The following is a 57,671-nucleotide window of genomic DNA, read 5'->3' as shown; positions in this document are numbered from 1 at the left end:
CGCGCGAGTGAATCGCGTCACCGGCGCGCGGTGTCAGCGCGAGGTCGGGCAGCTCCCGCCGCTCAGCTCGGACAGATGTTTCTCGACGAGCGCCGCCAGCTTGTTCAGGATGACCGTGCCGTCGTCGAAGGAGCCCGAGTTGGGCTGGGCGGCAAGGGCGATGGCGATCTCGCCGCCCTCCACCGGCAGCAGTCCGAATTGCCGAACCAGGTAGTTGCCGCTGGTGTCGGGGCCCCAGCCGCCCTTGAACTGGGCATTGTCCAGCGTCCCCAACCCCCAGCGCTGGCCATAGCTGATCTTGCTCATGAGTGAGATGACCGATTCCGATTGCGGCAGGCACGGCAGCTGCGCACCGAAATGCACCTGATCGGCCAGCGACCACTCCGCCTGTCCGAAGGCCGAATACTCCGCCCGGCTGCGAGTGGCGGGCACCTTGGTGGTGCTGTCGCCGCCCTCGCGCAGCACATCCTGCACCGCCTGCGCCGCCACGTCCGCGGTGCCCAGCGACTGCCAGAGGGTATCGGCCGAGGCATTGTCGGAGGCGGTGATGGCCGTGGAGGCCGCACCCGAATAGCCCGAATTATTGCGCAGCGCGGCCAGAGTCAGCGGCACCTTCATGGTCGACCACGCCGCCCCGGTGGTCCAATCCCCGAGGGCGACCATGCGCTCCCCGCCGACCGGCATGACCGCCAAGCCGACCTTCCCGGCCAGCGAGTCCTGCAATTCGTTGAAATCCCAGGCCAGTGTGCCGGGGACGGCGACGACCATACTCGTGGTCGGGCCCGCGGCCTTCGTGGTGGCGTGCGTCTCCGGAAACAGTTCGGGCTCACTGCCACAGGCGCTCAGCGCGCACAACACGGCGAGCGCACCCGCGCCGCGTGCGAATCGTCGACGCGCCGATTGCCTTGTGGGCGCGCCGATTCCGGCTCGGCCCCGGTTGTCCGTCCCTACGACGTCCACCCCGTTCACCTCCATGTCCCGGGCGCGGTGGGCGAGGGTTCGATGCTCACCCGCCGACACCCGTCGATCGCATGGATTCTGGTGTGTCACCGCGTCACGGTCAAATGCGATGGGGTCGATCGCGTTTCAACGGCCGTTGACGTGGGTATAGCCGAAAATCAGTGCGCGCACACCCCGCCGTGCAGATTCGGTATGTGATCGGCGAGCAGCAACGCCATGCGATCCATGATCTCGGTGGCATCGTCGAAACTGCCCGAATCCGGTTCGGCCGCCAGCGCTACCGCGATCGGACCCGATACCGTGGGGATCAAACCGAATTGGCGCACGGTGTAGAAGCCGGTCTCGTCGTCGGGACCCCAGCCGCCCTTGAACTCCGCGCCCAGCAGTCGACCCAAACCCCAACTCTGACTGGCGGTGATCTCACTCATGAGCGTGATCACCGAATCGGCGCTGGACAGACACGGCAACCGCGAGGCGAAGCGCACCTGATCGGCCAGCGACCAGCTGGTGGCCCCGAAGGCCAGCAGCTCGTCCGAGCCCACCGCCGCCAGCCTGCTGTTGCGGTCGGCGATATCGGTGGTGGTGTCCCCGGCCTCGCGCAGCACCGCCTCGACGGCGAGCGCGGCCTCGTTGGAGGTGCCCAGCGAATCCCAGAGCTCTTGTGCCGCACCATTGTCGGAGAAGGTGATGGCCGCCTCGGCGGCCGAGCTCATCCCCTCCGGATCGTGCCGCAGCGCCGCCAGCGCGAGCGGCACCTTGATGGTGGACCACGCGATACCCGTGCTCCAGTCGCCGAGCGCGGTCAGCTCGCCGCCGCCGACCGGCATGATCGCCATACCCATACGGCCCTCGACGCTCTCCTCGAGGTCGGCGAAATCCGCTGCCAGCGAGATGGTTCGGGGCAGGCCGAACAGCTCCGGCAGATTCGGCGCGGCCATCGACAGCTGCGGCTCGCTGCGCGCGGCCGGGGCGATATCGGCCGACTGCGCCACCGGCACACCGGAAGTGCCGACCTGCGCACCGCACGCCGACGCCGCGACCAGGGCCGCCAGCGTCACACCGCGTGCGAAGACCTTGCGACAGGCCGGAATCGGATCAGTAGACATACACCACCGCATTCTCCCCACCGACACAGGTCACCAATTTCCCTGCGGCAGTGCAACTCATCGTGTAAGACCGGCCGGTAACCGGACTCACCGCGACAACACTAGCGGGAGCACCCGGGGTATTTCCTGTCGCGCTGGCGTAGGCCCGCCGCACCTCCTCGGCGAACGGGCAACTGGTGACCGTGGATCCGATGGCCGAGACGGTGTAGCCGTTGAGCGAGCCGAAGACCGACGGGCACGGGGTCGCGCCCGCGGGCAGCTGCACCACGGTCGGCGGCGCCGAGGTGGTGGTCGTGCGCTCCTGGGTGGTGGCGCTGGAACGTGGTGACCCGCCCGGATTGCCCTGTGCCCCTGTCACGGTCGGTGATTCGTCGCTGCCACCGTCGATGGCTTGCCAGCCGAACGCACCCGCCACCGCGGCCAGCGCGATGGCCAGCACGCCCACCGCGACCGGCAGCGCGATGGAGCGTTTGCGCGGTTCCCGGTAGGTCGGCGGCGGCGTCTCGACGCGCCGATGCGAGGAGGTGGGGTAGGCGGAGGGGTCCGGGGCGGGTGCGTACGGAAAGTCCTGTGCGCCCGAGGAGTACGAATCCGGGTGGCCCCAGGTGGGTGTGCTCGGCTGATTCTCCGGCAGCGGGGTGAAGTAGAAATCGCTGGGCCGCACCACCGTCGGATCGGCGGGCACGATCACCGGCAGATCGCCGGTGGGCGGCTGTTCGCCGCTGGCGGGCGGGAAGCTGCCGGTGGTGTAGGGCGGGAACGCGCCGGTGCTGGGGCCCGCGCCCGGATTGCGTTGCACCACAGTCGGATCGGAGGTACCCACGCGCGGAGCCGCCGTCCCCGCACGACGGGTGGTCGGGTCGGCGGGCGCGTTGCGCGTGGTCGGCTCCGCGGCGGGCGTGATGGCGGGGGTCCCGGTGCTCGGGGGCACGGTGCTGGGCGGCACGGTCCGGGCGGGCGGCAGATGTTCGGTCGGCGGCGCGGCCACCGGACCGCCCATGAGCGCATTGCGCGCGGCGGCGGCGAACTCCCCGGCCGTGTAGTACCGGTCATTCGGGTTCTTGGCCAGCGCCCGCGCGATCACCGCGTCGAAGGCCTGCGGAATGCCGGGGCGCAGTCGCGTGGCCGGGGGTGGCAACTGCGACAGGTGCGCCCGAATCAACTCGCTCATGTTCTGCGCCGGGAAAGGCCGTGTCCCCGTGAGCGATTCGTGCAGAACACAGCCCAAGGAGTAGATATCGGCGCGCCCGGTGACCGGCCCGGCGTCGAAGCGTTCGGGGGCCATATAGGCATACGAGCCGACCGCCGTGCCCGTCATGGTGACGGTGGTGTCGCCCTCCGCGCGCGCGATACCGAAATCCGCGAGATATGCGAAATCCGCATCAGTCACAAGAATATTGGCGGGTTTCACATCGCGATGTACGAGCCCCGAATAGTGCGCGGCATCCAAGGCCGCCGCGATCTGTTCGAGCAAACCGACCGCCCGCGCGGGCGGTAGCGCCCCGTGCGCGTTCAGCAGCGAGCGCAGATCCTGCCCGCGCACCAGGCGCATATCGATGTAGAGCACACCGTCGATCTCGCCCCAGTCGTGGATCGGAATGATGTGCGGCTCGGCCAGTCTCGCCGCCGCCTGCGATTCGCGTCGGAAACGTTCCTGGTAGGAGGGGTCCTCGGCGAGCTCGCTCGGTAGCAGTTTGAGCGCGACCACGCGGTCCTTGCTGGTGTCGTAGGCCTCGTAGACCTCTCCCATGCCGCCTTTGCCCAGCAGCGAGCGCAATTCGTACGGGCCGAATCTGCTTCCGGCCCGCGATGGCACTGCATCCACCCCGTCCAACCTCCAACTCCCGGACCGGTCACGACACGAGTGACCGCAACCTGTCCGTCAAGAATGGGATTGTCCGGGTGCGACTATGCCGTGGTCAAACGCGAAGACGATGGCGGCCGCCCGGTCGCGTAATCCGAGCTTTCCGAAAATGTGTCCCACATGGCTTTTCACGGTCACCTCCGAGATGCCCAGGGCGCGGGCGATCTCGGCATTGAGGTGGCCGCGGCCGATGAGCTCGAGCACCTCGAGTTCGCGGGCGGTGAGTTCGCCGAGCCGATTGCCGCTGGGCGCGGGGGTGGGGCGGACCGACCGGTAGGCACTCAGCACGCGCGGGGTCACCGTCGGATCCAGCCAGGAACCACCCGCGGCCACCGTCCGCACCGCCCGAATCAAATCCTCGGCGGGGGAGTCCTTGAGCAGGAATCCGGCCGCGCCCGCGCGCAGCGCACCGGAGAGCAGATCGTCGTCGTCGAAGGTGGTCAGTACGAGAACCGGTGGGGCATCGTCGCGTTGGCGCAGGGTGCGGGTGGCCTCGATACCGTCGACGCGCTTCATCCGCAGATCCATCAGCACGATGTCCGGGCGCTTCGCGGCCAGCGCCGCGGGCACCTCGTCGCCGTCGGCGCATTCGCTCACCGCGAAACCGTCCCGGCGGCGCAGGATTCGGCGCAGACCGCCGCGCACGAGTTCCTGGTCGTCGACAATGAGGACGTCGACGAGCTGCTCGTCGGGATTCACAGACCCTCCTGGGTTTCCCGGTGCGCACCGGGCTCCGTGCGGCCCTCGTGGAATTTGCGGGTGACGGTCTGCACCACCGACCGCACCGACTCCTCGGCCGCGCTGACATAGCAGTGATAGGGGTTGCCGGGCAGCGGAATTCGCGCCGACACCCGCCACTCGCCGCCGTCGACCCCGGCGGTCAGGCCGCCGCCCAGCAGCGTGGCCCGCTGACGCATCCCCGAAATGCCCATGCCGCGACCGGGGCGCCGCAGGGCCGAGGCGGGCAGCGTATTGGTCACCGACACGAGCACGTCCTTGGCGAGGACGGTGAGTTCCAGGCGCGCGCTCGCGCCGGGCGCGTGCTTGGCGACATTGGAGAGCGACTCCTGGCAGATCCGGTAGATCGCCAGCCCCAATCCGGGTGAGACCGTGGCGGTATCGCCCTCGACGCGGTAGGTCACATCCATTCCGGCGCGCACGAAATCGGTGACCAGACCGCCGATATCGTCCAGACTCGGCTCGGCGGTGCGCGGCGACGGGCGTTGATCGAGCAGGCCCACCGTGCGCCGGATATCGGCCATGGCCTGGCGGCCCAGGCGTTCGGCATCGGTGAGCGCGTCCACCGCCTCGTCCACATCGCGGTCGGTCTGCAGGGCGTGCCTGGCGGCGGTGACGTGCAGCAGCGTGATGCTCAACGAATGCGCGATCACATCGTGCACCTCGCGGGCGATACGGCGGCGCTCCTCGTCGGCGGCCTGGGCGGAGCGCACCTGCTGGTATTCGCGCTCCTGGCGCACGTAGCGGGTCTGGTACTGGAGCATGCGCCCGGTCATCCAGCCGCACACCACGCCGCCGCCGTACTGCAGCGCGCCGTCGAGATGCCCGATCCGGGCGAAGAACACGAGCTCGCCCACCATGGCCACCGCGAGCGGCACGCTCACGTACAGCGGCGTGATGGCGGCGACCTCGCCCGCCGCCAGAATCAGAATCAGCGGCGCGAGATCGTTCTGCACCGGCTGGACCAGGAACAATGCGGTCGCCGTTATGGCGAGGCCGCCGATCAGCCACGGTTTGGGCAGCACGCCGAAGAAGGCGTAGAGCGGGCCGGTGACATAGGTGAGCGCCATCGCCAGCAGTGGCAGCAGATGCGGGAAGTACTCGTGCCGCTGCACCATGGCGATGGTCGCCACCGCGAGCAGCACCACATCGAGCAACATGACCGTGGACGCCGGATAGTCGTAGGGCAGCGCCTCGACATTGCTGCGGAACTGCGAGAGCGGATCGCGCGTGAACCGGCGGACGCGCAGACCGCTGTCGCGAGCGCGCGCCCGCCAGGTCGGCCCGGCGGGCGGAGACGTGGCGTCGGTCACGTTCATCCTGTAAGGCTAATTGTCCGAATGGCGAGTGTGCATCCTTCGGCGAACGGGCTTGTTCTCCTACCCCGGTAGGAGAACGATTCGGGTCCTCGGCACGAAGACAGCTCCGGAGGGGGTCCGTAGCGTTCCTGGTATCGACATCGTTGTCCGGCACCTACGAAGGCAGCCGGGCGCTGACGAAAGGTTGGGGGCCATGTCTTGGGCAGACCTGCACGCTCGCACGGATATCCTGCACGCCGTTCTCGATCGCGCGGCGCGAAATCCCGCCGATCCCACACTGTTCGACGGATTCCCGGAGCTGGACCGACTCTTCGGCGGGCCGGAGGGCGTCCTGCTCGCCCTGCGGTACCGCTGGGACAACCATCTGAGCGTAAAGCTCGATCACGCGCTGGCACAGGGTAAATCGGCGGTCGAGGTGTACCTCGAACTGGCCGCCGAACAGCCCGGGCTGCGCGCGATCCTCGACACCTACGACACCGATCGGCTGTTGGCGCGACCCCGCGCCCGGGCGGCCTACGCGCGCTGAGCGATCACCACGATGAGGGGACAACCATGCTGGAACTGACCGATGTGACCAAGCAGTACACGGTGGGCGAACAGGTGGTGCGCGCACTCGACGGCATCAGCCTGCGCATCGAACCGGGGGAGTTCACCGCCATTGTCGGGCCGTCGGGCTCGGGCAAGAGCACCCTGCTGCATATTCTCGGGGCGCTCGACTCACCCGATTCGGGGTCGATTCGCTTCCAAGGCGATGAGATCGGCGGGCTCGACGACGACCGGCAATCCGAATTCCGCAGGCACCGTGTGGGTTTCGTCTTCCAGTTCTTCAATCTGCTGCCGACGCTCTCGGCCTGGGAGAACGTCGCCATTCCAAAGCTGTTGGACGGCACCGGATTGCGCAAGGCCAAGCCTCGGGCACTGGAGCTGCTGGATCTGGTCGGGCTCGGTGACCGCGCCGAGCATCGCCCCGCGGAGCTGTCGGGCGGGCAGATGCAGCGGGTGGCGGTGGCGCGGGCGCTGATCATGGACCCGCCGCTGATTCTGGCCGACGAGCCCACCGGCAACCTGGATTCCAAGACCGGAGCCTCGATCCTCGAACTGCTCGGCGACATCACCCGGCAGGGAAATTCCGTGGTCATGGTGACCCACGACATGGGCGCGGTGCGCTACTGCGACCGGCTGATCACGCTGCGGGACGGAAAGATCGGCTCGAACGAGCGCGTCGAGCACACCGACGACGGTGAGATTCGCACCGTGCCGGTGGAGCTGACCACCTCGGTCTCCGACGAGCTCCCCGCGACAGCCGAGGTGGTGCGACCATGATGCGGGCGGGCTGGGATCGCCTGCGGCTGTTCAATATCGGCGAACTGTTCGCCCATCGCGCGCGCACCGCCATGGCGATGATCGTCATGGGAGTGTCGGCGGGGCTGCTGGTTTCGGTGTTCAGCATCTCCGGATCCATCACCGGGTCGGTGGACAAACTGACCAAGAGCCTGGGCGGCGGCGCGGTGCTCGAGGTCAGCGGTATCACCGATGCCGGTTTCGATCAGCGACTGCTGCAACAGGTTCGGGGTGTACCTGGGGTGCAGACAGCGGTGCCGATGCTGCGGCAGGGCATTGGAGCCGATGACGCGCGCGCCCTGCTGGTCGGAGCGGATGCCAGTATCTCCGCGCTGGGCAGTGATCTCGACGGCGCGCTGCGCGATCAGGCGAGCAAACTGCTGACGGTGCCCAATGGCGTGCTCGTCGGCGGCGCCATGGGGTATCAGGAGGGGGAGAAGTTCCAGATCGGGGCGGCCACGGTGACGGTTGCCGGGGTGATCGACGATCCGGCGGCGGCCTCGCTCAACAGCGGCCACTTGGTGGTGTCGCTGCTGCCGGTGGCGCAGAAGATCGCCGACCGGGCCGGGCGACTGGACTCCATCCAGATCATCGCCGCGCCGAATACCGATGTGGGAGAGCTGCGTTCGGCGCTCACCACGGCGGTGGACGGTCAGGCCGTGGTGGCCGATCCGAGTCTGCGGTCCGCGCAGGCGGGCGGCAGCGTGCAGTTGGTGCGCTACTCCACGCTGGCCTCCTCGTCGTCGGCGCTGATCGTCTCCTCGTTCCTCATCTACAACGCCATGAGTATGGCTGTGGCACAACGCCGTCCACAGCTGTCGCTGCTGCGGGCCATCGGCGGACGGCGAGCGCCGATGGTGCGCGACCTCATCGCCGAGGCGGCGCTGCTGGGTCTGTTCGGGGGGTTGATCGGCGCGTTCCTCGGAACGTTCATGGGCCGCACCGCGATCGACCGGCTACCCGTCGCCATGATCAATGCCGTGGAGGCGCGCACCGAGTACATGGTGCCGGGGTACGCCATACCGGTCGCCGTGCTCGCCTGTGTGCTGGCCAGTACGCTCGCTGCCGCCATCGCCGCGCGGCAGGTGTACAAGGTCGCGCCGATCGAGGCGCTCGCGCCGGTGGGCGCGAGCAGCTCCGACGCCACCGGTCCGGTGCTGCGCTGGGTCGCCGTGGTCGGCGGTCTCGGTCTGATCGGCGCGGGGATCGCCATCGCCAATGCCGATATCGGCCGCCTGTCCATGGGGGCGATCTCCACCTCCATCGCCGGATCGGTGCTGTTGTGCTTCGCCGCGACCGGACCCATCGTGCGCGGAGTCGCCTCGGTGGCAAGGCTTTTCGGCGCGCCGGGCGCGCTGGGCGCGACCACGATCGAACGTGCGCCGCGGCGGGTGTGGGCCACCGCCATGACCGTCATGATCGGCGTGACCGCCGTGGTGGCCATGGGCAACGCCTCCCGCAATATGGTCGACGCGGCCAGCGCCAGTTTCGAGAGCCTGGCCGCCAACGACGTGATGATCAGCCCCACCGCCATGGAGCAGTTCCCGACCGGGCCCATGCTCCCGCAGGACCTGAAGGACAAGGTCCGGGCGGTGCCGGGTGTGGCGCGGGTGGGGTCGGCGCAGATGGCCTTCGCGACGCTGGGCGGCGGCCGAGTCATGTTGCAGGCCTACGACGAAGGGGCCGGGCGCGGCGACACCATCGACGCACTGAGCCCAGAAGTGTTCCGGCGCATGGCGCTCGGCGAGGGCGTGGTGCTGTCCCGCGATGTGGCACGGTCGCTCGAGGTGAGCACCGGTTCGCGGCTCGATCTGCCCACTCCCACCGGGGTGCGGGAAGTCGAAGTGCTGGAGGTGATTCCGTACTTCTCGGCGATCTCCGGCGTGGTCCTGCTGAATCTCGACATCCTGCGCCAGTGGTTCCAGCGTCCCGGTGAGACCATCCTCGCGGTCAACTTCGCGCCGGGCGTGAACGCCGAGCAGGTGCGCGCCGATATCCGCGCCGTCGTGCCGCCCGAGATCCACGTCGACACCGGCCGGGCCTCCGTCGACGCCATCTCCGGCAGCGTGAAACAGGGCACCGCGCTGAGCTCGGCCATCCTCTGGATCGTGGTGCTGGTCTCCACCGTCGCCCTGCTCAATACCCTTATGCTCTCGGTCCTGGAGCGCCGCCGCGAACTCGGGGTGCTGCGCGCCATGGGCACCAGTCGCCGCTTCCTGCTGCGCACCGTCCTCGCCGAGGCCGCCGGAATCGGATTGGTCGGCGCGGCATTGGGGCTCGCCGTCGGCGCGGCCGTCCACTACCTCGCCACCATCGCGCTGGGCAACGCGCTGTCCATGACCATCGCCTACCAGGCCAGCCCGATCCTGGTGCTCTACGCGATCATCGCCCTGATCCTGGCGCTGCTCGGCTCCATCCCACCCGCCGTGCGCGCCTCGCGCCTACCCATCGTGGAGGCGCTCGCGGTCGACTGAACCGGCGGTATCGGGTGCGGACTTCCACGGTGGGGTGGGAGTCCGCAGCCGTCTCGGCGGCTCTCATAGACTGTTGGCCATGAGCGCACCCACCGTGGACTTGATGGACTACGCCGACGTCATCGACCGGTACGAGCCGGTGCTCGGCATGGAGGTGCACGTCGAGCTCGGCACCGCCACCAAGATGTTCTGCGGCTGCCCGACCGAATTCGGCGCCGAGCCGAATACGCAGGTCTGCCCGGTGTGCCTCGGACTGCCGGGCGCGCTGCCGGTGGTGAACGAGAAGGCCGTCGAGTCGGCCATTCGGATCGGGCTGGCGCTGAACTGCTCCATCACGCCGTGGGGACGGTTCGCGCGCAAGAACTACTTCTACCCCGATCAGCCCAAGAACTACCAGATCAGCCAGTACGACGAGCCCATCGCGACCGACGGGTACCTGGATGTGGTGCTCGACGACGGGTCGGTGTTCCGGGTCGATATCGAGCGCGCGCACATGGAGGAGGACACCGGCAAGTCCTCGCACGTAGGCGGCGCGACCGGGCGCATCCACGGGGCCTCGCACTCGCTGCTCGACTACAACCGCGCGGGCGTGCCGCTCATCGAGATCGTCACCAAGCCGATCACCGGGGCGGGAGAGCGGGCTCCCGAGGTGGCGCGCGCGTATGTGACCGCGCTGCGCGAGGTGCTCAAGTCCCTCGATGTCTCCGATGTGAAGATGGAGCAGGGCTCGCTGCGCTGCGACGCCAACGTCTCGCTGATGCCCAAGGGCGCGAAGGTATTCGGCACCCGCACCGAGACCAAGAACGTGAACTCGCTGCGCAGCGTCGAGGTCGCGGTGCGCTACGAGATGCGCCGCCAGGCCGCCGTGCTCGCGGGCGGCGGTGAGATCGTCCAGGAGACCCGGCACTTCCATGAGACCGACGGCTCCACCTCGCCCGGCCGCGTCAAGGAGACCGCCGAGGACTACCGCTACTTCCCCGAGCCCGACCTCGAGCCCATCGCGCCCGACGCGGCATGGGTGGAGGAGCTGCGCGGCACCATTCCGGAGTACCCGTGGCTGCGCCGCGCCCGCATCCAGGCCGACTGGGGTCTGTCCGACGAGGTCTTCCGCGACCTGGTCAACGCCGACGCGCTCGACCTGATCATCGCCACCGTCGACGCCGGTTCGTCCGTGGACGCCGCGCGCTCCTGGTGGGTCGCCTACCTCACCGAGAAGGCCAAGGACCGCGGCGTCGCCCTCGAGGACCTGCCCATCACCCCCAAGCAGGTCGCCGAGGTGGCCGGGTTGGTCGAGGCCAAGACCATCAACAACAAGGTCGCCAAGCAGGTCGTCGACTTCGTCCTCGACGGCGAGGGCGAGCCCGCCCAGATCGTCGAGTCCAAGGGCCTCGGCATGGTCAGCGACGACTCCGCCCTCCAGGCCGAGGTCGACAAGGCCCTCGCCGCCAATCCGGATATCGCCGACAAGATCCGCTCCGGCAAGGTCCAGGCGGCGGGCAAGGTTGTCGGCGACGTCATGAAGGCCACCCGCGGCCAAGCCGACGCGGCGCGCGTGCGCGAACTGGTGCTCGCCGCCTGCGGCGTCGCTTGACCCTCACACCGTGTGAGGTCATAGACCTGGAGAAGTCATGTTCACCATCGGAGACTTCGCCAGGTTCGGTCGGGTGTCGGTGCGAATGCTGCGGCACTACGACGAGATCGGGCTGCTACCGCCCGCCACGGTCGATGCGTCGACCGGCTATCGGTTCTATACCGCCGATCAGCTGGCCCGGCTCAACCGTATCGCCGCACTGAAGGATCTGGGCTTCACGCTGCACCAGGTGGCCCAGATCGTCGACGACCGGTTGAGCGCCGAGCGGCTGCGCGGCATGCTGCAGCTGCGCAAAGCGCAACTGGCCCAACAGGTCGCGGCCGATACCGCGCGCCTGGCCGCGGTCGAGGCGAGGCTCCGGCGTATCGAGAAGGAGGGCGATATGCCCGCTCAGGACGTCGTCATCACCACCGTGCCCGCCACCCTGGTCGCCGAATTGGTCGGTGTCGCAGCCGGTTACGGCGACCATGCGATCGGCCCGGTCATCCAACCGCTGTACAAACGGCTCGATGCCCTCGTACCCGCATCCGGTCTGACCATCGTCGGGCCGTCCATCGCGTACTACGAGGACACCGAGGAAGGGGTTGTCGTCCACGCCGCCGAGCAGGTGGCGGGGACCCCCGTGACTGGTACGCCGCTGACGCTGGTGCGATTGCCGGAAGTGCCGCGCGCGGCCACCACCGTGCACCGCGGCCGTCTCGCCGATATCGATCCGGCTTTCGACGCCCTCGCCCGCTGGATCGACGAGAACGGTTACACCGCACTCGATCCGGTGCGTGAGGTCTACCTGCACTGCCCGCCGGATATCGATTCCTCGGAATGGGTGGTGGAACTTCAGGTTCCGATCAGCACGCCGCAGGGCTGACCGACGCGACCCGGGTCGAAAACGCAACGCGCCGCGCGGAATTCGGTTCGTGCGGCGCGTTGTCGGCTAGTCCGGTCCGTTGCCCGGACCGCCCGAGGGCGGTGGGATGCGGACGACTCGGTCGTCGTATTGGTTGGGTTGGCCGCCGGTCTTGTTGACGGTGCCGACCCAGATGGTGCCGTCGCCACCCATGGCGGCGCTGTCGAGTTGGCCGTACTTGTCCTGGGAGAAGAGGGTGGGGGCCGCCGTGATGGCGTGGGTGCCCTTGTCGGCTTCGGCTATGGCCAGGGCCTTCTGGTTGGTGAGGGCGATGGCGACGCCGTCGGAGGCGGCGACGCAGCCCGCGACACCGGGATGGTCGGGCCAGCTCCACGCCTTGGTGGCCACGCCGTCGGGGCCGACGCGCTGCAGGCGGTCCTCGGTGGGGGTGCGGTCGGTGAGCCAGATGTTCTCGTTGTGGTCGGAGCACACGCCACCGGCGACGCCGATGCCGGAGAGCAGGATCTCCGGGCTCGCGCCGGGGGCGGGGGAGTTCACGCTCAACAGTTTTCCGGCCAGGGAACCGTTGTCGGCCGCTGCCGCCGGATCGCCCGCGTCGCCGGTGAGGACCACCATCCGGTCGGGGGTGTGGAAGTCGATGGAGCCGCGATTGCCATTGGGGCCCTTGGGGATTCCGGTGAGGATCGGTTTGGCCTCGCCACCGCCCTCGGTGGAGATGCGCACCACCCGGTTGTCGGAGGGCGTGGTGATGTAGGCGTACATCAGGCCGTCCTCGTAGAAGCTCGGGCCCAGCGTGATCGCGGTGAGTCCGCCGTCGCCGGTCGGATCCACGTCGACCTTCGCGACCTCGATGGGGGCGGGCGGCGCGCCCTCCTCGGTGGCCTCGACCTTCAGGATGCGGCCCGTGGTGCGTTCGGCGACCAGCGCGCTCACCCCGTCGGACAGGGTGATCAGGCCGCCGGTGGTGTCCAGACACGACACCACCACCGCCGGATCCGGGTCCACGCACGGCAGATCCGGGCGGGAACCGGAGGTGGGCGGATTCTTCGGCGTGGGCGTGTCCACATCCGCGTCCTGCCAGTCCGGCTCGGTGGTGAAGGGACTCGAGGCGGATTCGTCGAAGCGCGCGCACCCACCCAATAGCAGGACGCCGACCGCGAGACCCACCGCGACCTTCCCAGCCGCACCCCTGCCTCGGCCTCCGGCAACCAAACTCATGCTCCAGACGTTACGGAAAACCCGCCGCCTCCGCTCGAACGGGGTGGGGACAGCGGTGCTTTTCCGCCTCGGGACTTCGGTGAGAAGTGTGAAACATCAACCGGACACGCCGCGAACTGCCGCGCGTCGCGGGCATCGGGCGCTTACCCTGACCGGCGTGACCGACAAGCCGAACGATCCGTCCACCGCGGCGGGGTCGCCCGAACCCGCACCCGCGTCGAGGTCGGCGGGTGCACCGGTGCGCAGCCCCTTCGACAATCCGACCGAGCAGATCGACACCTCGAAACTCGGCAAGGAGATTCCGCGCACCGACGAGGATCTGGGACTCGATCCCGAGGTGCCGACGCGCGCGCAGATGCAGGGTGGAGCCGATACGGCGGAGACAGCGGCGCTCGGCGCTGGTGGCGCGGCCGGATTGGGCGGCGCTGGTAGCGCGGCCGGATTGGGCGCGGCGGGCGGCGCGGCCGGAATGGGCGCGGCGGGCGGCGCGGCCGGAATGGGCACTGCCGGATCGGATACCGCCACACTCGACGCCGAGCCCGGCACGGGTGGACCGGACGACCCGACGTCGCCGTCCTACGCCTTCGCGAGCATTCCGCCCGCCCCGCCCATGCCGGGTGGCGAGAAGACCGGTCGGTTGCGCCGCCGTGACGACCGCCGCGGCACCCTCGACATCGGATTGTTGTTGCTGCGCTTGGTCGTCGGCGGCACCTTCATCTACCACGGCCTGCAGAAGGTGACCGGCTGGTTCCACGGCCCCGGCCTCGAAGGCACCCGCGACATGCTCGAGAAGAGCGGCTGGGACCAAGCCGATATCGGCGCGGCCATGCTCATCGTCAGCGAACTCGGCGGCGGCATTCTCATTGTCGTCGGCCTCGCCACTCCGCTCGCCGCGGGCGCGGTGCTGGCCACCATCCTCGACGCCTGGATGTGGAAGCAGGGCATGGTCCCCGGCTTCCAGTACAAGTCCGGCGAGAGCGCCGTGGAACTGGAGTCCATCCTCGCCGGTGCCGCCGCCGCCATCATCCTGGCCGGACCGGGCCGCCTGTCCCTCGACCGCAACCGAGGCTGGGCCACCCGCCCCTTCCTCGGCTCCGTCGCCGCGCTGGTCGCGGCCGTCGCCGCCGCCATCGCCACCTGGCTGTGGCTGCACGGCGGCAACCCGCTGACGGGCGTCGGACCCTTCGACTGAGCCCGAACCGCTTGGGAGACAACGCACAGCGGCCCCCGGAACCATGGGTTCCGGGGGCCGCGTCGTTCGTATCACCACTCGGCGGCGGTGAACTTCTCCCACTCGTCGAAATTCTCCTGGTGCAACCGCAGCACCAGTTGGGATTTCGCGTCCACCTGCTCCTCGAGCGCCGCGCGCTCGGCGCGGATCCGATCGGCCTCGCCGGGCGGGGCGGAGTACTCCGCCCCGAACATCTCCCGGGTCTCGGCGGCCAAAGCCTCGGCCTCCGCGAGCAATTCCCGCGCCTGCGTATTGCGGGCATCGCAGCGGTCGAGCATGGCCGTGTACTCGGCCAGCATGGTATCGACCTTGCCGGTGTATTCGATTGTCATACTTCCCCCTAGAGACTTACGGCACTCGCCGAACTGCGCCCTTGTCGGCCGAGGTGGCCAGCGCCGCGTAGGCGCGCAGGGCGGTGGTGACCGGGCGATCGCGGTCGACGGGCTGCCACGGCCGTTCGGACGCTTCCATTTTCGCGCGCCGCTCGGCCAGTACGGCGTCGGGAACGAGAACTTCCAGCGCACGGGTGTGCACGTCGATACGAATCCGGTCGCCGTTCTGAATGAGGCCGATAGTTCCGCCGGAGGCGGCCTCGGGCGAAATATGTCCGATGGACAGACCCGAGGTGCCGCCGGAGAACCGGCCGTCGGTGATGAGCGCGCACACCTTGCCCAGCCCCATGCCCTTCAGGAACGAGGTGGGGTGCAGCATTTCCTGCATACCGGGACCGCCCGCGGGCCCCTCGTAGCGCACCACGACCACATCGCCCGGCTGAATCTTCTTGCCGAGAATCAGCGAGACCGCCTCTTCCTGGGATTCGACCACCACGGCCGGACCCTCGAAGGTGAACAGATCCTCGTCGATACCCGCGGTCTTGAGAATCGCGCCGTCGGGAGCGATATTGCCGCGCAGCACGCACAGCCCGCCCTCCACGGTGTAGGCGTGCGCGATATCGCGAATGCAGCCGCCCTCGGCATCGGTGTCCAGCGAGGACCAGCGGTTGTCGGTGGAGAACGGCACGGTGGTGCGCACCCCGCCCGGCGCGGCGTGGAACAGCTCTACGGCCTCCTCGGAAGCCTTGCCGGAGCGGATATCCCAGGTGTCGAGCCACTCGTCGAACGAGGCGGTGTGCACGGTGGTCACCTCGGTCTCGAGTAGTCCGCCGCGGCGCAGCTCACCCAGAATGGCCGGAATGCCACCGGCGCGGTGCACATCCTCCATGTGGTAGTCGGAGTTCGGCGACACCTTGGACAGGCACGGCACCCGACGCGAGATCTCGTCGATGGTCTGCAAGTCGAAGTCGATCTCACCCTCCTGCGCGGCGGCGAGGGTGTGCAGCACGGTGTTGGTGGAACCGCCCATGGCCACGTCCAGGGCCATGGCATTGCGGAACGCCTTCGCGTTGGCCACATTTCGCGGCAGCACCGAGGCGTCGTCGTCGCGGTACCAGCGGTTGGCGATATCCACGATGGTGCGCCCGGCCCGCTCGAACAGCGCGCGGCGGGCGGCATGGGTGGCGAGGGTGGAGCCGTTGCCCGGCAGCGCCAGGCCCAGCGCCTCGGTGAGGCAGTTCATGGAGTTGGCGGTGAACATGCCCGAACAGGAGCCGCAGGTCGGGCAGGCGGAGCGCTCCACCTCGTCGAGGCCCTCGTCGCTGACGGCGCTCGAGGCGCTCGCCGAGATGGCGGTGATGAGGTCGGTCGGGGCCTGCGCCACGCCGTCGACGACCACGGCCTTACCGGCCTCCATCGGCCCGCCGGAGACGAACACGGCCGGAATGTTCAGCCGCATAGCGGCATTCAGCATGCCCGGGGTGATCTTGTCGCAATTGGAGATGCACACCAGCGCGTCGGCGGTGTGGGCATTGGCCATGTACTCCACCGAATCGGCGATGATCTCGCGCGAGGGCAGCGAGTACAGCATGCCGCCGTGTCCCATGGCGATGCCGTCGTCCACGGCGATGGTGTGGAATTCGCGCGGCACGCCGCCCGCGGCCCGCACCGCGTCCGCCACGATCTCGCCGACGTCCTTCAGGTGCACGTGGCCGGGTACGAACTGGGTGTAGGAGTTCGCGATGGCGACGATGGGCTTACCGAAGTCGGAGTCGGTGAGGCCGGTGGCACGCCAGAGGGCGCGCGCGCCCGCGGCATTGCGTCCGGCGGTGGTGGTGCGTGAGCGAAGCGGTGGCATTGACAGTTCCTCGAGGTCTCGTCGCAGGGCTGGAGCGACTGCGCCGAACGGGTTCGGCGGCCAGTCCACGTTACTCCGCCGTTATCAACCGCCTACGCCCACCGCGCAATTCCGCACCCTTTGTACGACTTCTCATACGACTTCGCCCCCTCTCCACACGGGGAGAGGGGGCGAGTGCGTCGATCGAATGCGGCGTCCGGGCGGTGCTAGCGGTCGCCCTTGCTCTCGGCTCGAGCCGGTGTGTCCGTCGTGGTCGCCGCGTCGGTGGCCGCCGCTCCCGAGTTGGTCTCGGTGGCTTCGCCGTTCGCGGTGTCGGTGGCTTCGCCGTTCGTCGTCTCGGTGTCGTCGTCGGTGGCCGCCTCGGCCGCCGCGTCCGCGTCCTCGGGCTCGATGAACGGATCCGGGATACGTCCGCCGGACGCCTCCACCAGATCGGCCAAGCGGTCGTACCCGACGGCGGGCATGGCGACCTTGGAGCCGTCGGTCAGGTCCAGTCGCAGGAATCCGCGCTTGGGGATCTCCAGCCCCTTCACCTGCGCCCAGTCCACGTGCCGCTGTCCGAAGACGGTCCGCAGATCCAGGCCCGCGTCCGACACCTTGGTCCGGGTGCGCTCCACCCACACCGACAGCGCGAGCGGAATCACGAACAGCACCCACAGCACCTGCGGCCAGCCGGAGAACGGGAAGATCGCGCCCAGGAACACCACGAACACCGCGAGGTGCGCGAGCCGCGACACCGCGATCACGCGCACGCCCGGATCCGCCACGTGCCCGCGCGTCGCGCGAATGAATTGCCGGATACGTCCGAAATCGAGTCCGGGGAGAGCGATCTCACTCCCGTCGGTCAGCGTCGCGTGCACCCGGCCGAATCCCGGGATGCGGACGCCGGAGATCCGCGACCACGGCACCTGGCGGGTGCGCAGCAGCCCGCGTAGCTCCAGTCCCTCGGCTCTGACCACCGTCTTCAGCCTGGTCGCCCACAGCGGCCAGGTGATCGCGAGCGGTAGGACGAAGATGGCCGAGAGCCACAGCCAGTCACTGCGGAACTGGACAACCGGGAAGGCACCCGTGTCCGATCCCTCGGCGGGCGTATGGGACGATCGACCTGGTGGCACGGACTGATGCGGTGATGACACACCCCCATCCTCGCATTGTGGTGATTGAACCCGAACAACCGCTCTGTCTCACATAATGGGACACCATTGGTCAGAAGTTTGACTGAACGACTTGCGCGCACATACCGTCGAGCGCGTGAATCGAATCGAGCGACTCGTAATCGGTCGGCGCGTCCAGCGCTGAGGCCGACGATGTAGCTCTTTACGTCAGCTCGCAGCTGCGACGCGCCACCCTCGAACAGCCACTGGCTGTCGGGGGCTTTTTTGTGTTCAGGCAAGTGTGGGAACGACAAGCAGTAAGGAACCAAGACGGTGAGCGCACCTACCGCCCGGCCCGGGCCCTCCGCCCGCAGGCCCGCGCCCTCGCAGCCGCCCGCGGCCGCGACCACACCGAACCGCCGACAGGTCCCGCCCGAGCGGGTCACCGGCGCGCAGTCGGTCGTCCGATCGCTCGAAGAGCTCGGAGCCGACACGGTATTCGGTATTCCGGGCGGTGCGATCCTTCCCGTCTACGATCCGCTCTTCGACTCCACCAAGGTCCGCCACGTCCTCGTCCGCCACGAGCAGGGCGCGGGGCACGCCGCGACCGGCTACGCCCAGGCAACCGGCAAGGTGGGTGTGTGTATGGCCACATCCGGCCCGGGCGCGACCAATCTGGTCACCCCGATCGCGGATGCCCAGATGGACTCCGTGCCGCTGGTCGCCATCACCGGTCAGGTGGGCCGCTCGCTGATCGGCACCGACGCCTTCCAGGAAGCCGATATCTCCGGCATCACCATGCCGATCACCAAGCACAACTTCCTGATCACCGATGGCCTCGACATTCCGCGCATCATCGCGGAGGCGTTCCACCTGGCCTCGTCCGGTCGCCCGGGCGCGGTGCTGGTGGACATCCCGAAGGATGTGCTCCAGGCCCAGACCACCTTCAGCTGGCCGCCGGAGATGCGCCTGCCCGGCTACCGCCCGGTTACCAAGCCGCACGGTAAGCAGGTGCGCGAGGCCGCCCGCATGATCATGGACGCCAAGTCGCCCGTGCTCTACGTCGGCGGCGGCGTCATCAAGGCCGACGCCTCGGCCGAACTGCTGGAACTGGCCGAGCTGACCGGCATTCCGGTCGTCACCACCCTGATGGCGCGCGGCGCGTTCCCGGACTCGCACACCCTCAACATGGGTATGCCCGGAATGCACGGCACCGTCGGCGCGGTCGCGGCCCTGCAGCGCTCGGATCTGCTCATCACCCTGGGCGCGCGCTTCGACGACCGCGTCACCGGCCAGCTGGACTCCTTCGCGCCCAACGCCAAGGTCATCCACGCCGATATCGACCCGGCCGAGATCGGCAAGAACCGGCACGCCGACGTCCCGATCGTGGGCGATTGCCGCGAGGTCATCACCGAGCTCATCGAGACCCTCAAGGCCGACCCGGCCGCGGGAGACGCTCCGCTGCTGGCGCTTTCGGAGTGGTGGACCTACCTCGACGGCGTGCGCAAGCAGTACCCGCTGGGCTGGAAGACCCCCAGCGACGGTTCGCTGTCGCCGGAGTACGTCATCGAGAAGCTGGGCCAGATGGCCGGACCCGACGCCATCTACTGCGCCGGTGTCGGCCAGCACCAGATGTGGGCCGCGCAGTTCATCAAGTACGAGAAGCCGCGCACCTGGCTGAACTCCGGTGGCCTCGGCACCATGGGCTACGCCGTGCCCGCCGCCATGGGCGCGAAGATGGGCGCGCCGGACCGCGAGGTCTGGGCCATCGACGGTGACGGCTGCTTCCAGATGACCAATCAGGAGCTGGCCACCTGTGCCGTCGAGGGCGTGCCGATCAAGGTCGCGCTGATCAACAACGGCAATCTGGGCATGGTGCGGCAGTGGCAGACCCTGTTCTACGAACAGCGCTACTCCAATACCGATCTGGGCACCCACACGCTGCGCATCCCCGACTTCGTGAAACTCGCGGAAGCCTTGGGCTGCCACGGAATTCGCGTGGAGAAGGAAGAGGATGTGGAGGCCGCCATCCGCGAGGCGCAGTCCATCAACGACCGCCCCGTGGTGATCGACTTCATCGTCGGCAAGGACGCGCAGGTGTGGCCGATGGTCGCCGCCGGTACGTCCAATGACGAGATCATGGCCGCGCGCGGCATCCGTCCGCTCTTCGACGAGGACGAGTCCGCCGCCGAACCGGCCATCATCCACGAGGCGATGTCGCACGAGCGCGCTGCCCAGAAGGGGACCGAGGAATGAGCACCACCCACACCCTCTCCGTGCTGGTGGAGGACAAGCCGGGCGTGCTCGCGCGCGTCGCCAGCCTGTTCTCCCGCCGCGGCTTCAATATCGAGTCGCTCGCGGTCGGCGGGACCGAGATCCCCGAGATCTCGCGTATGACAATCGTTGTGACCGTTGAGGATCTGCCGCTCGAGCAGGTCACCAAGCAGCTCAACAAGCTGGTGAACGTCATCAAGATCGTGGAGCAGGATTCGGACTCCTCCGTCGCCCGCGAACTGATCCTGGTGAAGGTGCGCGCCGACGCCAGCGTGCGCACGCAGGTGATCGAATCGGTGAACCTGTTCCGCGCCAAGGTGATCGACGTCTCGCCCGACGCGCTGACCGTCGAGGCCACGGGCACCCGCTCCAAGCTCGACGCGCTGCTGCGCATGCTGGAGCCGTACGGCATCCGCGAGATCGTGCAGTCGGGTGTGGTGGCCGTGGGACGCGGACCCAAGTCCATTACCGCGACGCGATAGGTTCATCGAGAAATCCCCGCCACAAGCGGGGACGAGCCGTCGACCACGGCGACGCGACGAGGCGGTCGGCGTCGCTCCCCGCGCGGGCGGGGATCCAACCACATAGCAATGAAAAACCACCGCGCGGCGAACGCGCACAACTTATCCCCGAGCGGGGACAGTTCATCAGAAGGGAACCACTGTGGCAGTCGAGATGTTCTACGACGACGACGCTGACCTGTCGATCATCCAGGGCCGCAAGGTCGCGGTCATCGGCTACGGCAGCCAGGGCCACGCCCACTCGCTGAGCCTGCGCGACTCCGGCGTCGACGTGCGCGTCGGCCTCGCCGAGGGCTCCAAGTCCCGCCCGAAGGCCGAAGAGGCCGGTCTGACCGTCGGCACCCCCGCCGAGGTCTCCGCCTGGGCCGACGTGATCATGGTCCTCGCGCCCGACACCGCGCAGGCCTCCATCTTCACCAACGACATCGAGCCCAACCTCAAGGACGGCGACGCGCTGTTCTTCGGCCACGGCCTGAACATCCACTTCGGTCTGATCAAGGCTCCGGCCAACGTCACCGTCGCCATGGTCGCCCCGAAGGGCCCCGGCCACCTGGTGCGCCGTCAGTTCGTCGACGGCAAGGGCGTTCCTGCCCTGATCGCCGTGGACCAGGACCCGAAGGGCGAGGGCCAGGCGCTGGCGCTGTCCTACGCCGCCGCCATCGGTGGCGCGCGCGCCGGTGTCATCAAGACCACCTTCAAGGAAGAGACCGAGACCGACCTCTTCGGTGAGCAGGCCGTGCTCTGCGGCGGCACCGAGGAACTGGTCAAGACCGGTTTCGAGGTCATGGTCGAGGCGGGCTACGCCCCCGAGATGGCCTACTTCGAGGTGCTGCACGAGCTGAAGCTGATCGTCGACCTCATGTACGAGGGCGGCATCGCGCGCATGAACTACTCGGTCTCCGACACCGCCGAGTTCGGTGGCTACCTGTCGGGCCCGCGCGTCATCGACGCCGGTACCAAGGAGCGCATGAAGGCCATCCTGGCCGATATCCAGGACGGCACCTTCGTCAAGCGTCTGGTCGCCAACGTCGAGGGCGGCAACAAGGAGCTCGAGGGTCTGCGCAAGGCCAACGCCGAGCACCCGATCGAGGTCACCGGCGCCAAGCTGCGCGGCCTGATGAGCTGGGTTGATCGCCCGATCACCGAGACCGCGTAAGGTTTTCGCTAGAAAAGGCCCGGCATCCCTTGGGTGCCGGGCCTTTTCGTGTGTGTGACTAGCTGCTGCCGAAGGATCCGCGGGGCAGGATATTGCGGAACTGATTGTTGGGGCCGCGATCGTCGTCGCAGTCGTCGTCCCAGCGGTTGGGGTTGTGGAACCGGTCGTGGTCGTGGAAGCGGTCGTGATCGTGGAACCGATCGTGGTTGTGCGGGTTGTTCCAGGGATTGTTGTCGAAGTGCGGTCGGGTGACCTCGGTGAGCTCGGGTTCGACGGTGATCTCCGCCGAGGCCGGAGCGGCCAGCGCGGCAAGGGGAATCGCGGCGATCGCACCGGCGACCGCTAGTCGGGCCAGTCTGCGTCGGGGAGAACGGTTTTCGGTCGACTTCATGGTTTGCTACTGTGCCCCAATCGCGGATGAAAGCCCATGGTGCTGGCACGAATTCGGAAAACTTCAGGGTTTGGGTCGTTCTCAGGTATGACTCGTCCTGGTCGCGGCGTGGGGGAGTGGTGCGGGCGCGCGGGTCAGGGCCACGCCGATGGCGAGCAGCCACAGCATGGTGAGCCCGCCCACCGTGGCGGTGGTGCCCCAGCCGTTGGCGGCGTAGAAGTTCGCCGGGGTGTTCCCGAAGAACAGCGACGGTACGAAGACGATATTGATCGCGGCCATGACGAAGGCGGATTTGGCGGTCCACTCCGGCAGTAGGCGCGTGCGCAGTACGGCGACGCCGAAGGCGGTGAAGAAGACCGTCTCGAGCAGCCGTGAGGTGGAGCCGTAGAGGATGTAGGTGCCTGACACGCTGATGGTCGGGTCGATGGGCTCGGTGGCCTGGATGGCCGCGCCGACCTCGAAGGCCGTGGAGACGAAAGCGACTGTCACCCACATCAACCCGGCCGTCGCGGCGAGTCCGCCCACCCAGTCGTAGGCGGCGTCGGCGCGGCGCACCAGGTAGGCGAAGCCGTTCATGAACACCACGAAGGCGGTCAGGCCGAGCAGGCCGAACAGGCTGCGGGTGAAGATGTTCCAGTCGGGCGGGGGTCCGCCGTAGAGGAAGTAGAGCGGTAGTTCGATCAGGGTGACGACGGCCCCGAACAGGGCGGCGAGCGCGGTGGTGCGGCGCAGGGAATCCATGACGTCTCCAGCATTAGTATATGACTTAAACTATAAGAGGCATACTAAGCTGGAAATCGGAATCTGGCGAGACCTGAACCGAAGGAGAGCGCATGGCCGAGGTGCCCGATGATCTGGCGCGCCTGTGGCGGCTGCCGATGGGGGCCAAGCTCGGCCGACCGGCCGCACTGGATGTGAACCGAGTGGTCGATGTCGCGGTAGAACTGGCCGACCGAGACGGTCTGGCGGGGGCGACGCTGCCGAAAATCGCGGCGGCACTGGAGGTTACGCCGATGTCGCTCTACCGGCACATCGGTTCCAAGGACGAGCTCATGGTCCTGATGGGTGACGCGGCATTCGGTCCGCCGCCGGAAACGCTTGCGGCGGTGGCGGATTGGCGATCGGCCCTACGCGGCTGGGCCGAAGCGCAAGTGGCGGTGTACCGCCGCCACCCCTGGATCACCGAACTTCCGATCAGCGGTCCGCCGCGGGGCCCGCACGCCATGGCCTGGATGGACGCGGGCCTGCGGGCACTGCGCGGCACCGCCCTGGACTGGCCCGCCAAGATCGGCGTGATCACGGTGGTCGGCGGCTACGTGCGGCAGGCCTTCATCACCGCCCGTCAACTCGAACAGGCAAGGAGCGCAGTCGATCTCGACGAAGCGGGCGCCCTGCGCGCCTACAGCGGCGCCCTCGTCGACCTCGTTGATCCGCAGCGCTTTCCCGATGCCGCCGCGCTCTTCGCCTCGGGTGTCTTCACCGCACCCGAGATCGCCGCCGACCCCGACGAGGACTTCGCCTTCGGACTGGAGCTGGTCCTCGACGGGGTGGCCGCGGCTCAGTAGTGCGTGCCGCCGTCGATACGGATCTCGGTGCCGGTGATGAACGCGCCGTCGTCGGAGGCCAGCATGGCGACCACACCGGCGACGGTATCGGGGGAGGCGAAGCCCTGGCCGATGCCCGGCATGAGCTTCATGAACAGGCCGATATCGGCGTCCTCGGGCAGGCCCGGGCCCTTGCCGTCGGTCATATCGCTGGAGATCGAGCCCGGCGCTACGGCGACCACGCGCAGGCCCTGCTTGCTGTACTCGGCGGCGAGCGCGTGGGTCATGGACATGATCCCACCCTTCGACGCGGCGTAGGCGGCCATGTAGGGATGCGCGAAGAACGCCGAGGTGGAGGTGAAGTTCACGATCACACCCTTGTCGGAGGCCAGCAGCGTCGGCAGCGCCTCCCGGATCATGAGGAAGGTGCCGGTGAGATTGACGGTGATGATCCGGTTGAAGTCCTCGAGCGGCATCTCGTGGGTGTGCGCCGACCGCAGAATGCCCGCGGCGTTGATCAGCGCGTCGAGTCCGCCCAGCGTCTCCACCGCCTCGGCGACGCCCGCCCGAACCGACTGCTCATCGCCGATATCGAGCCGTACCGTGGTGAGCCGCTCGGCATTTCCCTTCGCCGCGGCCTGCTTGGCGGTCTCCGCGAGCCCGTTCTCGTTGATATCGGCGGCCACGACGCGCCCGCCCTCGCTCAGAATCCGATGCACGGTGGCCCGGCCGATGCCGGAGCCCGCGCCGGTGATCAAAACGCGGCGATCGGTGAAACGCTCCATTGCGATGTTCTCCTCTGATTCTCGGCCCCCTGCCCTATGACACGCTACGCCGACATGGCACAGCGTGCCACCGTGGCATCCGGAGACTAGGATCGGACATATCCGCCCTGAAAGGAGGTGTTGTGACCACCCCTCGTACGACTCTGGCCGAGCGTCGCAAGACCGAGACCCGCCTCGAGATCGCCCGCACGGCCGCCCGCCTCTTCGCCGACCGCGGCACCGCCGACGTCACCGCCGAGGAGATCGCCGCCGCCGCGGGCATCGGCCTGCGCACCTTCTACCGCTACTCCCGCACCAAGGAAGACGCGGTGGAACCCATGCTCGCCACCGGCGCACAACGCTGGCTCGAGATCATCGCCGCGGGCCCCCGCCGACTACCCAGGGTCAACGAACTGCAAGCCGCCGCCGTCCGCTCCATGTCCGTCGACGACACCGAAGACCTGGAACTGACCCGAGGCCTACTACGCGCCATGGAATCCGACGCCGCCCTACGAGCAGTATGGCACCGCATCAACATGGAAGCCGAACGCGAATTATCGCGTGTCCTAGCCGAATTGGCCGGACCAGGCGCAGACCCACTACGGGTGCGCCTACTCGCCGCAGCAGCAGCCGGGGCGATCCGCATCGGACTGGAGGAGTGGGCACTAGACACCTCGGCGGCCGGAACCAGCAGCCCCGCCGCCACTGCGGTGCGGTGTATGAGAGCTCTCGCCACCGGTATCTGACCTGGCCGGGCCGGGCGTCGGACGTTCTGTTTGTGAGCCCGGCCCGACGGTCGTCCGCTTCATTGCCGAACCGCTGCGCGCCAACGCCTACGTCCCTGGACCCGAGCTTCCGGCGGCCGGGATCGAAGGCATCGGACGACTCGCCGAGTGCGGTCGAATTGGCACAATTCGACATGTAACAACCCCCGATGCGGATCGTATGCTTCACCGAGGCCCTGTACAGCGAGGGACCTGTGTCGGCGCGTGCGTAGTATCGGGGTGGTTTATGGCGGATGGCTGGAAGTTCGACGTTCCGACAACGGGTAGTAAGCATCTGCCGCCAGACCCGCGCTACATGGAGGCCCTGACCAGTCAAGGCTATGGGTTCGAAGCCGCGATCGCCGACCTGGTGGACAACTCGATCGATGCTGGTGCCAAAGATGTAGTGATCCACTTCCTTCGGGACGGAGACCGGCTGATCAGCCTGCTAGTCATCGATGACGGTTGCGGTATGACCGAGGGCGAGCTGGATGTGGCCATGACTGTCGGCGGTCGTCGTCAGTATCGCGACGGCGCACTGGGCATGTTCGGTACCGGCCTCAAGTCCGCGTCGCTCAGCCACGCGGCGGCAGTCACGGTGGTGAGCCGGACCAGGACCAGCCGCCCAGTGGGCCGTCGGTGGGTGATGGAGCGTGCGAAGGCGGGTTTCCAGTGCGACATCGTGGAACCGGCCTATGCGCAGTCGTTGACCGATCGCTACAACGGCAATCCAATTCTGTGGCAGGGCACCGTCATTCGATGGGACGGTGTGAAAGACTTCCCGCGCAACGGCGGCTCTGAGCAGACCGAGCGGTACCTTTCGAGGGTAATCAACTCACTCAGCATGCACCTCGGGTTGCAGTTGCATCGGTACCTGGCTCGCGAGGATTTCAATATCACCATTGCCGTAGAGGACATCGCCACCGGCACAGTCGTCATGGATTTCGGTGTCCTGCCGATGGACCCGTTCGGATATCCGGTGAGTGGCGCCGCAGAGTATCCTCGAACCTTCAAGCTGGAACTTCCATCCGTGGGTATCGCGCGATTGAACGCCCACATCTGGCCGCCGAAATCCTCGCTGCCACAATTCCGTGCGATCGGTTCGTTGCAGAACACTCAGGGCTTCTACCTCTATCGCAACGATCGGCTCGTACAGGCTGGCGGATGGAACAACTACCGTCAGGCCGAGCAGCATTTAGCCCTGGCGCGGGTCGCAGTCGAGCTACCGCCGCAAGCGAGTGATGTCTTCCGTCTCACGGTCAAGAAGGATGGCGTCGAGGTCTCGCCAGAGTTCATCGCGGCCGTCGACCACGCGGTCGATGACGAGGGCGTGACCTTCGCGCAGTACATGACGGTTGCTGATAGGACGTACCGCGAGGCGCGTAAGCGTGCGGGCGTCGAGCGCAAGCCGGTAATTCCGCCCGGAAAAGGGATCGAACCAGCTGTGCGAGAGGCGATCTCGGAGGAGTTGCCCTACCTTATCGGGGAGGAGCCGATCACGGTTCAGTGGCGGAACCTGGAAGGCGAGATCTTCTTCGACATCGATCGCGAGGGCCGGGCGATTCTCCTGAATCAGCGCTACCGCTCGGCGATCCTTGGCGGCCGTCGTGGCGGACTCAACGACGCGCCGATGATCAAGTCGCTGCTCTATCTCATGCTGCACGAGGTCTTCCAGCGAGAACGCGCGGGGAGCCGGGAACGCGACACGTTGGCGCTGTGGCAGTCGGTACTCGTTGCCGCGGCCCGAGCGGAACAGAATCGACTCGACGAGAGAGACCCGGAGTAGGCGATCGATATGGAGCTACGAATCGCGCTGCACTCCTCCGTGCTTTCGGACATGGCGGGCAGTAAACCCAAACGTCTGCTACGGGCTATGCGTTACCAGGCCGAAGACCTACCTGGGTCCGGTGCCTTCGCTAGTGAAGAGGATTTCCGCCAGGTACTTTTGTCCGCCACACCCGGTGACTCGGTCGTGGCGTTGTGGCGAAAGCAATTGCGCGCCTGGGATTTCGCCACGAATCAGCTGTGGTCAACCGCGCTGCCGTGCACTGACGAACGGCGAGGAGATATCTACCGCGAACTCGATCTCGAACCGGGCACGGCCAAGCTGCTCGAAGCGGTGGTCCCGGTGATCAAGGCGGCCGTGCCGGTTGTCATCAGCAACGAATTTGTGCCGTGGTATTCCCTGCATCAGGGCCAATCCTGGTACTGGCCGCTCTATACGGGGCTATTGGCCCGTAAGGGTTGGTCCGACGAAGCGATCGCTGGGCTCGATATGTCGACCGAAGCGGTGGTCGAGCGACTGTCGGATCCGACGCGACCTGAGGCGTACCAATCGAAAGGGTTGGTTGTCGGTTACGTCCAGTCGGGCAAGACCGCCAACTTCACCGGTGTGATCGCGCGAGCCATCGACGCCGGCTACCGATTGGTCATCGTTCTCGGCGGGACATTGAATCTGTTGCGCGACCAAACCCAACGGCGGTTGGACAAAGAGCTGGTGGGGCGAGAGAACGTCCTGCGTGGGGCCAGCGAATACGAATCCGATTACGCCGATGATCCGGAGTGGATCCAACGAAAGTTCGTCGAATTCGGTGCCGCGCCTTCGGCATTGGGTGGCTTCGATATCCATCGCCTGACAACCCGGTACGACGATTACCAGAGCCTGTTGCAGGGGATTGTGGCTCTGGAGTTCGAGAAGCGGGAGCCGGCCCTTCCGCTCTACGATCCGCAAAACCTGCACCGCGCGGCCGCGCGTCTGATGGTCGTCAAGAAGAACAAGGCGGTTCTCACCAAACTTGTGAAGGATCTCAAGAAGATTCGCACGCCGCTCGACGAGATTCCCGTGTTGATCATCGATGATGAATCCGACGAGGCTTCGGTGAACACATCGCGGCCGAAGCCCGATGCCGAGCGAACCGCGATCAACGAAAAGATCTCGGAGTTGTTGCGAATGCTGCCGCGTGCGCAGTACATCGGCTATACGGCAACGCCTTACGCGAACGTCTTCATAGATCCCAGCGACACCGGTGACATCTTCCCCAAGGACTTCATTATTTCGCTCGACCGACCCCAGGGCTACATGGGTGCGGCCGACTTCCATGACCTGGAATCGGATCTCTCGGACGAGGAGCGTACCTTCGCGACGTCCAACGAACTGGCACATGTGCGCGATGTCGTGGTTGCCGACGATGACGATACCGGCCCGTTGCGGCGCGCGATCGACATGTTCGTGCTCACAGCCGCGATGAAGCTGTATCGCATCGACGCCGAGGGCCTCGAGCTCGACCACTTCCGCCACCACACGATGCTCATCCACGAATCGAACTGGGTCGAGAGCCACCGAGAACTGCTCGGGCGTGTTACCCAATTGTGGTGGCAGTCGGGCTATTCCAGCTCGACCGGACACGAGCGGCTGCGTGAACTGTTCGAGACCGACATTGCCCCGGTCTCGGCCGTCCGTGCAGAGGGCCACGCCGTGCCGGCCTCGTTCGAGGCCCTCTCTGCGTTCATCGGTCCGGCAGTCATGAACATCGGTGGAGACCAGCAACCGATCATTGTCGTGAACGGCGACAAAGATCTCGAAACCGGCACAGCGGATTTCGATCGCCGCTCGATTTGGAAAATTCTGATCGGCGGGCAGAAGCTCTCCCGGGGCTTCACGGTGGAGGGGTTGACGGTCACCTACTTCCGTCGGCGAGCGAACAACGCATCAGCCCTGATGCAAATGGGCCGATGGTTCGGGTTCCGGCCGGGCTACCGGGACCTGGTGCGGTTGTACATCGGGCGCGAGGAAGAGCACGGCAAACGCGGTATCGACCTCTACAAGGCATTCGAAGCCGTTTGCCTTGACGAGGAGAGCTTTCGTGACGAGCTGGAGCAGTACGCCGCCATGGTCGACGGCACGCCGCAGATCACGCCCGCGCAGGTCCCGCCACTGGTCTCCCAGCACCTGCCGTGGCTGAAACCGACCAGCCCCAACAAGATGTACAACGCTCGCCTGGTCGAGGTGCGTTCACCCGGGCGCTGGAAGGAGTTCTACGACTATCCCAAGCCCGGTCCGGATCTGCGTCACAACGCGGAACTGTGGGCACCGGTGTTGGCTCGACTCGAAGCCGCGCCAACAGAATTCAGGTACTTGATCCCCGAGGAGAACGTCGCGCACAGGTTCCAAGCGCTGACCGGCCGTCTCGATCCGAACGAGTTCCTCGACATTCTCGAATCGTTGCGCTGGCGCGTCCCATCACTGTTCACGCCTCATCTCGAGTATCTGCGCGACATCACGAGCGGCCCGCGCAAAGGCGTCGACGAGTGGATAGTTCTCGCGCCGCAACGGGTTCGGCATGCGAAGGGTATCGTCCTCGATGCGAGCGGGCGGCGCTTCGACTGGTGGGAACGCGGCCGCACGCGCGATTCGATGTTCAGCCGGGTGAGCGAGCCGAAACAGAGCGCGGTGGCGACCCGGATCGCGGGTGGGGTTGCGAATTCGGGTGATCCTGTCACGGAGAGTTTCGTCGCCGACCGTCGCGGGGTCGTGATGCTGTTTCCGATCGTCGAGCCCGACCATGCGGTGGAGATCGCCGATGACGGTCGCATTGATCTCCGAAAGGTTGTGATGGGCTTCGGATTCGCGGCGCCCGTGACCGCGATCGGCGATGACAACAAACTACTGCGGTTCACCACGATCGACTCTTCGCAGGATGCCGCCATTATCGACCGGGTAACCACCGGGCTATAGGTGGAGGAACTATCGGCCCGCAGGAGGATCGCCGCGGCGTGCAACGACGATCTCGGCGATTCGATCGGCCGCGACTTCGGGGTCTTCGTGCTCCCACACTCGGACGACACGCCACCCCGCCTCCGTCAGGAGGCGGTCGGTCTCCCGATCGCGACGTCGATTGCCCTCGATTTTGGTATCCCAGAACTCTCGATTCTTCTGAGACGGGCGGTAGTGCTCGGGACAGCCATGCCAGAAACACCCATCGCAGAACACTGCGACCTTCGGTCCGAGAAAGACGACATCCGCTCTGCGGCGGATGGCTCGGACGGGCCTGGTGTCCACCCGATACCCGAGCCGGTGAGCGCGAATCGCGGCACGGAGTGCGAGTTCCGGTCGCGTATCCTTGTTGCGATTGGCGCGCATTACCGATCGGACGGCCGGTGTACTAGCCCACGAGGTTCTCGGCGCAGTGGTTCTCGGAATCAGATGCCGTTCGTGTGCGAGTCGCCAGCCTTGTTCGAGGTCGCGTCGCCGAGTTGCGCCGTCTACTTCACCAACTAGCCTGGTCGTGGTCTTTCGCTTGTCCGCCCAACGGAGGTAGGCGCGAACTCGACCTGTGGTGGACTGTCGCTTCAAGACAATCGACGCTCGCACGAACCGACCATCGCCCAAATCCACCAAGCGCTGTTCGCGGCCGCCGGCGGCACGATCCTGCTCCGCGACGCTGGCCGTGCGACCGCGCCCGACTGGGAACCGCGCCGCCCGGTCAGGTGGCGAATCCGTCTGACGTGTCATCGTGTTCAGTTCTACCCAGTCGATTCCGCTTCGGCGAGAGCAATCGCGACAGCCTCGGCGAACGCTTGCCCGAGCAGCACCGGAACAGCGTTGCCCAACTGTCGCATCTTCTCACTCCTCGGACCTTCGAGTCGCCAATCATCAGGAAACGTCATCACGCGGGCCGTTTCACGCACAGTCATGTACCTGTGCGTTCCGTCATCGAGCAACACGACGGATTCTCCGCCTGGAACGCCGTGAACCCCCGCCTTGACGGTCTTGGCCGGGCGGTCCAACTCGTTGGGGGTATGGCCCGGGTATATTCGCGCGTCAGGCCAGCCGATGTGGTCGGTGAAGCCACCAAGATTTCGTTCCCGGCGGTCGAGATGTTCGGGCCTGATTCGAGGCAAGGGCGGCTGACCGTCGATGCCTTTGATCGCATCGCGCAGCGTTCGCCAAGGCGGGAGTCGTTCCGAGCTGGACTGGAGAGTCGTTTGCGCGGGCTGTCGTGCCATCACGCGTTCGCGAACCTTCCGCGGCACTTCCGGATGGCGGGCCCAATAGCTGCCGTCCGCCATGTCTTCGTACAGACTGTTGTCCGAGAATCTTGGTGCGACCAAACGTCGAAAACGTTTCAGGTCGACGCCGAGATCACGGCGAAAGGCCACGAGAATGACTCGGTGCCTGATCTGCGGTACGCCGTAGTCGGCGGCGTTGACATCGAAATGCTCCACGTCGTAGCGCTCGTCATCGGGCAAGTTGCATTTTGCGAGCATGCGTCGCAACGCCATGTCGTGGTCACGCCAATCGCTGCCTTCGGCACGCACCTGGAATGGAAGTGCGAGTTCACGCTCGATGTATTCGAAGTATGGTCGAAACGACGGTCTCAACAACCCGCGTACGTTTTCGCAGATCACGGCCTTCGGTCGCATCTCGCGGATAGCGCGAAACATGTGCGGAAACCCGTTCCGGTCATCCTCGTCGCCCCGCCCGATTCCACCAAGTGAGAAGGGCTGGCAGGGCGGCCCGCCCGCGAGGACGTCGACGTTTCCCTGAAGGTAGTCGAAGTCGAGCTTTCGTACATCTCCGACGACCAGAGGCGGCCGTTCGCCAGGACCTGGAATCCTCAGAGGCTGGCCCTCGTCCAGCGGCGTCGCGACATTGGCGGCCAGCGTCTCACAGGCCCGCTTGGCGAACTCGTTGAACAGAAGCGGACGGAACCCCGCCCTCTCGACCGCCATCGCCAAACCGCCGCCCCCGGCGAAGAGCTCTACGCTCGTACGCTGAGCGTTAGCCGCACTCCGCTGTTCTGACATGGCGAAACAATATCGTGACTGTCTCGGCGGCGTGAAGGAACCGCCTCCACGTCCGAGGTTGTCCTCGGCCCATGCGCGAAAAGTGCTCGTGCTCACCATCTTTCGTGATATCACTACCGAACTGATTCCTGGTGAACGCCCGACGTCGATACCGTGCCACCGATATCCTTGACGGGTACTCGCGACGTCGACCAACAGCGCTTCCGATCGTTCGAAACCGGCTGGTGAAGATGTCCGACATACCCGAAGGCGTCCGATCTCGAGTGATCGCCGAGCTCTATCGCCAAGCCGCCGAACTCGATTGGGAGTTACTCCCGGCGACGGAAAAGAAGCTGCGGTACCGCCGCTGGGCCGCGGACCCAGCGATTGGCGGCCGTCTCCGGGAGTATCTGGGTGAACAGCGGATCCCCACGTGGATCAAAGACACGCCTATGAAGGAATACGCCCGGGCGCAAGAGGGATTCGGTTCGATGGCTCGGTTCGCGGTCCGTCGCTTCCGTCCCCCGGACTACCTCATCGAAACGGCGCTCGGCCCCGAATGGCGGATTCGCCCCGGAAGCGTCGGCGAGAAGCCGATGCACTGCTTCGCCTGCTCTGCGGAGGAAGAGCGATACGTCTGTTGGGGAAGGCCGAGCACCTTTCGCGATCTCGTGTGGGCCGCGCTGAAGGCCGCCGTCGAAATGCCTACTCGGCCAATGATCATCGTCACGCTGCAGGAGGGAATCGTACTGCCCCCGGAAGATCAGAAGACGCAATCGGCGATCGCGGAGCATTGCCGTATGGATCTTCGGTACGTGGGGCGTCAGCTCTATATTCCGGACGATGATGTATCCGAACATCTGTTCTAACGGCAACGGGCACGAATCAACTTGTCGGTGCCGTCTGGCACTATTCCGGTCATCAACGCCAGCTATCCGTGCGGGGCTTGTAACAAGCGGTGGGCCGTCGCTGATGAACAATCCATTGCCCGCACCTCGATGAGGAACGGCAAGGGCTTCAACTACTTTGGGGATACAGGGATGATGTCGGGGACTGTCGACTCCGCAGGCGGGCATGTCATGAGAATTCGAGCCGCGACGGGCAGCGGGTCGCCTGTGCATCAGTACCGGGAAGTTGGAATCTCGTGACGAAACCGGCCGTCGACCTCTCGGATGTGACCCGAACGGTTGTCGATCAATCGAATCGCGTTGTGCAGTCGTACCGGGCCGACCCGGGACTCATTCAGGAACACGCCAACAGTGAGCGCCGTATCACCCAGGGCGGCTACGGATCCCGGCAGTTGTACGAGCTTGTTCAGAACGGTGCGGACGAGATGCGCGAGGTGGATCGCGGAGGTCGGATCCAAGTCGTTCTCACCGAGAAGCATCTGTACTGCGCGAACCAGGGTTCGCCGGTGTCCGCCCGCGGTGCCGACACCATCCTGCGAATGTCGGTCTCGCACAAGCGCGGCGGTCAGATCGGTCGGTTCGGCGTAGGCGTGAAGTCGGTGTTGTCCGTCAGTGACACGCCTCAATTCTTTAGTACCACAGGATCATTCGGATTCGACAGGGCTTGGTCGGCGGGGGTGATCCGCGCCATCCATCCCGACGCGGGTGAGACCCCGGTGCTCCGAATGGCTCGTGTACTGGACGCCGTGCGAGAGCGGACGACCGACGCGATACTCGACGAATTGATGCGGCACGCGACCACTGTCGTTCGGCTGCCACTGTTGCCGGGCGCCGCACACCGACTGGCGGCGGATATTCGCAAGTTCCCCAACGCTTTTCAGCTGTTCTCCGACCATGTCGGTGATCTCGTCCTGGAGGATCGCCGCGATCTTCCGATTTTTCGTCGCTCAATGGCGATGCGCGTCGCGGGCACGTCGCACAAACTGACCGAGGTGCAGACCGGCACGAAAACCGTCGAGGAAGGCTGGCGGGTCTTCTCCACGACGTACGTGCCATCGGCTGAAGTCCGTGGCCGCGCGGGTGAATTGCATGATCGACCCGAGATCGATATCTCCTGGGCGGTACCGGATTTCCGTCCTTCGCCCGCGGGGCTGATGTATCCGCCCACCGGTCGCGGTGTCTTCTGGTCCTTCTTTCCCACCGAGTTCGATACCACACTACGAGGCTGTCTCAATGCCGCGTGGAAGACGAACGAGGACCGTCAGGCGCTGCTGCGGGGCAGCGAACTCAATGTGGAGCTCATCGAGGCCTCGGCCCGCCTGGTAGTCGATTCGCTGCCCGGCCTGGTCGATGACCGCGATATCGCCGCCTACCTTCCGCTGCTGCCCGGACGCGTCCGTGAATCACCGAACTGGGCCTGCGCGCAACTGACCGCGTCGGTCTGGAAGTACGCGGCGGTCCGCCCCTCGCTGCCGGATCAGGATGGACGGTTGCGCGAGCCCAGCCAGATCAAGGTCCATCCGGACGGACTCGACAAGCCGTGGCTGTCCGCATGGGCGAGTTACCCTGGCCGGCCTTCCGATTGGATCCACCACTCGATCGACTATCAGCGCGATCGCCGCGGCAAGGTGAGTCACGTCCTCGAAGCGGCGAAACTGAGCCCGCGAGGTGTCAGGGAATGGCTGGAGGCGCTGGTTGGTGACGGGACGGCCGAGGCTTCCCGTGTCGCCATCGAGATTCTCGACGACATGGTCGCGCGGAACTACAGCGAGGTAGCCGAGGCTCGATTGGCGAAGATCGTGCTGACCGAGCGGAACGGATTCGTGGCACCGATCGCGGGCGAGGTCTTCCGGCGGTCCGGAAACGACGGTCTGCGAGACGATCTCGTGTATGTCCACCCCGGCGTTGCCGATGTGCCGCTGGTGGCGGGGAAACTCGGCCGATTGGGCGTGCACGAGGCGGATCGCTCGGGTCGGTTCGCGGCGGTAGTGGATCGAGGATTCGACGACTACGGCCCTGATTCCTGGATGAGGTTCTGGGAGTTGTTCCGCGCCGCAGGTTCGAGTCGTTCCGTCGCTTTGGTGAAGGAGAAGGTCGCCGACCCGCTGTCCGTATTGTGCGTACGCACCCTCGATGGTGCCATCCGCCCGATGCGAGATTGTCTGATTCCCGGAAAGGTGGTGCCCGCCAACGGGTCCAGGGACGCGAGCGTCGGCGTCGATATGCGTGTCCACGGTGACGATCGAGCGAGCCTTTTCGCGCTCGGTCTCACCGAGGTGCCGACCTTGGGCCATCGGCCCGAACAGGAAGAGTGGTTCGACGAATACCGGACGGCAATGTACGAGCGGTACTGCGAGGCGAACCTCAGTAGTACCGCATCGCGCCCGGCGATATCCCGTTTCCATCTCGAGGGAGCACGTACCGCTGGGCCTTTGCGCCTGTTGCGTCAGCTCTCGCCGGAGGGTCGAGCGGCGTTCATCACGCATATGCCTGATGAAGGCGTCGTGCGCAATTGGACATCTCAGTTGGGCAGAGAGCCGTCGACGCGCACGGCCATCCCGTCACCGCTCACGTGGTTGCTCACCAACGAAGGGTATTTCCGAACGTCCCACGGGCTTGCCCGGAAAAATGCCTGTGTCTCACCGGCTTTGAAGCAGCATTCGACGGTTCTTCCGGTCGCCGACCTCGGCCTCGAGAAGGCTCGCAAGCTGGAACTCGCCGAGCGGCTGGACGCGGTCGCGCCCGGAATCTGGAAACGCGTCCTCGAACGTGTTGTGCGAAGCGACGATGACGAATATATCGGCCAGGCGTACGCCCTCCTGATCCACGCTCCGGAAAGAGTCTTCCAGGCGGTAGATACCGAAACCCGGTGCCGAGTCGGCGACAGCTGGGACAACCGACCGGACAACGAGATCGCGGTCGCGAGTAATCGGAGCGACTTCGAGACCTTGGTCCTCGAGGGCTGTCCCGCGATTCTGGCTCCTGGCACCGACGCAGCCGAAACGATGATCGGCGATTGGGGAATGCTCCGCCCCGCCGACGTGATCTCCAAGGAGACCAGACACGTACCGGACGGCGACCCCATTGCCTTGGCCGAGGCGTTCCCCGCGCTACGCCAACGTTTCGGGATGAATATCGGCACCGTGCAGTACTGCACGGAATTGCAATTGATCACGCGCACACCGAAGGGCGCTCGATCGACTCCGCTGGCTGTGGCAAAGCAGGGCAGCACCGTTCTCCTACAGGGTCCGGTGGGCGAACTGGACGCGCTGGTGGCGATCGATGGTGTCCTGGGGTGGGGCTTGGGGCGCGAGGGATGCGGGAAGCTGCTCGAGCGTCACCGGCAACGAATGGCCGAGGTCGCACAGAATGAGGCCGTTCTGCGAATCAAGGACGCCGACAGCGTGATCGACAAGGTGTTGCTGCTTGTCGGAGAGGAGGCGCTCCGTACTGGGCTCCCCGAGGGACTGCTCGACAGCGAGCGCGTCGATACCCCTGGACTACTCCCCACACCGCGCCGGATCGCCGAGCTTGCCTACAACGCACACGGTGACGAGGTACTCAAGAACCATCGGAACACCATCGCATCGCGATACCCGGACGCGCCCGTCAAGTACGACGGCTCGCACACCGCGCTGAAGTTCGTCTCGGACTTCGGGTTCCCCGAGGCCTTCGCGGGCAGCCGGGGTGTGTCCCTCAGCCCGCGCGTAGTGGTTGAAGGTCCGCGTGAATTCCCACGTTTGCACGAATACCAGGAGCGTATGGCCTCGAATCTGGTTTCGCTGCTGCTCGATCCGACGCCGCGGCGCGCGATGCTCTGTTTGCCCACAGGTGCGGGAAAGACACGGGTCACGGCCGAAGGCGTCATCCGTTGGCTCAAGGATGTTGGCGGCCTGTCGGGCCCGATTTTGTGGATCGCACAGACGGAGGAGCTGTGCGAGCAGGCTGTACAGAGCTGGAAGTTCGTGTGGGAGAAGACCGGAGCCGAAGCCGACCTGGTCATCAGTCGACTGTGGTCTTCGAACGAGTCCACGCCCACCACCAGCGGGCCGCACCTCGTCGTGGCGACCGATGCCAAGCTGCTCGCCTGCCTCGACAAGGACGCCTACGCGTGGCTTCGGGATCCGAAACTGGTGATAGTCGACGAAGCACACGTCGCGCTCGCGCCCTCGTACACGGGACTGCTGCAACAGCTCGGCATTACTTCGCGCGAGACCTCACGTCATCTGATCGGTCTCACCGCGACCGCCTACCGAGGGCGCAATGAGGATGAAACTCGCAGGTTGGTGCAACGATTCGGCAACCATCGATTGGATCGTGGTGTCTTCTCCAGCGATGAGCTGGAAGATGCGTACAAGGATCTACAGGATCTCGGAGTACTGGCCCGGGTCGAGCATCGTGAAATCGACGGTGGCGAATTGCGACTCACCGAGAAAGAAGTAGCGGACGCCAGCAGGTTCAGCGTTCTGCCGCGAGCCGCGGAACAGCGACTCGCGGACGATCACGCCCGTAATGACCGGTTGCTCAACGAGATCGAGCGAATGCCGGACGACTGGCCGGTGCTGCTGTTCGCGACCTCGGTGGCGCATGCGAAGTTCATGGCCGCGAAGCTCATGGATCGCGGCATCTCCGCGGCGGCGATCGACTCCGCTACCGCTCCGACGACCCGGCGAGACCGCATCGAGGACTTCCGTCGCGGCCGTACCCGGGTACTCACGAATTACGGTGTGCTGACGCAGGGATTCGATGCTCCAGCGACTCGGGCTGTCGTGGTCGCGCGACCTGTATACAGTCCGAATGTCTATCAGCAGATGATCGGCCGCGGATTACGCGGCCCGCGCAACGGTGGAAAACCAACCTGCCTGATTCTCAACGTCCGCGACAATATCGCGAACTTCGGCGAAGCCCTCGCCTTCACCGAATTCGAACATCTCTGGAGGGCGAGCCGATGAGCGACGACGTTTATCGACGCAGTTACCCGCTCACCGAGGAACAGCAGGTTGTCGTCGAACAGTCTTGGGATGCCGCCGTTCTGGTCACCGCCGGGGCCGGCACGGGTAAGACGCACACATTGGTACGGAGGCTGGACGCGCTCGTACAACGCGACGAGGTCAAGGCCCATGAGATCCTGGTGCTGAGCTTCTCGCGGGCGGCGGTTCGGGAGTTGACTCACCGCATCGCTCGGCATTCGGAATCCGCTCGGCGCGTGCGGGTTCAGACCTTCGACGCCTGGGCGACTTCACTGCTGATGGATGTGAACGCCGCCGGGGAATGGCGGAGTCAGCCGTTCGATGACCGAATCGCGGCAGCGACCACAGCTGTCGAACGAGGGCTTGCCGACGACTGGTACGCGGACGATCTCGCGCACATCATCGTGGACGAGGTGCAGGATCTGGTCGGGCTTCGCCGACAGATGGTTCAGACCTTGATCGCACGGTTTCCAAACGCGGGACTGACCGTCGTCGGCGACAGCGCCCAGGCCATCTACTCGTGGCAAGCGCGGAGTTCGAAGGGGTGTGCCCCGGAACCGAGCTTCTTCGATTGGTTGCGTGAGCGCTTCGCGGACGACCTCGTAGAACTGCGTCTGACTCGCAACTTCCGCGCGCGAACACCGGAAGCCGCGACCGCGCTGGCATTGGGACCGGCGGTGAGTGAGTTGTCGTCTGGCGACGAGCTAGGGCGGAAGAATGCCGAGAGCGTCTACCAGTCTCTCTCGAGTCGACTAGCCGCAGTCGAGCCGATTGGCTCGCTCGACGATCAATCAGTGCTCGACGATCTGACGCACTACCCGGATACCTGTGCGATCCTCACCCGTGACAACGGGCAGGCCCTCTTGCTCTCGGAAAAGTTGAGAGCGAAAGGGGTGCCGCACACCCTCAAGCGGGCCGCCACGGCCCGCCCGGCCCCGCACTGGCTGGCCGATCTCTTCGAATACGCGGTGACGCCGACGGTGACCGAGGATCAGGTGAAAGCTCTCGCCGCAGAGCGTCTGGGTGCCGACGACACTGCCGCCCAGGAACTTTGGCGCGCGATGCGGTCGATGGAGCGGGGCCGCGGCGGGAGAAGAGGAGCAGTCTCGCTCGATGCGATCAGGCAGGCGATCATAGAGCGGCGAATTCCCGACGAACTGGTCCCCGTCCAGGCGGACAGGCTGGTCATCTCGACGATTCATCGCGCTAAGGGCCTGGAGTTCGATCGGGTCATAGTCGTGCGGCCATCGAAATATCGACGCTCGGCCGATAACGATGCCGCGGAAGCGGCCCGGCTGTTGTATGTGGCGTTGACCAGACCCAGGGATCTGCTGCTGAGCATCGACGAGGTTTGGTCGAAATTTCGAATGACGACCAAGGACACGAGGATCGGGCGCTGGTACATCGCGAAACCCGGTCCGAAGTACCGGCTCTACCGAGGTGGGGTCGAAGCCCTCGGCGATGAGATCGACGGCAGCCGGCCTCCGGAGAGCGCCGCGCCCAATTCCGCGAGTCCGATTCAAACCTACATCCAACAGCGAGTTCGACCAGGTGACCCGGTCGAGTTTCGCCGCGGCGCGGACTACTCCCCGGACGAGCGGTTGAGTCCGCCTTATGTCGCCTACCACCGCGACCAGCCCATCGGCATCGCGTCGGAGAAGTTTCGCGCCGACCTGCATGCCCTGTTCAAGCATGGTCCGGATTTCGTGGTTCGGAGTTGGCCGATGCTCATTTCCGGAATGTGCGTCGAGACCGTGGAAACGCTGGCTGGCAGCCCCGCACTCACAGAACGTGCCGGGCTGGGTGATACGGGTGTCTGGCGCGTACCGCGACTATGTGGACTTGGAGCCTTCAGCGGTTGGCCGGCTAAAGCGAAAAAAGAAGGCGACGATGCATAACGCGCACTACGAACTCCGCGACGCGATCCACGAGCGTCTTCGCGCGGATCTACTCGGCCCCGCCGGTGGCGTGAACGAGCTCTTGACCGACGACACTCCCATCGCGGCCTACCTGACCGGGGTGCTGTACCCCCAACAGCGTGACCTGGTAGCCGAGATCGAGATAGCTGGGGAAGACGACGGATCCGACAACACGTTGACCGACGGGTACCCGGACCCGGATGAACCCGGCGACGTCGGGGTCGCGCTCGCGGGTCGGCGTCGCCCGTCATCGATGGGCTTGACCTTTGTCGCGGATCCATCGGTGACAGACACCTTGCTCGTGAAAGTCGCGGCTGCGCGCTATATTCCGCAAGACAGGGTCGGCAACCCTGTCGAACCGCAACGCTCCGAAGCTCGCTCGATGGACGAGCAGCGTGAGCAGTGGCAGCGGGTGGAACTCGATTTGCCGGTTGTTTCCATCGATTTGCGGCTACAGGGCCGCACGACTTCCCACCAGCTGGCCGAGCGGTTGGAGCTGCGGGCGTATGTACGTCACGCAACTCAGAACGGCCATGTGACCCTGACGATTTCGCTCATCAATGAGCACCGCGTGGGCCGTTTCGACCTGCAGGACGCCTTCTGCTTCTTCCAGCCTTCGATCGAGGTCGCGGGTCCGGAAGGCACGTCGCCGATCGTGGAACGCCGAGCCAACGATGGAGCCGTCGACAGCGAACTGGAACTGAGTCGGCTGCTCTACAGGTACGCACCGGTTTTCGCCGCCGGACATGGCTGCGCCACCGCATGGGACTGGATGCCCGAACGACCAGGTATCCGACCTGCCCCTGGTCCCGCCCGGGTCAGCAGCGTGTCGACCACGTTCGTACCGGACCTCGCGGTTCTGCTCACCGATTCGAACCCCGACATCCGTGACGACGCTCTCGCTATGGCAGATCTCGGCACGAAGTCGAAGCCTGCGGTGGTAGCGGCGCTGACCGATCTGCTCGATGGTTACGCCGCGTGGATTCGGGAGCGAGAGAACGAGGCGGCGGAGCTTGCCGATACCGAATTCGGCTCGGCCGCGGCAGCTCAGATCCAGGAGTGCGTCGAAGCGCTACGCCGTATGCGCTCGGGCTTGTCGTGCCTCGAATACTCGGATGGCGACAAGGTTTTCGAGGCCTTTCAGTTGGCGAACCAGGCGATGGTGCGGCAACGCGCACAAGCCAAATGGGCTCGTGGGGGCCGGGTCGGCTCCCCCGAGTACGACGGACGGTGGCGTCCCTTCCAGATCGCGTTCGTGTTGCTGTGCCTGGACGGGATCGTCGACAAGGAACATCCAGATCGGGATGTGGCCGATCTGTTGTGGTTCCCAACGGGCGGTGGTAAGACCGAGGCGTACCTGGGTTTGGTCGCCTTCACCACCTTTCTACGACGGCTCCGCGACCCCGAGTACGGCGGCGGCGTCACGGTTCTCATGCGTTACACCCTGCGGCTGCTGACCCTGCAACAGTTCGAGCGGGCGGCGACGCTGATGTGTGCGATGGAGCTCATGCGTCGTGAGCAGCCCGGTGCGCTCGGCTCGGAGGAAATCTCGATCGGTATGTGGGTCGGAGCCTCGGCGACACCGAACCGACTCGATGACGCCGCCGCGGCGCTGGAACGACTGCGTGCTGGGCAGAAGCTCAAAGAGAAGAATCCGGCGCAGATGCAGAATTGCCCGTGGTGCGGGTTCCGGTTGGACGCGATCGATTACGAGGTGGACGAGCCCAATACCCGGCTGCACATTCGCTGTCCGAACAACGATTGCGAATTCCGGAGCGGGCTTCCGGTCCACGTTGTCGACGACTGCGTCTTCGACGCGCATCCCACCCTCGTCATCGCGACGGTCGACAAATTCGCGTCGATGGCGTGGCGGTCGAAGACCGCGAACCTTTTCAATCGTGATCGCAGCGACCGGTTTCGACCGCCGGAACTCATCGTTCAGGACGAACTTCATCTGATCTCCGGTCCCTTGGGGACGTTGACCGGGCTGTACGAGACGGCGGTGGATCTGGCGGCCGACCACCCGAAAGTCATCGCGTCGACCGCGACGATCCGCCGGTCCGTCGATCAGGGGTTGCAGTTGTTCAACAGGAGGACAAAGCAATTCCCGCCTGCGGGCCTGGATGCCCGCGATTCGTGGTTCGCGGTGGAGACGGCGGCCGAAACCAAGGCGACGCGGTTGTACGTCGGACTGTTGGCTCCGAGCACCAGCCAGGCGACCCTTCTCATTCGCGCGTACGCCGCGCTGCTGCACGCTGCCCAGGTCGTCGACGCGGATGATGAAGTGCGAGACGCGTATTGGACACTGGTCGGCTACTTCAACAGCCTGCGACTGCTCGCTTCGGCGGATCTTCAGGTTCGCGACGACGTCGAACGTCGTCTCGAGTTCTTGGCGGAACGCGATGAATCGAAAGCACGTCGGGTGCACGAACAATCAGAGCTGACAAGCCGTGCGGACGCGAGCGACGTGCCACTGCGACTGAAGATGCTGGAGACCCGCTATCCGAACGCGCTCGACGTCATGCTGGCCACGAACATGATCTCCGTCGGCGTCGATGTCGACCGGCTGGGGCTGATGGTCGTCATGGGCCAACCACAGACAACCGCGGAGTACATCCAGTCGACCAGCCGTGTCGGTCGGCGGCATCCTGGTCTCGTTGTCACACTGCTGCACGCGACACGCGCGCGGGACCGATCGCATTACGAGAACTTTCAAGGCTTCCACTCGGCGTTGTACCGCGAGGTCGAATCATCCAGTGTCACACCGTTCTCGGCGCGGTCGCGTGACCGTGGCCTGCATGCGGTCCTGATCGCCTTGGCGAGGTTGCTCATTCCCGTAGCTCGAGCGAACGAGGCGGCGGCGGATATCGATTCGTTCCGCGACGAGTTGGAACTGGTCAAGGACAAACTGCTGGCCCGTGTCCGCGCCGTCGACCCCAAAGAGTTCGAGCACACCGCGCGGGCCTTGGACGAGATCATCGAATGGTGGGCTGCTCTTGCCGAGGAGAAGCCCGGACTGGTGTACGAGGCAAAGTCCCGGCAGCCCGATGCTCTGCTCGGTACCTTCGACGATCCCCCCGCCTTCGAGCGAATGCCCACTCTGTGGAGTCTTCGCGATGTCGACGCGGAGTCCGCTCTCTTCTCGAGGAAATGATATGAGTCCAGTGCCCGCACGGGGCCGCAAGCGTCGACCAGCCCTCCCGGAGACCCGGGGATATCCCAAAATTGGGTCGGTACGGCGCGCACAGCTGATCACCACCTACGGTGTTGGTGCCCTGGTCGCCTTCGAGAACGGCTCCTACATCGTTTGTGGACTGGATGATTGGACGCTGCATGACACGCGGACCATCGAAGAACCTCGACTTGCCGGGATCCTTGGGGTGGACAACTTCCGACTGCCTCCGGCACCAGCCAAGGAAGCCGGTGACGGGATCAAAGTTCGTCGGTTCCCCCGCTGGTACTCATGTGCGAAATGCCTTCGCCTCGCCCCTTTCTCGGAGTTCAACTCGCCGAAAGGAACGATCAGATGCGCGGAGTGCGACGAGGAGCTCGCTCCGTCGCGTTTCATCGCCGCGTGCGCCGACGGCCATGTCACCGATTTTCCGTATCGCGCTTGGCTGCACCGTGTTCCGGACGAAGTCTCGGGTAGCTGCAATCGTGAGTTGAGTATCAGGACGCAGGGCACCACCGCGTCTCTTCGGTCGATCATCATTTCCTGCGAATGTGGCCGGAGCGCCTCGATGGAGGGATCGTTTCGTCGGAACGCGCTCTCCAGCTTGAAGATTCGCTGTTACGGGGATCAGCCGTGGCTCGATGTCGCCGGCGGCGTCCCATGCAGCGAGCCCCTGCGTACGCTTCAGCGCGGTTCGTCGGCGGGTTGGTACCCGATGGTCCGATCTGCGATATCGATTCCACCGTGGTCCGATGGCCTCTACCGGATCATCGGCCCGTATCTGTCCAGACTGCGGGGTCTCTCGGACGCTGAGATTGCCGGATACCTCAAGGTGGAGAAGTGTCTCGAGGGCACAGATTTCACGCCCGCCGACGCGATCCAGATAGTTCGAGAGGCCGAGGGTGGTGGCGAGGGCGGCCCGCCGGACTGGCCCGGCCTGCTGAAGCAGGAATACCTGATGCTGGGTAGCCGGACTTCGGAGGACAATCGCGAGCAGCAGTTCGTCTGCGAACCACCGACCACCGATTCCACGCCGGTACGACAGCTTGGAATTTCGAAGACCATGCTCGTGCATCGTCTACGTGAGGTCCGCGCGCTGCAATCGTTTACCCGGGTGGTCGGGCCGAGCGAACAGGACGACAAGAAGCGCATGGCCCCGCTGAGCAGGTCCAAGGTGTCCTGGCTGCCCGCGATCGAAGTCATTGGGGAAGGCGTGTTCCTCGATCTCAGCGGCAGTCGCCTCATCGAGTGGGAATCATCGCGTGCGGTTGTCGACCGTGTGACGGCGCTCCGTAACAATCACATTGTGGACCTTGTGGAGCGCACGGGGGGCTTGGTGACGGAGTCCTTCGTCACGCCGCGCTACGTCCTACTCCATACGCTCGCGCACATTCTGGTCAACGAGTGGAGCCTCGATGCGGGGTATCCCGCAGCCGCCCTGCGTGAACGTCTCTACGTCGCTGACGATATGGCAGGAATCCTGATCTACGCCGCGGCGACCGATTCGGCGGGCAGCCTCGGTGGTGTGGTCGCGCAGGGCGAGCCCGACCGTTTCGTCTCGACCTTGAAGGCGGCGCTCGAGCGTGCCAAGTGGTGTTCGTCGGATCCGTTGTGCATGGAGTCCGGGACAGTCGCGTCAGGCACCCTCAACCTGGCGGCCTGCCACTGTTGCGTCATGCTTCCTGAAACCAGCTGCGAGGCGAACAATCATTTCCTCGATCGCGCGCTGTTGAGCGGAACACCAGGGAACGTGGACATCGGATACTTCGCCGGGATCACCGGATGATGTGCCGGGGACGCGCACACTGCGGTCGATGTGTTCAGTGCTGCGCTCCGCCAAGGGGTTTCGGGGTGCCATAGGCGGTGTGTTGGATTACCTCATTGACGGCCATTTGTTGGTCGAAGGTGAGGGGTCGGGGGGTGCCGAGGGTGGCGGCGTCTAGGTAGAGGGTGCAGGCCCATTCGAGGAGGTGGGTGTGGGATAGGGCTGTGGGGAGGGTGTCGGCGTGGGTTAGGGTGCCGTGGTTGGCTAGGAGGGTGGCTTGTTTGCCTTTGAGGGAATTTACTACGGCGGTGGCTAGTTCGGGGGTGCCGAAGGGGTGGAAGGGGACTACGGGGGTTGGGCCGCCTAGGGGGAGTTGTTGGTAGTGGAGGACGGGGAGTTCGGTTAGGACCAGGCCTATGGCGGTGGATTTGGGGGCGCGGGTGTTGTCAGAGGCCGTGGGTGGTCAGTCTTTCGGTAGGCCCAGGGCGAATGCGAAACCGATGATGATGACGCTGATGGCGGAAATGGCGGCGATGCTCCACATGGGGGCAGGGTACTTCGGGGGGTGGGGGTTTGGGGGTGAAATGCGTTGGGGTGGAGGGGTTATGCGAAGGTCATTCGGGCGGAGGAGACGTAGTCTTCGGGGTCTATGAGCATGCGGATCTCGGGGCGGGTCGCGGTGGGGATTTTGGCTATTTCGGCGTGTAGGGGGGTGCGGAAGGCTTCGCCTCGGGCGGTGATGAGGGGGAGCCAGTTGTCGTGGTGGTTGGGGACGAACAGTTTTGGGCGGAGGGCCTCGATGTAGACGCGGGGGTCGCGTAGGCCGTTGGTGAACTGGTTGAAGCCTTGGACCGCGCCTATGTGGACGTCCGAGGGTGGGAGGGCGCGCAGGATCTCGAGGACCTGGGGGGCTCGGTCCAGGAGCGGGCCGGACGAATCATGCCAGGTGAGGGTGAAATTCGCGGTGCGGAACTGGTAGAGGAGGGTGCCGCCCTCGGGGGCGGAGAGGTTGCGGACCAGGTGGGCGGCGTCGGCGAGGTTCGGGCGGTGGGTGCGGACGTCGCCGAGGCAGGGGGTGGGGGAGACGCGGGCGGAGGCCGTCGCGCCGCGGCGGGTGGGGGCGGAGTGCAGGTGGCGGACGGCGGTGACCTCGAGGCCGGGCAGGAGGGTGAAGTCGTAGCGGTCGCCGGGCGGGGACTGTTTGGAACCCAGTTCCACGCAGGCGAATTCGGCCTTGAAGGCGACCTGTTTGCGGATCATGGCGCAGTGATCGGCGGTGCCGTAGACAGTCGCGCCGCTGGCCTGCGCGATGGCTCCGGCATCGGCGGCATGGTCGAAGTGGCCGTGGCCGATGAAGATGGCCTCCGGGCGCAGCGCGGCCAGTTGCGCCGGAGTGGTGGGGACATAGCCGGAGGTCAGACCGCGCGGCACCCAGGCATCGAGCAGAAAGACCGTGCCGCCCAGGGCGATAGCGAACCCGGCACAGCCGAACCAGGCCGCCACCACCCGCTCCGGATGAATCTCGCCGCTCACGGGGTCGACCGCGTCGCCGAAGAAATGTCGCCGCGCGGCAACGGTTTCCGCGCGCGTCGGAATGGGCAGGCTCGAGTCGGTGAGACCGGCGAACCTACCCGCCAGCCCGCTCAATATTCGGGTATTGCGCACCAACGGAATTCCTCCACGGCTGTCGCAGGGCCCGCCCCTCGATCAGCACCTGTCGACGCACCCGAGCAGCGGTACCGCCGCCTCGAACGGCGAGCACAACGGCATCCTCATTGTCACCGCCTCACCGTGTCGTGTCATCCGATCTTGGTGAATCGCGCGCTGGAGTGGACCTCGATCGCCGCGTGGCCGCCCAATGAGGGCGGACGGCATGCCCGCTCGGGGGCACGATCGCCGCAGGCGGTGTGCCCGCGTCAGCGTGGCGTGGCCGCATCATGGGCGCATCGGCCTTGGGCAACTGAACGGATCGGTACGGCCGCCATGCCCACCTGCCCGCCGTCGCGGATCAGCAGGTCGCGCCGCCCGCCTCCGCGCTCGACACGGACGGGGAAGCGCGCACCTGAACATGCTGCGCTGCAACGTATTCGCCCATACTCAAGCGACATTTCGCTCGCCGCCAACACCGAGAGAATTGCCGCGGCTCTGGTCAGCCCCGGCGACATAGCCGCTGTTCGCCTCGCCGACGACCCTGCACGCGGAGGGCGGAGGCAACTCCCCACGGAAGTAGGTCGCTGGCGGCACCCCCATGAGCGCCCGAAACTCCGACGACAAGTGGGACTGGTCGTAGAACCCTGTGCTGGAGGCGAGTTCGGCCCAGGAGGCGTCGCCCGCGCGAGCGATGACGCGGCGGACTCGGGTGATGCGCTCGAAGTGTTTGGGGGATACGCCGATCCCGGCGGCGAACAGGTTGCGGAGTTGCCGTTCGCTCACCGCCAGATCCGCAGCGAGCTCCGGCACCCCGGAAGGTGCGCCGCGGGCAATGGCCGAGACCGCTCCGTGCAACAGTTCGCGATGCGCGCGCTGAGTGTCACTCTCGGAAATGCGTTGTGGCAAAACAGATTCCAAGAACGAAACGATTTCTTCCGAGCCGAGTTCGACGAGTTCGTCCGCCAGCTGGCCGATCGCACCGGGCATATCGCGGAGTCGGAACACGTTGTCCGCCAGATCACCCGCCGCGACGCCGAGCAATTGTCGGGAAGTCCCGGGGGCCAACCGCATTCGCACGCATCCGGCGGCGGACTCCGTCGCCGTGTAGCTCGCCCGGGTCTGCGGTCCGACCACGAAAGCCGCACGGCGGCCGGAGGTCTCGGTGCGCACCACGATGGTGGTGGTCGTTTGTGGGATATGGACGAACGCCCCGGACACATCCGTCACCGTCGGGATCCGACCGAGCTCGGTGAGCCACGGCCGCAGCGACTCCGGGACGACCACCGGCGATTCGAGCAGGTCGGTGTTCCGGACGGGGCGCCGCGGGCTGGTCACCCGGTCGACTCTAGCCATTCGAGGCCGACGCGGGTGTGCCGAAATTTCCTATAATCGCAGGCGACCACGCCGACAGGATGATCGACATGATCCTGGTCACGGGTGCCACCGGCACCATCGGCAGTGAAATCCTCCGGCAGCTCTCGGCCCGCGGCGAACGAGTCCGCGCCGTTACCCGCGATCCCGCACGCGCCCAAGCGCTTCCGGGTGTCGAGGTGGTGCGCGGCGATTACGGCGATTCCGCCTCGATGGCCGCCGCCATGTCCGGCGCGACCGCGGTGTTCCTGGTCGGCGTACTCGGTCCGGACGATATCGACACCGACCGACAGCTCATCGCCACGGCCGTCTCCGCCGGAGTCCGCCGCGTGGTGAAGCTCTCCGCCGTCGGCACCGGCGACCCCAGCCTCGGCCGGGTCGGCACCTGGCATCTGCCGGGCGAGAATTCGGTACGCGACAGCGGATTGGAGTGGACGATCCTGCGCCCCAGCTCATTCGCGTCCAATACGCTGACGTGGGCCGAACCGCTGCGCGCCGGGCAGCCCGTGCCCAATCTCTCCGGCACCGGCGTCCAAGGGATCGTCGATCCACGCGATGTCGCGGCCGTCGCCGTGGAAGCGCTGACCGGCCAAGGACATTCGGGCATGGTCTACACCCTCACCGGACCGGAACTTCTCAGCGTCCCCGACCAGGCGGCCGTACTCGCCGGGGTCCTGGGCCGCGAGGTGGCGGTGGTCGACGTACCCGAGCACGCCGCGCGAGCGCACATGCTCGCGGCGGGCAGATCGGAGGAGTATGCCGACGGCGCACTCGCCGGGCAGGCGTATGTGCGCGCGGGCGGCAACGCCGTACTCACCGACCATGTGACCAAGGTGCTCGGCCGCGCCCCGCGCGGCTACGCGGACTGGGCGGCGGCCCACGCCACCGAATTCGCCGCCCCCGAACCCACTCGCGCCGTGACCGCCGCCGCACGCACCAGTTGACCCGAAGTGGCTCGCGGGCAGCCTCCGCCAGCCACCCGGTCGACTTCGCCACGAGTCTCCACCGAGCGCTGTCCGCTCGCCCCACCCCCCGTTCCCCCTCACTACCGCCCGGTACCCGGTTGTTTGCCGGGCCGCCCGCGTGCCACCCTTGATCCGGCACGGGCGGGGCCGTGCCTTCTATCAGGGTGACGCTTCGAGAGAGTGTGGAAATGGCCCGCGGGACTGTGAAATGGTTCGACAGCAAGAAGGGTTTCGGCTTCATCAGCCCCGATGAGGGGGGACCGGATGTGTACGTCGAGTACACCGCCGTCGAGGGGGTGGGATTCCGGTCGCTGGAGGAGGGCCAGCGGGTGCGATTCGAGGTGCGCCGCACCAAGCCGGGCCCGGAAGCCCTCCAGGTGAGCGTCATCCCCGACGTGTGACCTACCTCAGAGCCTGACGGCGGAAGAACTCCGCGGTCAACGCCCGCGGCCTGGTCAGATCCCGGTCGCCGTCGCGAGTGAACGCCGCTGGGGCGCGCTCGAATTCGGCATCGATGAAATGGGCGATGGGGCTCGGAACCGTTCCGGTCCCCATTTCCCTGGTACGTGATTTCAGATCCGTCAATTCACGCACCGCGTCCACGAAATCGGCGGGCAATTCGCATTGTTCGAGCAATGTCGGCAGATGCATGGGAGCGACCGCCGCGTCAGGGTGTTCATTCAACCAACGCAGCGCCATTGCCGGGCGCAGCGAATAGAACACCTTCTTCAGCGACGGGTTCGCATCGAACAGTTTCCACTGCCGCCGACCCAGGTGCAGATAATGCATCGCCACCCGATTCCGGTCGGCCACGGCCGCCGCCAATTCGCGCAGTTCGTCGCGGAATTCGGTGTCACCCCGGTAGACGATCGGCGACATCAGCCATTCGATGAGCACCGCGTTGCCCGCCACCAGCAGGCGCAGCGCCTTGGCCAGATCCCAGCCGTTCACATCCAGCAGCCCGACCAGCGGCGTCTCGATGACATCGCGCACCGGCCACGGCGTCAGGTAGTCGTCGAGGTGCGCGACGTAGACGAACCGGCAGTCGTAGTCCGAATCGGGGGAGGGGAAACCCCAAGCCCGACTGCCGCTTTCGATGGCGAGTCGGATGTCGACGCGGTGCTCGCGCTCGATCCGGCGCAGCTCGTCGTCGATCGTGGCGACCACCGTCGGATCCATGGTGGAGGGGATCGCACGCAAGGTCATGGACGCTGACGCTAGTGCGGCGACCCGGCCCCGGTCCACCAGTTTTCGGGGCTTGAATCCAGCACCGAACTATGCGTGATCTGCTCGTTATAGGCGAACGCATTCGCGCGCCATATGACTCGCCCCACAGGTAGTTACTTCCTGTTATGCACATCACATCGCGGTAAACCCCGGTAACGACTCCGAAATACCGCCCGATATGCTCGGCGTCAGACAGTTCAATTGAGTTTCGCAAGGAGAGGTATCTCAATGATCCCCGTTATTATCGACACCGGTTCCGCTGCTCTCGACGGTCTGCTTTCGACCGGTAGCGCCGCGCTCCACGGCATCCTGAACACCCTGTGGACCGGCTCCTTCGGCGGCTGAATCTACTAGTCGAACAATTCGACTGAAAAGCCCGCCCTCGGACTCCGCAGCTCCGAGGGCGGGCTTTTGTCTATCCTGGGCCGATTTGCCGCATGCGCGGAGTTTGCCCGGACCGACCGCGCGGGTCGGGTCGCGGCGGCGCTCGCACCGGCGGGTGGCCGACCCCAGCTAATTGGACAGGCGACCTGGAGTCGCGTGATCATCGGCAAAACCCCTTGTCGCGCTTGTGAAGGCACCCGCCTACCGGGCGGTAAGGGCAACCGAAATCACGCACACTAAGCTGGGCCGCGAAAATGCCGATCCCATTCCTCCAGGAGTACCCCCAGTGAGCCAAGCAGGCCGTCCTGTAGTTCTGATCGCCGACAAGCTCGCCCAGTCGACCGTCGACGCGCTCGGTGACGGCGTCGAGGTTCGCTGGGTCGACGGACCCAACCGGGCCGAGCTGCTCGCCGCCGTGCCCGAGGCCGACGCGCTGCTCGTGCGCTCCGCCACCACCGTCGACGCCGAGGTGCTCGAGGCGGGCAAGAAGCTGCAGATCGTCGCCCGCGCGGGCGTCGGCCTCGACAATGTCGACGTGCCCGCCGCCACCGAGCGCGGCGTCATGGTCGTGAACGCGCCGACCTCCAATATCCACACCGCCGCCGAGCACGCCGTCACCCTGCTGCTCAGCGCCGCCCGCCAGATCCCGGCCGCCGACGCCACCCTGCGCGAGAACACCTGGCAGCGCAGCAAGTTCAACGGTGTCGAGATCCTCGGCAAGACCGTCGGCGTCATCGGCCTGGGCCGCATCGGCCAGCTGTTCGCGCAGCGCCTCGCCGCCTTCGAGACCAAGATCATCGCGTACGACCCCTACACCTCCCCGGCCCGTGCCGCCCAGCTCGGCATCGAACTGGTGAGCCTGGACGAGGTGCTCGAGCGCGCCGACTTCATCTCCATCCACCTGCCGAAGACGCCCGAGACCAAGGGCATGATCAATGCCGAGACGATCGCCAAGACCAAGAAGGGCGTCATCATCGTCAATGCCGCCCGCGGTGGTCTGATCGACGAGCAGGCGCTCGCCGACGCCATCAAGTCGGGTCACGTGCGCGCCGCCGGTATCGACGTCTTCGAGACCGAACCCTGCACCGACAGCCCGCTGTTCGAGCTGCCGCAGGTCGTCGTGACCCCGCACCTGGGCGCGTCCACCGCCGAGGCGCAGGACCGCGCGGGCACCGATGTCGCCAAGTCCGTGCAGCTGGCGCTGGCGGGCGAGTTCGTGCCGGGCGCGGTCAATGTCACCGGCGGTTCGGTGAGCGACGAGGTCGCACCGTGGCTCGAGATCGTGCGCAAGCAGGGCGCGCTGCTGGGCGCGCTCGCCGATGAGCTGCCGGTCAGCCTGGAGGTCCAGGTGCGCGGCGAGCTCGCCGCCAATGATGTTGCGGTGCTGGAGCTCTCGGCACTGCGCGGAGTGTTCTCCGCGCTCATCGAGGATGCGGTCACCTTCGTGAACGCGCCCTCGCTGGCCAAGGACCGCGGCCTCGAGGCAACCGTCACCACCCACACCGAGAGCCCGACCCACCGCAGCCTGGTGGATCTGCGCGCGGTGTTCGGCGACGGCCGCACCCTGAACGTGGCGGGCACCCTGACCGAGCCGCAGCAGGTCCAGAAGATCGTGAACATCAACGGCCGCAACTACGATATGCGCGCCGAGGGCCTCAACCTGGCCGTCCTCAACTACGAGGACCGCCCGGGCCAGCTGGGCCGCCTGGCCACCAAGCTGGGCGAGGCCGGTATCGACATTCTGGCCGCGCAGCTCACCCAGGACCTCGACAAGGAGGGCGCGACCGTCGTCCTGCGCGTCAACAGCGATGTTCCGGCCGAGGTGCAGGCGAATATCGCCGAGGCCGTCGGCGCGGCCAAGGTCGCCCAGGTCGACCTGAGCTGAGCATGTCGGGCGCCCGCGCCTGAAAGATACTGCCGCCGAGCCCCTTCCACGATGGTGGAGGGGGCTCGGCGCGTTGGTGCGCGGGCGGCTCAGCGCAGCCGGGACTCGCGTTCCTCGATCGCGTTCTTCGCCTCCACCAGGCTGGCCGCGGGGTCGAGGTCGCGATACAGCTTGATCGCCTGGATCTTCTTGCCCCGCAGCAGAAGTGCGTCGATCTCACCGGAGTCGAACGTCGGACTCGGGTCGGGAATGCCGAGGTGCCGCATGATCAGGTCGAGTTTGCGTTCGAGCCGATCGATCCTGCGCTCGAGTCCGGAGTTGTCGAACATGCCCCGAACATACCGACGGTGACCGGCGCGATCCCAGTGACCGAGACCGGACAGTCCTCACCTGCGGCTGTTCGATCCCACTTATTGGGAGGGGTTCGCCCTGGTGGCAGGGGTGAGTGAACCACCCGCTATCGTGACCGATGGACTCTCCGCTCCGCGCGGAGAGCGTTCACGGGCATCCATATCCGAACGGAGCACTGTTTCATGAAACTCGCTGTCATCCCGGGCGACGGTATCGGTCCCGAGGTCATCGCCGAGGCCCTCAAGGTGCTCGATGTCGTGGTGCCCGGTGTCGAGAAGACCGAATACGACCTGGGGGCCAAGCGGTTCCATGCGACCGGGGAGATCCTGCCCGACAGTGTCCTGCCGGAGCTGAAGCAGCACGACGCCATTCTGCTGGGCGCGATCGGCGATCCGTCGGTGCCCTCCGGCGTGCTGGAGCGCGGGCTGCTGCTGCGCACCCGGTTCGAGCTGGACCACCACGTGAACCTGCGCCCCTCCAAGCTGTACCCGGGCGTCACCTCCCCGCTGTCGTCGAATCCGGAGATCGACTTCGTCGTCGTCCGCGAGGGCACCGAGGGCCCCTACACCGGCACCGGCGGCGCGATCCGCGTGAACACCCCGCACGAGGTGGCCACCGAGGTCTCCACCAACACCCGCTTCGGCATCGAGCGCGTGGTGCGCTACGCCTTCGAGAAGGCCAAGCAGCGCCGCCAGCACCTGACCCTGGTGCACAAGAACAATGTGCTCACCTTCGCCGGTTCGCTGTGGCAGCGCACCGTGAACGAGGTCGCCGTCGAGTACCCCGAGATCGAATTGGCCTACCAGCACATCGATGCCGCGACCATTCACATGGTCACCGACCCGGGCCGCTTCGATGTGATCGTCACCGACAACCTGTTCGGCGACATCATCACCGACCTCGCCGCCGCCGTCTCCGGCGGTATCGGCCTGGCCGCCTCCGGCAATATCGACGCCTCCGGCACCAACCCCTCGATGTTCGAGCCGGTGCACGGCAGCGCCCCCGATATCGCGGGACAGTCCAAGGCCGATCCGACCGCCGCGATCCTGTCGGTGTCGCTGCTGCTCGCGCACCTGGGCCAGGCCGAGGCCGCCGCCCGGATCGAGGCCGCCGTCGCCAAGGATCTCGAATCGCGCACCGGCGCGGCCTCGACCGTCGAGATCGGTGATCGCATCGCCGCCGCGGTCTGAGAACATCCACAGCGAAAAGCCCCGCGCCGGAAACCGTTCCGGCGCGGGGCTTTCGGTTGTCGGGGCCGCATTGTCCATCTCTGGCACCCAGCGTGGGTTCGAACCACAGCAGCCGCTCCCGCGTCGTGTGGGAACGGGAGCGGCTGGGGCAGTCAGGATTTCGGGTCGGTGGGTACCAGGGGAATGGCCGCCAAGGCGATGACGGCCGCCAGTAGATAGGCCGCCGGGAAGCCCGCCGCCGTGATCAGCGCGCCGAAGGTGGGTGCGAGCGCGGCCGAGGCCAGATTCTGGCCGGTGTTCTGAATACCCAAACCCCGCCCGCTCCAATAGGGTCCGGCGATCTCGGCAACCGCCGTGAACGCCAGTCCATTGTCGGCCACGGTGATCACCGAGGCGGCGAACAGTACCGGAATGGCCAGCCACCACCACTGCATCCAGGCGGCGAAGGCCAAGGCGGACATGGAGATAACCGCCGCGATGGCCACCGTGCGCAGGGGCCGCAGTCGGCTGCCGACCCGATCCGACCAGATCCCCGCGCCGATTCGACCGCCCGCGCCCAGGATCTGGGTGGCCGTCACCACCGCACCGGCCACCGGCAGCGACCACCCCACATCGCGGTGCAGCCACAGCAGAGCGAACGTCCACAATGCCGCCTGAGGGATAACCAGCAACACCGACACCACGTGAATGCGCAACAAAGTGGAGTCCCCGCGATACGGGTTGGCGGGCTTGCCCTGTGCGCCAGTGACTTCCGGTCGTGGCGGGTCGATGATGCCGACCAGGCAGCCGAGCGCCGCCGCGCCCGCCATCAGCGCCGGTACCAGCACGGCCGTCGAGAACCCGTGTGCCGCAGCGACGGTGGGTATGGTCATCGCGCCGACGGCCACACCCAGCGGCTGCGCGGTCTGGCGGATGCCCATGGCCAGTCCGCGACGCTCTGGCGGAAACCAGCCAACGATCACGCGCCCGCTCGCGCCGTTGGTACTGGCCGCGCCCATGCCGCCGAGGAACAACAGCACGCCCAGCACCGCGTACTGCGTGACGGTCGCCGCGGCCAGGCCCGCCACCAGCATCAATGCTGGACCAGCGACCAGAACCCGGTGCTCACCGATGCGATCGACCACATAGCCCCACGCGATGAGCATGCAGACCAGTCCGACGGTCGGCATGGAGACCAATAAACCGGCCGTGACCAGCGGCATTCCGCGCTCGGTCAGGGCGGGCAGCAGGAACGGGGTGCCATGGACGAAAACCGCGCTGGAGGCCTGGGCGAAGACGCCGAGGGCGAGCATGGACCACCGTCGCGACGAGCCGATCTGGTTCACGGCGGCCATGGCCATCACCTCGTATCTCACTATCTGGGAAGCATGTCTTACTCTTTGAACACCGGCCCTTACGGTACACCCGTGGCGCGAGTGGATTCCCGTGACGCGCTGTCAGTTTGCTCACACCCTCGAAGCCGCCCTTTCGGCGTTGTCCGCGACGCTGAGTTGCCTTGCGTGACGGGCGTTTTCACTTCTGCAAGCCCCCCTGACACGAATGATCACTCCGTCCCATCCACCCCATGCGCACATCCCGCACCGTGGCCGCCCCCGACCGCTCGGTCGGGCGCGTTCGGGCAGGTGAAAGCCGGTAGATAGACTGCGTACCCATGCGCCTAGGTCGAGTTGCCAGCCCCGATGGGGTCGCTTTCGTCAGCATCGAGGGAGACGGAACCGACGCCGTCGCCCGCGAAATCGCCGAACACCCGTTCGGTACACCGACGTTCACCGGTCGCAGCTGGCCGCTGGTCGATGTGCGGCTGCTCGCGCCCATCCTCGCCAGCAAGGTCATCTGCATCGGCAAGAACTACGCCGCGCACGCCGAGGAAATGGGCGGCCCGGCCCCGGAGGACCCGGTCATCTTCATGAAGCCGAACACCTCCATCATCGGCCCCAATGCCTCGATCATCCTGCCGCCCAGCTCTTCTCAGGTCGATTACGAGGGCGAACTGGCCGTGGTCATCGGCCGCCCGTGCAAGGACGTCCCGGCCGCCAAGGCCGCGGAGGTGATCCTCGGCTACACCGTCGCCAATGACGTCACCGCCCGCGACCAGCAGCGCCACGACGGCCAGTGGACCCGCGCCAAGGGCTACGACACCTTCTGCCCGCTCGGCCCGTGGATCGAAACCTCGCTGGACCCTTCGGATCTGGAGATCGTCACCGAACTCGACGGCGAGGTCCGCCAGCGCAGCCGCACTTCGCTACTGCTGCACGATATTCCGAAGTTGATCGAATGGGTCACCACGGTGATGACGCTGCTGCCCGGCGATGTCATCCTCACCGGCACCCCCGCGGGCGTGGGCCCGATGCAGGCCGGTCAGAACGTGTCCGTGACCGTCGACGGCATCGGCACCCTCACCAATCCCGTTGCCACCAAACGCTGATCGAGAGAAGAGACATGACTGACGTACGGGTCCGATTCTGCCCGTCACCGACCGGCACACCGCATGTCGGCCTGATCCGCACCGCCCTGTTCAACTGGGCCTTCGCCCGCCATCACGGCGGCACCTTCGTCTTCCGTATCGAAGACACCGATGCCGCACGCGATTCCGAGGAGTCCTACCAGGCCCTGCTCGACGCGTTGCGCTGGCTCGGCCTGACCTGGGACGAGGGCCCGGAGGTCGGCGGCCCGTACGGCCCGTATCGGCAGTCGCAGCGCAAGGAGCAGCACCTGGATGTGGTGCGGCGCTTGCTCGAAGCTGGCGAGGCTTATGAATCCTTCTCCACGCCAGAGGAAGTCGAAGCGCGGCACAAGGCGGCCGGACGCGATCCCAAACTCGGCTACGACAACTTCGACCGCGACCTGACCCCCGAGCAGATCGCCGCCTACAAGGCCGAGGGGCGCGGGGCCGTCATCCGCCTGCGCATGCCCGACGAGGACCTCACCTGGCACGACCTGGTGCGCGGTGAGACCACCTTCAAGGCGGGCGTGGTGCCCGATTTCGCGCTCACCCGCGGTAATGGCGATCCGCTCTATACGCTGGTGAACCCGGTCGACGACGCATTGATGCGAATCACCCACGTGTTGCGCGGCGAGGATCTGCTTTCCTCCACTCCTCGGCAGTTGGCGTTGTACGCGGCGTTGCGGCGGATCGGCGTCGCGGACTTCACCCCGGAGTTCGGTCATCTGCCCTTCGTGATGGGGCAGGGCAACAAGAAGCTTTCCAAGCGTGATCCGGAGTCCAATCTCTTCCTGCACCGCGACCGAGGCTTCATTCCCGAAGGTTTGCTGAATTACCTGGCGCTGCTCGGCTGGAGCATCGCGGATGATCATGATGTGTTCTCCATGGCGGAGATGGTGGAAGCGTTCGATATTTCGAAGGTGAATTCGAACCCGGCCCGTTTCGACCAGAAGAAGGCCGACGCGATCAACGCCGAACATATTCGTTTGCTGGAGCCCGGTGACTTTGCTCACCGGCTGCGTGAGTACCTCACCGCACACGGACATATCGGCGCGGAGGTGGACGAGAAGCTGTTCGCCATAGCGGCCGATCTCGTACAGACCCGCATCGTGGTGCTCGGCGACGCCTGGGATCTGCTGAAGTTTCTTTTCATTCCGGCCGAGGAGTTCGCGATCGATCCGGCCGCGGCGCAAAAGAACCTCGGGGCCGATGCGATTCCGGTATTACAGGCGGCCATTGCGGTTCTGGACGGCGTTTCCGAGTGGACGGCCGCCCCGATC

Annotated in this window: 43 protein-coding genes and 1 pseudogene (1 of these 44 only partly in view); 24 read left to right on the top strand and 20 right to left on the bottom strand. The window is 66.1% G+C overall.

The genetic code is table 11. The features are described 5' to 3' along the window. Positions 1-33: 33 nt before the first annotated feature. The 5 genes from ACIBH2_RS10385 to ACIBH2_RS10365 all read right to left on the bottom strand — a co-directional run bounded on the left by ACIBH2_RS10385 (position 34) and on the right by ACIBH2_RS10365 (position 5,987). Positions 34-960 (bottom strand): hypothetical protein, encoded by a 927-nt coding sequence (locus ACIBH2_RS10385; RefSeq protein ID WP_397115549.1) that lies wholly within the window; start codon positions 958-960, stop codon positions 34-36. A 158-nt stretch (positions 961-1,118) separates the two neighbouring features. Continuing rightward, entirely contained in the window at positions 1,119-2,066 is a 948-nt protein-coding gene (locus ACIBH2_RS10380; RefSeq protein WP_397115547.1) for a hypothetical protein, read from the bottom strand. Further along, the gene (locus tag ACIBH2_RS10375; RefSeq protein ID WP_397115545.1) at positions 2,056-3,891 is read right to left on the bottom strand and encodes a protein kinase; all 1,836 of its coding nucleotides are present in this window, start codon (positions 3,889-3,891) and stop codon (positions 2,056-2,058) included. The genes ACIBH2_RS10380 and ACIBH2_RS10375 overlap by 11 nt, the downstream gene beginning before the upstream one ends. A gap of 57 nt (positions 3,892-3,948) precedes the next feature. Then, positions 3,949-4,629, bottom strand: a complete 681-nt coding sequence (locus ACIBH2_RS10370; RefSeq protein ID WP_397115543.1) for a response regulator — start codon at positions 4,627-4,629, stop codon at positions 3,949-3,951. Then, positions 4,626-5,987: a sensor histidine kinase gene (locus ACIBH2_RS10365; RefSeq protein ID WP_397115541.1), complete on the bottom strand. Its 1,362-nt coding sequence runs from the start codon at positions 5,985-5,987 to the stop codon at positions 4,626-4,628. Before ACIBH2_RS10365 ends, ACIBH2_RS10370 begins: the two co-directional genes overlap by 4 nt. Positions 5,988-6,180: 193 nt before the next feature. On the opposite strand from ACIBH2_RS10365, the gene ACIBH2_RS10360 reads away from it, so the two are divergent. From ACIBH2_RS10360 to ACIBH2_RS10340, 5 genes are all read left to right on the top strand, one after another. Beyond that, the gene (locus ACIBH2_RS10360) at positions 6,181-6,513 is read left to right on the top strand and encodes a hypothetical protein (RefSeq protein ID WP_397115539.1); all 333 of its coding nucleotides are present in this window, start codon (positions 6,181-6,183) and stop codon (positions 6,511-6,513) included. A gap of 26 nt (positions 6,514-6,539) precedes the next feature. Continuing rightward, positions 6,540-7,310, top strand: a complete 771-nt coding sequence (locus ACIBH2_RS10355; RefSeq protein ID WP_397115537.1) for an ABC transporter ATP-binding protein — start codon at positions 6,540-6,542, stop codon at positions 7,308-7,310. Next, complete coding sequence (locus ACIBH2_RS10350) at positions 7,307-9,802, top strand: FtsX-like permease family protein (protein ID WP_397115535.1); 2,496 nt, start codon at positions 7,307-7,309, stop codon at positions 9,800-9,802. The genes ACIBH2_RS10355 and ACIBH2_RS10350 overlap by 4 nt, the downstream gene beginning before the upstream one ends. Positions 9,803-9,881: 79 nt before the next feature. Beyond that, positions 9,882-11,393: an Asp-tRNA(Asn)/Glu-tRNA(Gln) amidotransferase subunit GatB gene (gene gatB, locus ACIBH2_RS10345; RefSeq protein ID WP_397115533.1), complete on the top strand. Its 1,512-nt coding sequence runs from the start codon at positions 9,882-9,884 to the stop codon at positions 11,391-11,393. 37 nt (positions 11,394-11,430) lie between these two features. Next, positions 11,431-12,258, top strand: a complete 828-nt coding sequence (locus tag ACIBH2_RS10340) for a MerR family transcriptional regulator (RefSeq protein ID WP_397115531.1) — start codon at positions 11,431-11,433, stop codon at positions 12,256-12,258. Between the two features lie 66 nt (positions 12,259-12,324). On the opposite strand, the gene ACIBH2_RS10335 is transcribed toward ACIBH2_RS10340, so the two are convergent. Beyond that, the gene (locus ACIBH2_RS10335) at positions 12,325-13,470 is read right to left on the bottom strand and encodes a PQQ-dependent sugar dehydrogenase (RefSeq protein ID WP_397116957.1); all 1,146 of its coding nucleotides are present in this window, start codon (positions 13,468-13,470) and stop codon (positions 12,325-12,327) included. A gap of 163 nt (positions 13,471-13,633) precedes the next feature. Between ACIBH2_RS10335 and ACIBH2_RS10330 the strand changes: the two genes are divergently transcribed. Next, entirely contained in the window at positions 13,634-14,668 is a 1,035-nt protein-coding gene (locus ACIBH2_RS10330) for a DoxX family protein (RefSeq protein WP_397115529.1), read from the top strand. A gap of 71 nt (positions 14,669-14,739) precedes the next feature. On the opposite strand, the gene ACIBH2_RS10325 is transcribed toward ACIBH2_RS10330, so the two are convergent. The 3 genes from ACIBH2_RS10325 to ACIBH2_RS10315 form a co-directional block, all read right to left on the bottom strand. Then, positions 14,740-15,039, bottom strand: a complete 300-nt coding sequence (locus ACIBH2_RS10325; protein WP_397115527.1) for a hypothetical protein — start codon at positions 15,037-15,039, stop codon at positions 14,740-14,742. Between the two features lie 16 nt (positions 15,040-15,055). After that, positions 15,056-16,897, bottom strand: coding sequence for a dihydroxy-acid dehydratase (gene ilvD / locus ACIBH2_RS10320; RefSeq protein ID WP_397115525.1), 1,842 nt, complete (start codon positions 16,895-16,897; stop codon positions 15,056-15,058). Positions 16,898-17,103: 206 nt separating this feature from the next. Further along, on the bottom strand, positions 17,104-18,012 hold the full coding sequence (locus tag ACIBH2_RS10315) for a PH domain-containing protein (protein WP_397115523.1): 909 nt from the start codon (positions 18,010-18,012) through the stop codon (positions 17,104-17,106). Between the two features lie 312 nt (positions 18,013-18,324). Between ACIBH2_RS10315 and ACIBH2_RS10310 the strand changes: the two genes are divergently transcribed. From ACIBH2_RS10310 to ilvC, 3 genes are all read left to right on the top strand, one after another. Beyond that, a complete protein-coding gene (locus tag ACIBH2_RS10310; RefSeq protein WP_397115521.1) occupies positions 18,325-20,247 on the top strand; it encodes an acetolactate synthase large subunit in 1,923 nt (640 codons plus the stop codon). Further along, positions 20,244-20,747 carry an acetolactate synthase small subunit gene (gene ilvN, locus ACIBH2_RS10305; RefSeq protein WP_397115519.1) on the top strand — a complete coding sequence of 168 codons (504 nt, stop codon included), beginning with the start codon at positions 20,244-20,246 and terminating at the stop codon, positions 20,745-20,747. The genes ACIBH2_RS10310 and ilvN overlap by 4 nt, the downstream gene beginning before the upstream one ends. Positions 20,748-20,940: 193 nt before the next feature. Next, a complete protein-coding gene (ilvC, locus tag ACIBH2_RS10300) occupies positions 20,941-21,942 on the top strand; it encodes a ketol-acid reductoisomerase (protein WP_364995633.1) in 1,002 nt (333 codons plus the stop codon). A gap of 58 nt (positions 21,943-22,000) precedes the next feature. On the opposite strand, the gene ACIBH2_RS10295 is transcribed toward ilvC, so the two are convergent. Both ACIBH2_RS10295 and ACIBH2_RS10290 read right to left on the bottom strand, forming a co-directional pair. After that, on the bottom strand, positions 22,001-22,333 hold the full coding sequence (locus ACIBH2_RS10295; RefSeq protein WP_397115517.1) for a hypothetical protein: 333 nt from the start codon (positions 22,331-22,333) through the stop codon (positions 22,001-22,003). An 81-nt stretch (positions 22,334-22,414) separates the two neighbouring features. Then, positions 22,415-23,074, bottom strand: coding sequence for a hypothetical protein (locus tag ACIBH2_RS10290; RefSeq protein WP_397115515.1), 660 nt, complete (start codon positions 23,072-23,074; stop codon positions 22,415-22,417). 92 nt (positions 23,075-23,166) lie between these two features. Between ACIBH2_RS10290 and ACIBH2_RS10285 the strand changes: the two genes are divergently transcribed. After that, the gene (locus tag ACIBH2_RS10285) at positions 23,167-23,898 is read left to right on the top strand and encodes a TetR/AcrR family transcriptional regulator (protein WP_397115513.1); all 732 of its coding nucleotides are present in this window, start codon (positions 23,167-23,169) and stop codon (positions 23,896-23,898) included. On the opposite strand, the gene ACIBH2_RS10280 is transcribed toward ACIBH2_RS10285, so the two are convergent. Next, positions 23,892-24,662 (bottom strand): SDR family NAD(P)-dependent oxidoreductase, encoded by a 771-nt coding sequence (locus ACIBH2_RS10280; RefSeq protein WP_397115511.1) that lies wholly within the window; start codon positions 24,660-24,662, stop codon positions 23,892-23,894. The two genes, ACIBH2_RS10285 and ACIBH2_RS10280, sit on opposite strands and share 7 nt — an antisense overlap. 122 nt (positions 24,663-24,784) lie before the next feature. Here ACIBH2_RS10280 and ACIBH2_RS10275 point away from each other — a divergent pair, with 122 nt between their 5' ends. The 3 genes from ACIBH2_RS10275 (at position 24,785) to ACIBH2_RS10265 (ending at position 30,140) form a co-directional block, all read left to right on the top strand. Next, positions 24,785-25,387 (top strand): TetR/AcrR family transcriptional regulator, encoded by a 603-nt coding sequence (locus tag ACIBH2_RS10275; RefSeq protein ID WP_397115509.1) that lies wholly within the window; start codon positions 24,785-24,787, stop codon positions 25,385-25,387. A gap of 265 nt (positions 25,388-25,652) precedes the next feature. Then, positions 25,653-27,191, top strand: a complete 1,539-nt coding sequence (locus ACIBH2_RS10270; protein WP_397115507.1) for an ATP-binding protein — start codon at positions 25,653-25,655, stop codon at positions 27,189-27,191. A gap of 9 nt (positions 27,192-27,200) precedes the next feature. Further along, a complete protein-coding gene (locus ACIBH2_RS10265) occupies positions 27,201-30,140 on the top strand; it encodes a Z1 domain-containing protein (RefSeq protein WP_397115505.1) in 2,940 nt (979 codons plus the stop codon). A 9-nt stretch (positions 30,141-30,149) separates the two neighbouring features. Here ACIBH2_RS10265 and ACIBH2_RS10260 read toward each other — a convergent pair whose 3' ends face one another. Continuing rightward, entirely contained in the window at positions 30,150-30,917 is a 768-nt protein-coding gene (locus ACIBH2_RS10260; protein WP_397115503.1) for a very short patch repair endonuclease, read from the bottom strand. Positions 30,918-30,928: 11 nt separating this feature from the next. Further along, positions 30,929-32,212 (bottom strand): DNA cytosine methyltransferase, encoded by a 1,284-nt coding sequence (locus ACIBH2_RS10255; RefSeq protein ID WP_397115501.1) that lies wholly within the window; start codon positions 32,210-32,212, stop codon positions 30,929-30,931. A 263-nt stretch (positions 32,213-32,475) separates the two neighbouring features. On the opposite strand from ACIBH2_RS10255, the gene ACIBH2_RS10250 reads away from it, so the two are divergent. The 5 genes from ACIBH2_RS10250 (at position 32,476) to drmB (ending at position 44,946) form a co-directional block, all read left to right on the top strand. Further along, positions 32,476-33,060, top strand: a complete 585-nt coding sequence (locus tag ACIBH2_RS10250; protein ID WP_397115499.1) for a hypothetical protein — start codon at positions 32,476-32,478, stop codon at positions 33,058-33,060. A 275-nt stretch (positions 33,061-33,335) separates the two neighbouring features. Beyond that, positions 33,336-38,051 (top strand): DEAD/DEAH box helicase, encoded by a 4,716-nt coding sequence (locus ACIBH2_RS10245; protein ID WP_397115497.1) that lies wholly within the window; start codon positions 33,336-33,338, stop codon positions 38,049-38,051. Continuing rightward, positions 38,048-39,967, top strand: coding sequence for a UvrD-helicase domain-containing protein (locus tag ACIBH2_RS10240; protein WP_397115495.1), 1,920 nt, complete (start codon positions 38,048-38,050; stop codon positions 39,965-39,967). The genes ACIBH2_RS10245 and ACIBH2_RS10240 overlap by 4 nt, the downstream gene beginning before the upstream one ends. Continuing rightward, positions 39,960-43,142: a helicase-related protein gene (locus tag ACIBH2_RS10235; RefSeq protein ID WP_397115493.1), complete on the top strand. Its 3,183-nt coding sequence runs from the start codon at positions 39,960-39,962 to the stop codon at positions 43,140-43,142. Before ACIBH2_RS10240 ends, ACIBH2_RS10235 begins: the two co-directional genes overlap by 8 nt. Before the next feature lies 1 nt (position 43,143). Then, the gene (gene drmB, locus ACIBH2_RS10230) at positions 43,144-44,946 is read left to right on the top strand and encodes a DrmB family protein (protein WP_397115491.1); all 1,803 of its coding nucleotides are present in this window, start codon (positions 43,144-43,146) and stop codon (positions 44,944-44,946) included. Between the two features lie 34 nt (positions 44,947-44,980). Here drmB and ACIBH2_RS10225 read toward each other — a convergent pair. The 3 genes and pseudogenes from ACIBH2_RS10225 to ACIBH2_RS10215 form a co-directional block, all read right to left on the bottom strand. Then, positions 44,981-45,355: pseudogene (locus tag ACIBH2_RS10225) on the bottom strand (class II aldolase/adducin family protein); the annotation flags it as partial. 173 nt (positions 45,356-45,528) lie between these two features. Beyond that, positions 45,529-46,590 (bottom strand): MBL fold metallo-hydrolase, encoded by a 1,062-nt coding sequence (locus ACIBH2_RS10220; RefSeq protein ID WP_397115489.1) that lies wholly within the window; start codon positions 46,588-46,590, stop codon positions 45,529-45,531. A gap of 432 nt (positions 46,591-47,022) precedes the next feature. Then, positions 47,023-47,910, bottom strand: coding sequence for a helix-turn-helix domain-containing protein (locus tag ACIBH2_RS10215; protein ID WP_397115487.1), 888 nt, complete (start codon positions 47,908-47,910; stop codon positions 47,023-47,025). Between the two features lie 86 nt (positions 47,911-47,996). Between ACIBH2_RS10215 and ACIBH2_RS10210 the strand changes: the two genes are divergently transcribed. Together ACIBH2_RS10210 and ACIBH2_RS10205 are read left to right on the top strand one after the other, a co-directional pair. Beyond that, a complete protein-coding gene (locus ACIBH2_RS10210; RefSeq protein WP_397115485.1) occupies positions 47,997-48,890 on the top strand; it encodes an NAD(P)H-binding protein in 894 nt (297 codons plus the stop codon). Positions 48,891-49,099: 209 nt separating this feature from the next. Next, a complete protein-coding gene (locus ACIBH2_RS10205; RefSeq protein ID WP_397115483.1) occupies positions 49,100-49,312 on the top strand; it encodes a cold-shock protein in 213 nt (70 codons plus the stop codon). A gap of 1 nt (position 49,313) precedes the next feature. On the opposite strand, the gene ACIBH2_RS10200 is transcribed toward ACIBH2_RS10205, so the two are convergent. Next, on the bottom strand, positions 49,314-50,117 hold the full coding sequence (locus tag ACIBH2_RS10200) for a DNA polymerase beta superfamily protein (protein WP_397115481.1): 804 nt from the start codon (positions 50,115-50,117) through the stop codon (positions 49,314-49,316). A gap of 691 nt (positions 50,118-50,808) precedes the next feature. Here ACIBH2_RS10200 and serA point away from each other — a divergent pair. Then, the gene (gene serA / locus ACIBH2_RS10195) at positions 50,809-52,407 is read left to right on the top strand and encodes a phosphoglycerate dehydrogenase (RefSeq protein WP_397115479.1); all 1,599 of its coding nucleotides are present in this window, start codon (positions 50,809-50,811) and stop codon (positions 52,405-52,407) included. Positions 52,408-52,496: 89 nt separating this feature from the next. Here the strand turns inward: serA and ACIBH2_RS10190 are convergent, their stop codons facing one another. Beyond that, on the bottom strand, positions 52,497-52,736 hold the full coding sequence (locus ACIBH2_RS10190; RefSeq protein WP_397115477.1) for a hypothetical protein: 240 nt from the start codon (positions 52,734-52,736) through the stop codon (positions 52,497-52,499). Positions 52,737-52,940: 204 nt separating this feature from the next. Here ACIBH2_RS10190 and ACIBH2_RS10185 point away from each other — a divergent pair, with 204 nt between their 5' ends. After that, positions 52,941-53,948 (top strand): 3-isopropylmalate dehydrogenase, encoded by a 1,008-nt coding sequence (locus ACIBH2_RS10185; protein WP_397115475.1) that lies wholly within the window; start codon positions 52,941-52,943, stop codon positions 53,946-53,948. Between the two features lie 152 nt (positions 53,949-54,100). Here the strand turns inward: ACIBH2_RS10185 and ACIBH2_RS10180 are convergent, their stop codons facing one another. After that, entirely contained in the window at positions 54,101-55,282 is a 1,182-nt protein-coding gene (locus ACIBH2_RS10180) for an MFS transporter (protein ID WP_397115473.1), read from the bottom strand. Between the two features lie 317 nt (positions 55,283-55,599). On the opposite strand from ACIBH2_RS10180, the gene ACIBH2_RS10175 reads away from it, so the two are divergent. Together ACIBH2_RS10175 and gltX are read left to right on the top strand one after the other, a co-directional pair. Continuing rightward, complete coding sequence (locus tag ACIBH2_RS10175; RefSeq protein WP_397115471.1) at positions 55,600-56,373, top strand: fumarylacetoacetate hydrolase family protein; 774 nt, start codon at positions 55,600-55,602, stop codon at positions 56,371-56,373. 14 nt (positions 56,374-56,387) lie between these two features. After that, positions 56,388-57,671 carry the 5' portion of a glutamate--tRNA ligase gene (gene gltX / locus ACIBH2_RS10170; protein ID WP_397115469.1) on the top strand. 189 nt of this gene lie beyond the right edge of the window, so the window shows 1,284 of its 1,473 coding nt (coding positions 1-1,284); it begins with the start codon at positions 56,388-56,390; the stop codon falls past the right edge of the window.

The organism is Nocardia sp. NPDC050406, assembly GCF_044459025.1.
Lineage (GTDB): Bacteria > Actinomycetota > Actinomycetes > Mycobacteriales > Mycobacteriaceae > Nocardia.
The sequence above is the reverse complement of the archived record's forward strand: the minus strand, read 5'-3'. Positions and strand labels throughout refer to the sequence as shown.

What these genes read in the sequence shown, in the direction of transcription:
- ACIBH2_RS10380 (WP_397115547.1), bottom strand. Translation starts at nt 2,066, where the DNA reads ATGTCTACTGATCCGATTCCGGCCTGTCGCAAGGTCTTCGCACGCGGT.
- ACIBH2_RS10240 (WP_397115495.1), top strand. Translation starts at nt 38,048, where the DNA reads ATGAGCGACGACGTTTATCGACGCAGTTACCCGCTCACCGAGGAACAG.
- ilvN (WP_397115519.1), top strand. Translation starts at nt 20,244, where the DNA reads ATGAGCACCACCCACACCCTCTCCGTGCTGGTGGAGGACAAGCCGGGC.
- ACIBH2_RS10260 (WP_397115503.1), bottom strand. Translation starts at nt 30,917, where the DNA reads ATGACACGTCAGACGGATTCGCCACCTGACCGGGCGGCGCGGTTCCCA.
- ACIBH2_RS10325 (WP_397115527.1), bottom strand. Translation starts at nt 15,039, where the DNA reads ATGACAATCGAATACACCGGCAAGGTCGATACCATGCTGGCCGAGTAC.
- ACIBH2_RS10365 (WP_397115541.1), bottom strand. Translation starts at nt 5,987, where the DNA reads ATGAACGTGACCGACGCCACGTCTCCGCCCGCCGGGCCGACCTGGCGG.
- ACIBH2_RS10280 (WP_397115511.1), bottom strand. Translation starts at nt 24,662, where the DNA reads ATGGAGCGTTTCACCGATCGCCGCGTTTTGATCACCGGCGCGGGCTCC.
- ACIBH2_RS10185 (WP_397115475.1), top strand. Translation starts at nt 52,941, where the DNA reads ATGAAACTCGCTGTCATCCCGGGCGACGGTATCGGTCCCGAGGTCATC.
- ACIBH2_RS10235 (WP_397115493.1), top strand. Translation starts at nt 39,960, where the DNA reads ATGCATAACGCGCACTACGAACTCCGCGACGCGATCCACGAGCGTCTT.
- ilvC (WP_364995633.1), top strand. Translation starts at nt 20,941, where the DNA reads ATGTTCTACGACGACGACGCTGACCTGTCGATCATCCAGGGCCGCAAG.
- ACIBH2_RS10290 (WP_397115515.1), bottom strand. Translation starts at nt 23,074, where the DNA reads ATGGATTCCCTGCGCCGCACCACCGCGCTCGCCGCCCTGTTCGGGGCC.
- ACIBH2_RS10205 (WP_397115483.1), top strand. Translation starts at nt 49,100, where the DNA reads ATGGCCCGCGGGACTGTGAAATGGTTCGACAGCAAGAAGGGTTTCGGC.
- drmB (WP_397115491.1), top strand. Translation starts at nt 43,144, where the DNA reads ATGAGTCCAGTGCCCGCACGGGGCCGCAAGCGTCGACCAGCCCTCCCG.
- ACIBH2_RS10210 (WP_397115485.1), top strand. Translation starts at nt 47,997, where the DNA reads ATGATCCTGGTCACGGGTGCCACCGGCACCATCGGCAGTGAAATCCTC.
- ACIBH2_RS10285 (WP_397115513.1), top strand. Translation starts at nt 23,167, where the DNA reads ATGGCCGAGGTGCCCGATGATCTGGCGCGCCTGTGGCGGCTGCCGATG.
- ACIBH2_RS10190 (WP_397115477.1), bottom strand. Translation starts at nt 52,736, where the DNA reads ATGTTCGACAACTCCGGACTCGAGCGCAGGATCGATCGGCTCGAACGC.
- ACIBH2_RS10295 (WP_397115517.1), bottom strand. Translation starts at nt 22,333, where the DNA reads ATGAAGTCGACCGAAAACCGTTCTCCCCGACGCAGACTGGCCCGACTA.
- ACIBH2_RS10180 (WP_397115473.1), bottom strand. Translation starts at nt 55,282, where the DNA reads ATGGCCGCCGTGAACCAGATCGGCTCGTCGCGACGGTGGTCCATGCTC.
- ACIBH2_RS10200 (WP_397115481.1), bottom strand. Translation starts at nt 50,117, where the DNA reads ATGACCTTGCGTGCGATCCCCTCCACCATGGATCCGACGGTGGTCGCC.
- ACIBH2_RS10270 (WP_397115507.1), top strand. Translation starts at nt 25,653, where the DNA reads ATGGCGGATGGCTGGAAGTTCGACGTTCCGACAACGGGTAGTAAGCAT.
- ACIBH2_RS10350 (WP_397115535.1), top strand. Translation starts at nt 7,307, where the DNA reads ATGATGCGGGCGGGCTGGGATCGCCTGCGGCTGTTCAATATCGGCGAA.
- ACIBH2_RS10255 (WP_397115501.1), bottom strand. Translation starts at nt 32,212, where the DNA reads ATGTCAGAACAGCGGAGTGCGGCTAACGCTCAGCGTACGAGCGTAGAG.
- ACIBH2_RS10340 (WP_397115531.1), top strand. Translation starts at nt 11,431, where the DNA reads ATGTTCACCATCGGAGACTTCGCCAGGTTCGGTCGGGTGTCGGTGCGA.
- ACIBH2_RS10360 (WP_397115539.1), top strand. Translation starts at nt 6,181, where the DNA reads ATGTCTTGGGCAGACCTGCACGCTCGCACGGATATCCTGCACGCCGTT.
- ACIBH2_RS10355 (WP_397115537.1), top strand. Translation starts at nt 6,540, where the DNA reads ATGCTGGAACTGACCGATGTGACCAAGCAGTACACGGTGGGCGAACAG.
- ilvD (WP_397115525.1), bottom strand. Translation starts at nt 16,897, where the DNA reads ATGCCACCGCTTCGCTCACGCACCACCACCGCCGGACGCAATGCCGCG.
- ACIBH2_RS10175 (WP_397115471.1), top strand. Translation starts at nt 55,600, where the DNA reads ATGCGCCTAGGTCGAGTTGCCAGCCCCGATGGGGTCGCTTTCGTCAGC.
- ACIBH2_RS10265 (WP_397115505.1), top strand. Translation starts at nt 27,201, where the DNA reads ATGGAGCTACGAATCGCGCTGCACTCCTCCGTGCTTTCGGACATGGCG.
- gatB (WP_397115533.1), top strand. Translation starts at nt 9,882, where the DNA reads ATGAGCGCACCCACCGTGGACTTGATGGACTACGCCGACGTCATCGAC.